This is a genomic window from Lacticaseibacillus sharpeae JCM 1186 = DSM 20505 (genome assembly GCF_001436225.1).
Taxonomy (GTDB): domain Bacteria; phylum Bacillota; class Bacilli; order Lactobacillales; family Lactobacillaceae; genus Lacticaseibacillus; species Lacticaseibacillus sharpeae.
In genome coordinates, this window is the sequence record NZ_AYYO01000041.1 from 1 (window position 1) to 41,848 (window position 41,848).

The window sequence follows — 41,848 nt, forward strand, 5'->3', positions numbered from 1 at the left end:
TAGAAAAAGGAGCTGACAGACAAGATGTCTATCAACTCCAAATATCGTAGCGCCCTAAATTGTCTGGCTTCCGCAATTTTTGCTAGACGCACCAATGTTTTCTGTTATAATATTCCCAGCTTACTTATTTTTCGGAAGGAACGGCAAATAATGATTTACTTTGATAACAGTGCGACAACCAAGCCGCTGGATAGCGTATTAGCAACCTACCAAACCGTTGCCAAGGAATTCTTCGGCAACCCAAGCTCACTGCACAAACTCGGTGACCGGGCGCGTGCGGTGGTCGAACAGTCACGGGCACAGATTGCCCAGATTATGCGGGCCAAGCCAGAGGAAATTTTCTTCACTAGCGGCGGGACCGAGGGGGACAACTGGATCATCAAGGGCACCGCGATGGCCAAGCGCGTCTTCGGCAAGCACATCATCACGACGACCATCGAGCATCCCGCAGTGCGCGAGACGATGAAGCAGCTGGAAGAACTCGGGTTTGAAGTGACCTACCTGCCCGTCGACAAGCGCGGGTTCATCAACGTCGACGACCTCAAGGCTGCGTTGCGGAAGGACACCATCTTGGTTTCCGTGATGGCGGTCAACAATGAAGTTGGTAGTATTCAGCCGATTGCCAAGATTGGCGACATCCTCGAAGATTACCCAACCGTGCACTTCCACGTTGACGCGGTGCAGGCGGTCGGCAAAGGGGTAATGGATCAGATTCGCCACCCCCGTGTTGATTTCCTCACGTTCTCTGGCCACAAGTTCCACGCTCTGCGCGGGACCGGCTTCATCTACGCCAAGGCGGGCCGCGTGATTGCGCCGCTCATGGCTGGTGGCGGTCAGGAAAAAGACCTGCGCAGTGGGACCGAGAACACTACCGGGATTGCGGCAATGGCGAAGGCGCTGCGTTTGTGCCTCGATAATGAGGCGGAAAAGGTGCAGCGGCAAAATGCGATTCGCAAGACAATTGCGGATTACGTGTCCACCTTTGATGACGTGCACCTGTTCAGTGAACTCACTCCGGACTTTGCCCCGCATGTTTTGACCATGGCCATCAAGGGCGTTCGTGGTGAAACTATCGTCCACGCCTTTGAAAATGAGGGCATCTACATGTCCACGACCAGTGCCTGCTCAAGCCGTTCCGGTCAAGAAAGCAGCACTCTGGCCGCGATGAACGTGCCGCAGAGCTTGGCACAATCCGCCATCCGGGTCAGTCTCGACGAAGCGAACACGCTGGCAGAAGCGGAGCAGTTCAAGCAGGCCTTCAAGAAGGTATACACCAACTTCCAGAAGCTGAAGGCATAGAAAGGAATAACATGCAGTATTCAGAAATCATGGTTCGTTACGGCGAACTGTCCACTAAGGGGAAAAACCAAAAGGCGTTCATTGGCCGGCTTAACGGGAACATCGCCAAGACTCTGCACGATTTTCCGGGCCTAACGATCCGCCCCAAGCGCGACCGTACGCACATTGAACTCAACGGCACCGACGCTACACCAATCATGGACCGCCTGCAGAAGGTGTTCGGGATTCAGTCATTTTCCCCCAGTGTTCAGGTCGAAAAGGACATGGACAAGGTGAAGGCGGCAGCGCTGGAGCTGGTTAACGCAACGGCCGCCAATGGCGTGACGTTTAAGGTTGAAACCAAGCGGGCCGACAAGACCTTCCCCCTCGACACGAACGCGATGAATCTGGCAATGGGCGATTTTTTGACCGTCCAGCGGCCAGACCTCGTGGTTAAAATGAAGCACCCCGACGTTACGCTGCGGGTCGAAATCCGCCGCGAAGCCATCTTCCTGTCCACTACCACCATCAAGGGTGCTGGCGGGCTGCCAGTTGGGACTGCCGGCAAGGCCGCAATGATGCTCAGTGGGGGAATTGACTCACCCGTTGCTGCATACTTGGCCTTAAAGCGCGGGGTGGACATCGAAATGGTGCACTTCTTCAGCCCGCCATACACTAGTGACAACGCGATGAACAAGGCTAAGGAACTCACCGCCAAGCTGACCCCGTACGTGGGTAGCATCACCTTCATCGGCGTGCCGTTCACGCACACGCAGGAAGAAATCAAGGCCAAGGTTCCTGAAGGCTACCTGATGACGATTCAGCGCCGGATGATGTTGCGCCTGACCGAAGCGATTGCGAAGCAGCGTGGCGACTTGGTCATCTTCAACGGTGAATCCGTCGGGCAGGTTGCGTCCCAGACACTGGCCTCAATGGCTGCCATCAACGACGTCTCCGTGATGCCAATCGTGCGCCCCGTGGCCACGATGGACAAGACGGAAATCATCGCCCAGGCCGAAAAGATTGACACTTACGAGCTGTCCATCATGCCGTTCGAAGATTGCTGCACCATCTTCGCACCACCGGCACCAAAGACGCAGCCCCGCATCGATAAGGCGCGCTACTACGAAACTAAGATTGACGTGCAGGGCCTCATGGATGAAGCACTCGCCAACCTCAGCATCGACGTTATCCGCCCCGGTCAGGAATTCCTGAACCAGGATCAGGACATCATCGCGGACCTGTTGTAAAAAGAAATCCCCCAGCATGGACATTTAGCGTCCGTGCTGGGGGATTTTTGCGTGCGCGACCCGGATTAGTGCAGCCGCACATATTCGTAGTTGATAATGCCGTTGGGCAAAACGGGGAAGGTTTCCACGCGGTCCGTGAGCAGGTAGGCCAGACCGGCCTGGTAGACGCCGGCCATCGGCGCGTCAACAGTCAGCAAGTATTTCTCCGCAGCCAGTTCCTGACGCCAGCGTTTCTGGGGCTGATCGCCTAGTTGGTTGATGGCCCGTAGCATTTGGTCGTACTTCGCGTTCGAGTAACCCGAAATGTTCAGCCGGCTATCGGTGAGGTAGAAGCTCAGCAGGTTATAGGGGTCCACGTCGGCGGGCGTCCAGGTGGAGAAGACCATCTGGTAGTTGCCGGCCGTTTCCAGAGCCACACGCTTTTCGAGGTCAGTGGCCTGAAGCGCGATTTTAAGGCCGGGCAAATTATGCTCGATTTGCCCCTTGAGGAAGTTGCCGGCGAGCTTGGCGTCGCTGGTATTGGCGATGTTCAGCGTGACGGTCATGTGACTGGTACCCAATTCCCTTTGCGCCAGGTGCCACTGCTTCAGGGCGTAGGCGGTGTCGAATTCAAGGAGACTTCCGCCAGTTGCGCGAAAATCAGCGCCGGTACTACTGCGCGCCAGGTTGGTCGGGACGATGCCGTTTAACGCCTTGGCGCCGTTTTGCAGCGTACCGGCCGCAAACAGGTGCTTGTCGAAGGCGGTGGCGATGGCGTGGCGTAAGTGCACGTTCTTCGTGGGGCCGGCGGTGGTGTTGAAAATCAGGTAGGCGCAGGAAGTGGTGGTCATCCGGTGCAGTTTGCGATTGCCCAGGTATTTGGGCACTGAATCGGCATCGATGGCGGTGTAATCCAACTTCTGCTGCGTGAACCGGGTGGCGGCATTACTGGAATTGCCGTCGACTGAAAAATCAATTTGGCTCAGCTGCACGTTGCGTTTGAAGTAGTACCGCTTGTTTTTGACCAGCTGCCAGTGTTTATCGTTGTTGCCGGTCCACTTCTGGATGGTGAAGGGCCCGTTGGTTAAGATGTGGTTGGCATCACTGCCGTACAGCTTGCCCTGAGCCAGCGCGTACTTGCGGCTGATGGGCATGAACGGAGCAGAGGACAGGGCCTCAAACAGGTAGGGGTCAGGGGAGGCAAGTTCAACCTTTAATGTGTACTTGCTGGTAGCTGCAACCCCCAGCGCACTCAGCGGCTTCGTGCCCATGCGCACGGCCTCGCCGTTCTTCAAGATGTCAATGCGGCTGGCGTTACGTGATTCAACGGCGGGGTTCGCCAGGCGCTGCCAGGCGTACACGAAGTCATCCGCAGTTAGCGGCGTGCCATTGGACCACTGGTAATGGCGGAGGTGGAACGTGTAGGTGCGCTTATCTTTGCTAATCTGCGGCGCGCCGTCACTGACGTCGGCGATGATGTTGCCCTTGGCGTTATGTCCGTACAGGCCGTCGAACAAGTTGCCAATGGTGCTCGCCGCCGTTAATGTGCTGTAACGCGTACTATCGAGTGTTTCAAAAGTGGTGTCACTACTGATCCGCAACGGTTTATTAGTGGTTGCCGTTGAGCTGATTTTGCCTGGTTGACTGCGCATGTACCAGCCACCGGCAATGGTTAATGCAATGCCAGCAGCGATGAATGCGCCCAGTTTGATTTCGGTCTTCATGTTGGTCCCCCGCGTGCATATTGCTAATGAATATTGTTAAGAATTTTTCAAGCTTTGCACTACCATTATCTTAAAACATGCTCTAAAATTAATAAACATAATCGATAAATTTGTTTTACAGCGAGGGGGCGCGGGATGTTTGATTGGCATAACTGGATTGTTGAACTGGTAATTGCAATCTTCTTCATCTCGGGCTTCGTTGTCTTCTACAACACCTTGGATAGCTGGCTCACGCACAAATTTATTAATCGGGCGCGTGGCAAACAATACACCCGCATCGGGCTGACGTGTTTCGCCTACGTGATGGCCGCGTTTTGCTTGCTCGCCGAGAACTGGAATCCCATCAACAGTGATGCGTACATGAACTGGGCGCTTTATGTGCTGTTCGTACCCGTGCTGGACCGGGATGTTTCGCGGCTGGAGAACGTGGTGCGCTTTGGCGGGATCTTGATTTTTTGGACGGTCAACAATAATTTGGCCGCCCCGATTTATTGGGTCTCGTTAATTGCACTGGAGGCCATCATGGTTGTGACCAACCTATTCCCCCACCTGCTTGACCGCAGTCGGGTGCTCACGGTCGGGTTATCGATGTGGATCGCCATCGCCTTCTGGTTGACCCAGACTCAGCTTATGTGGATGAACATCGTTATGGGTGTGGTGATGTTCGCGTTCATGGAGTTATTTACCGTCCTGTACTGGTCATCCGAGCGCCGCGAACAGCGTGAACGGGAAGCCCTGGTGGAGCAAGTTAACCGCGACACGTTGACGGGTGCGGGCAGCTTCTTTGCCTTCAAGGACGACAGCATGCGGCTCATGGTACGGGCGCAGGAAAAGCGGGAGCCACTGACGCTGGCGATGTTTGACATTGACCACTTCAAGCGGGTGAACGACAAGTACGGGCACGCCGCCGGGAACTTCGTACTGAAGCAGGTGACGCAGCTGGTTGATGCCAAGATGCACGGGCAGATGGGCGCAGCGTGCGGGCTCTTCCGTACCGGCGGCGAAGAATTCAACATGATTTTCGTTAACGCCACGGTGGGGGATGTCAAGCAACTGGGCGCTGACATCCTGGACCTCATTCGGGCCCAGGAGTTCGAATATGAGGGTCAGCAGTTGCACGTGACCCTCTCGATGGGGATTACCGCGCTGACGGACCACGACATGAGCTTTGAAGACGTCTATGAGCGTGCCGATGGGTTGCTCTACCAGTCGAAGCAAGCCGGCCGGGATTACGTGACGGTGGATGCGTGAATTTCAGAAAAAGGTTGCGAATTTTTGGAAAAAGAATTCGCAACCTTTTTTGCTTGTGCTATAATTATGCCAACATGTTGAACGAGAGGGTCGTCGGTGGCCGTTAGCAGAAAAGGGGAGTGGCTGTGAACCCCAAACCAAACCGGCGATTGTAGCTCGTGAGTGCCTCCCTGAAGTTAGTAAGGTGGCCGGCTGCGTCCGTTACCCGTACCGAGTGGGGCATTTGCCCAATTTAGGTGGTACCGCGAGCTAGCTCGTCCTAATTTTTTAGGACGGGCTTTTTTATTTGCCCAGCCACGTGCCCGTTTTTGTTCAACAATATAGCTTTGTAATTCAGTGAGGAGTGAGTCAGATGACCAAAGAATTAGCACCAAAATACGATCCTAAAGCAGTCGAAACCGGCCGCTATGAGGAATGGGTCGAAGAAGGCGTCTTCAAGCCAAATGGCGACAAGAAGGCCAAGCCGTACACAATCGTTATCCCACCACCAAACGTAACCGGGAAGCTCCACATGGGTCACGCCTGGGACACCACGCTGCAGGACATGATTATCCGGCAGAAGCGGATGCAGGGCTACGACACCCTGTACCTGCCCGGGATGGACCACGCCGGGATTGCCACCCAGGCGAAGGTTGAAGCCAAGCTGCGTGAACAGGGCATTACCCGTTATGACCTGGGCCGCGAGAAGTTCGTTGATGAAGTCTGGAAGTGGAAGGACGAATTCAGCCAAATTATCCGCAAGCAGTGGGGTAAGATGGGTCTTTCGCTCGACTACGACCGTGAACGTTTCACCCTCGATGCTGGCCTCAGTAAGGCGGTGCGCAAGGTCTTCGTGCAGCTCTACAATGAAGGTCTGATTTACCGCGGTGAATACATCGTTAACTGGGACCCACAAGCCCGGACAGCGCTGTCTGACATCGAAGTTATTCACCAGGATGACGAAGGTGCCTTCTACCACATGATTTACAAGTACGCCGATGGTACGGATGGCGGAATTGAAATCGCGACGACCCGGCCGGAAACGATGTTCGGGGACACTGCGGTGGCCGTTAACCCTAAGGACCCCCGTTACAAGGACATGATCGGCAAGAACGTAATTGTGCCTGGTGTTGGCCGCGAAATTCCAATCATCGGTGACCAGCACGCCGACATGGACTTCGGGACTGGGGCCGTTAAGATTACCCCTGCCCACGACCCTAACGACTTCCAGGTTGGGAACCGCCACAACCTGGAACGCATTAACTGTATGAATGCGGACGGCACGATGAACGAAGAAGCCGGGAAGTACAACGGCCTCGACCGTTTCGATTGCCGTAAGCAGCTGGTTGCTGACCTGCAGGCTTCCGGGGACCTGATTTCCATCGAGCCAATTGTCCACTCTGTTGGGCACTCTGAGCGGACTGGGGTACAGGTTGAAGCCCGCCTGTCCACCCAGTGGTTCGTCAAGATGAAGCCACTGGCGGAGAAGCTGCTTGAAAACCAGAAGACCGACAACAAGGTTAACTTCGTGCCTGAACGTTTCGAACACACCCTGATTAACTGGATGGAAAACATCCACGACTGGGTTATCTCCCGGCAGCTCTGGTGGGGGCACCAGATTCCGGCTTGGTACAACAAGCAGACCGGCGAAATGTACGTCGGGATGGAAGCACCTAAGGACGCCGAGAACTGGGAGCAGGATGAAGACGTGCTGGACACCTGGTTCAGTTCCGCTCTTTGGCCATTCTCCACGCTGGGTTGGCCGGATGAAGACGCCGCTGATTACAAGCGGTACTACCCAACCAACACCCTGGTCACTGGTTACGACATCATTCCGTTCTGGGTTGCACGCATGATGTTCCAAGGCCTGCACTTCACTGGTCAACGGCCATTTGCCAACACCTTGATTCACGGCTTGATGCGTGATGAACAGGGCCGGAAGATGAGTAAGTCCCTCGGTAACGGGATTGACCCAATCGATGTCATCGACAAGTACGGGACTGACGCTTTGCGCTGGTTCCTCGCTAACGGGACAACACCTGGTCAAGACGCTCGCTTCAGCTACAAGCAGCTCGATGCCGCGTGGAACTTCATCAACAAGATCTGGAACGTTTCCCGTTACGTCATGATGAACCTCGGTGATGACAACTCGGACGCGCAGCCAAACCCAGCGAAGTTTGACCTCGCCGACAAGTGGATCTTCGCTGAACTCAACAAGACCGTCGCGAGTGTGACCGCTAAGTTCGACAAGTTCGAATTCGGGGAAGCCGGCCGCGACCTGTACAACTTCATCTGGGGCGAGTTCGCTGACTGGTACATTGAAATCAGTAAGGAAACCCTCACTGGTGAAGATGAGGCAGCTAAGGCGGAAAAGCGCGCCAACTTGAAGTACGTGCTCGACCAGATTCTGCGGCTCCTGCACCCAATCATGCCGTTTGTGACCGAAGAACTCTGGCAGAGTCTGCACGACACCAAGGATTCCATCGTGACGGCCGCTTACCCAGAAACGCACGCGGAATTCGCAAACGATGCCGCCGTTGCGGAAATGAGCAACGTCATCGAGCTCATCCGCGCCGTCCGGAACATCCGTAACGAAGTGAATGCCCCACTGTCCACGCCAATTGACGTCATCATTTCCCTGAATGACAACAACCTGGAGTCGGCATTCACTGCCAACCGTGCCGTGCTGGACCGCTTCCTGCACACTAAGACGCTGGAGATTCTGCCCGCTGGTGCAGAGGTGACGGCGGCCAAGACTGCTGCATCCGCAGTGATGGCTGGCGCAACGGTTTACGTGCCACTGGCTGAACTGATTGACTTCGACGCTGAAATCGCCAAGCTCAATAAGACCATCGACAAGCTGAACGGTGAACTGACCCGCATCGACAAGAAACTCGGCAACCAGGGTTTCATCGCCAAGGCGCCACAAGCCGTTGTTGACGAGCAGAAGGCTAAGCGCGAGGAATACAGCGCCCAGCTCACTGCCGCCAAGCAGCGCATTAGCGAACTCGAAAGTGCTCGTTAAGCTAGCAAACAAAGAACGTTTGGGTAACCAAGCGTTTTTTTGTGCCCGAAAACAGGCCGGATTAGAGTAGAATAGAGCCTATTAGGGAAAATGTGAGGAAGATGAATCATGGAATTTGCAACATATGCCGACGCGGTGGCGTACATTCACGGCATGCCCCGGTTGCGGCCGAACAACGGACGCGTCGAATTGCAGCAATTGCTGGCTGAACTGGGGCACCCAGAAAAGCACGGGCAGTTTGTGCACGTCACCGGGACCAACGGCAAGGGCTCGACCACCTGTGCCATCGCCCACATTCTGCACGCTTCCGGGCTTCACGTGGGGATGTTCACCTCACCGTTTATCAACCGGTTCAACGAGCGGATTCAGATTGATGGCGAACCAATCGCAGATGAAACCCTGCGCGTGCTGATGGGTAAGGTGGCAACCGCCATCGCGCACTTGCAGGCGCAGACGCCGGGGCTGATTGTCAAAGAATTCGAGGTGGACACGGCGCTTGGCCTGCTCGCCTTTGCTGAGGCGGACGTCGACGTGGCGGTGGTTGAGGTCGGCATTGGTGGAGAACACGATTCAACCAACGTCATCATGCCCGAGGTGGCTGTCATCACGAATGTGGCGCTCGATCACGTGGCGCTACTGGGCGGTTCGCTGGAATCGATTGCCCATGAAAAATCGGGCATTATTAAGTCTGGCGTCCCAGTAGTCACCGGGCCCTTGGTCCAATCCGCTGCCGCAATTGTCCGTGACCGGGCCAAACAGACGGGCAGCAAGGAATATGTGTTTGGTCGCGATTTTGCGGCTAAGGGCAAACCGAACGCGCGCATTTTTGGCAGCAGCCTCGATTACACCGATGCAGATGGGCCGATTAACAAGCTCGAATTCCCGCTTTTAGGTGATTATCAAGTGCAAAACGCGGCGGTGGCGGTGCAAGCTGCCCGCGTGTTTGCTACGCGCACGGGCCGCGAACTGACGGACACGCAGATTCGCACCGGGCTGGCCGCAGCTACCTGGCCGGCACGGCTGGAGCGGATTAAAACCGACCCGACAATTGTCATCGATGGGGGCCACAACCCGGATGGCCTGGGTCACGCGCTCAAGGCAGTTAAGGCTTTGCACTATCCGCAGGTCACAATCATCGCCGGCATTTTGGCGGATAAGGCCCTGCCCGAGATGATGAGCCAGTTGCGGGCGACCGGTGCGGACGTCATTTTGACCACCGTACCGGACAATCCGCGGGCGGCCAGCGAAGCGGATTACCGCGCGGCGGGAGGTACCTGGCGCGTTATGGAATGGCATGATGCTCTGATTGACGCTATCTACAGCAATACGGACGGGCTAATTCTGATTATTGGTTCGCTCTATTTGGCCTCCGCTGTGCGGCAGGAGTTAGTGCCGCAATAAAAAAATTCCCCCGAAACGCAAAAAGTTTCGGGGGTTTTGTCGTTTTTTCGCGCAATCTATAGTTATAGGAGGCAGAAAATGACAAACATTAATATTGACGAATTACCACGCGTAAACGTGACGGATGTGACCCGCGAACTTGTCACCCGCTTATTCGGGGCGGCGAATCTCACTGACCAGATAGCGGTGAATTCAATCTGTGTGCGCTACCCGCACATGGCCGGGCTGGCGGTGGCGGACGAAGACGAACTGGCCGCACTTAATGGTGTTGGTCCAGAGCGGGCGCGGTTACTAATTGCCGCGGTGGATGCGGGCGAGTACGCGGTGCGCAATCTCACCTTCGCGCAGAACCAGGTAGTCAGCTCGGACCAACTAGGTGAGCTGTTGGTCCGCCGGATGTCCGGCCTGATTCAGGAGCAGATGCTGGTGTTTTTCCTCAACGTGAAGAACGAAATCATCGAGGAACAAACCATGTTCAAGGGCAGCATTGAATCGAGTGTGACTGACCAGCGGGTGATTCTGCGCCGCGCGTTGCTGCTTGGCTCCAGCCGCCTCATCATTGCGCACAATCATCCGAGTGGCTCGCTGCACCCCAGTGCTGAGGACGAGGAGGCCACCAGCCACTTATTTGCTGCCGGCCAGATTGTCGGTGTGAACTTGCTGGATCACATCATCGTCGGCCGTGATGACTACCTGTCCTTCCGGGAGGAGGGTGAGCTTTAGTGCTTTTTACACGCAAGACATTTTTGCCCAGTTTTGGCGGGCAAAAATGTCTTGTTTGCGTTTTGCCGGCGCCTGTATTTATAAGGAACAGTTAAAAGTGGCCAAAAATTACCATCTATTTCACGCAACAAACGGGTTATTTACGGAAAATCGTTCAGCGTATGTTATAATTCTTCCAGAAAGAATTCGGGCCGCCCACGATTCGGGTGGCAGGTGCGTAGTGGATACTACAAGCTGAAGCGGCTCGAGATAAAGGAGAGAACATCTTGTTTGGATTAGGTGCAAAGAACATTGGGATTGATCTCGGTACGGCAAACACCCTCGTGTACGTTGAGGGTAAGGGGATTGTCCTTAGTGAACCTTCTGTCGTTGCTAAGAACACACAAAGCGGCGAAATCATTGCGGTGGGTGCAGAAGCCCGCGACATGATTGGCCGCACGCCAGTCAACATCACGGCTATCCGCCCAATGAAGGACGGCGTGATTGCAGACTACGACACCACCGCCGCAATGCTCAAGTACTTCATGGGCAAGGCACTTGGTGGCAACAGCCATCCATACGTGATGGTCTGCGTTCCAAGTGGTGTGACTGAAGTTGAAAAGCGGGCCGTGATTGATGCCGCTAAGGTTGCCGGTGCCCGTGACGCTTACGTCATCGAAGAACCATATGCAGCCGCAATCGGTGCCGGGTTGCCCGTAATGGACCCAACCGGGAGCATGGTTGTTGATATCGGTGGTGGTACGACCGACGTGGCTACGATTTCCCTTGGGGGGATTGTGTCCAGCCGTTCCATCCGCATGGCCGGCGACAAGATCGACGAAGCCATCACGACCTACATTCGTCAGCACTACAACCTGCTGATTGGGGAACGGACCGCGGAAGACATCAAGATTCAGATTGGTTCTGCCTCCCTTGAAGAAGCTAAGACTCTGGATGGCATGACCGTGCGCGGTCGCGACCTGCTTTCTGGCCTGCCTAAGACGGTTGAAATCAAGGCGACCGACATTGCCCACGCGATGAACGAAGTCGTTACTGGCATCATCGAAGCCATCAAGGAAACACTGGAAGAAACATCCCCAGAAATCGCCGCGGACGTAATCGACCACGGGATTGTTCTCACTGGTGGTGGCGCAATGCTCAAGAGCCTGGACAAGGTCATCAGCGACGAAACCAAGGTGCCAGTCTTCATCGCCCAGGATCCACTGGACTGTGTTGCGGTTGGGACCGGTGAATCCCTCAAGAACATTGAGGCCATGAAGAAACACTAATTACAAACAAGGGGTTAACTTAGGCGACTGCAGATGCGGTTTGCGCTAAGTTGACGAATTATACGGCCGCGAATGATTTTGGTTCGCGTTGCATGGCTGCTAGTCAGCCGTGCGCCGCTTTGACCGGGGGAGGGCATGACGGATGCGTCGTTCCGTCCCCCGTTTGTATAATTCGGCAGGTAATTAGTGGCAACGGAATAAGGAGTTTTGGCATGCAGAAGTTTTTTTCAAATAAACGCCTGATCGTTCTGTTGGTGGCACTGATTCTTAGTGTCGGCTTCATTTCGGCCTCCATTGCGGTGCGGGACAAAAAAGCAACCCCGCCACTTATCCAGCAAGTGGGTAACGACGCGGTGGGGATTGCGGGTTGGGTGGTTGCCGGACCGGCGAACGCCATTAATGGTGGCCTGAGCGACATCGCCAACTTGATGAACACGTACTCGGAAAATGAGCGCCTGAAGTCAAAACTTGACGACCTTGCCCAGACGAAGGTGCGTAACCAGACGTTAAGCCGGGAAAACAAGCAGTTGAAAAAGCAGCTGAAGTTAACGGCCACGCTGGCGGACTACGACACCGTCACCGCGGCGGTTGAGTCCCGCTCACCATCTAACTGGCTGAACGTGTTGATCATCGACAAGGGTTCCGTTTCCGGGGTGAAGAAGAACATGCCCGTCATGTCCGGCAAGGGGCTGATTGGCCGCGTGACGGAAGTGAACAAAACCAACTCGAAGGTGGAATTGGTCTCCACGGATAACAATGCGGCCAACCGCTTTGCTGCCCAAGTTGATGTGGGTAATAAGACCATCAACGGGGTGATTACCGGGTACGACACCGCTTCGGGGCGCTTGGTCATGGGCCAACTCACGACCGACGCGAAGGTGAAGAAGGGAACCAAGGTGTACACGTCCGGACTTGGTGGACGGACGCCAAAGGGCCTGTTCATCGGGACCGTCAGCACCGTCAAGAAGGACGATTACGGTTTGGCCAACACGATTTACCTGAAGCCAGCCGGCAGCCTCAACGACGTGTCCGTTGTGACCGTTATTGACCGGACTGTGCAGTAGGTGACCGTGATGAATGATAAACCATTTACACGGCACTGGGTGTCGGCAGTTGCGCTCTTTTTAGCTTTGCTATTTGACGGCACCGTGACGCAAATCCTCGCAATCTGGTCCAAGAGTCCAGCTGGACCGGGAGTGCCCCAGATTTTGCTGATGATGCTGATTTTTGTTGCGATTTTCGTGCCGGATGATAACTGGATTGTCTGGATGGCCCTGGTCTTTGGGGTACTCATGGACATGTACTACACCGGCATTATTGGGGTCAACGCGCTGATCTTGCCGCTGCTGACGTATTTAGTGCGCCAGTTGCGGCCGTATGTTGCCCACACGAGTGTTGTCACCTGGGCGATTTTCATCATCGCCGTGGCGGTCCAGATGTTCGGCGAATACGCGTTATTACATTTCATGGGTCAAACCGATGTGAGCCTCAAGCTACTGGTAACACAGCATTTGGCACCAAGTTTGACGGTGAATATCATTTTATTCATCATTCTCTACTTCCCATGTACGCGATTACTGGTAAAATTAACCCAGAGATAATTTAAGTTGGGGGTACTGTGATGGATGCAGTAATTCTAAAAGGAACGGCTGACGGCTTCGGCTTGCGGCTGAATGCGGACGCGGCGGTGACGGAGATTATTGCGCAACTGGACGCGCTGTTGGGCCGGCTGTACAAGGATACGCCGGAGGGCAGTGTGAACTTCACCGTTGATACTGGCAACCGGTTGTTTGATGAGCAGCAGCGGCAGCAGCTTGACCAAGTCTTTGCGCAGTATCCACGTTTCGCGGTGCGTATGGTTAGCAGCAGCGTCGTTGCATCATCTACGGTTGACGCGCGTATTGCCGCGGCCAAGACCCACTTCGCCGGGGGCATCGTGCGTTCCGGGCAGGCCCTGACGTTTAACGGGGATGTGGTCTTCGCTGGCGTTTTGCATCCAGGTGGTCAGGTACGCGCGAGTGGTTCGGTGTTCATCTTGGGCGCCGCGAACGGAATTGTGCACGCCGGGTTCCCCGACAACAGCAATGCGGTCGTCGCGGGGAACCTGGGCGGACTGACGCAGGTACGAATTGCGGACGCGGTAGAAATCGTGGAACCAGAAACCTACGCGCAGCCCGCTGTGTGCTTCATGACCGACCAGCACTTGCTCGCACACGACGCGTTGGCCAAGTTAAGGGATATTCGCCCACAGATTTTTGATCAGACGGAGGAAGCGTAATGGGAACAGCACTTGTTGTCACATCTGGTAAGGGTGGGGTTGGCAAAACTACTACTAGTGCAAACATCGGGACGGCGCTCGCGCTGCAAGGCAAGCGAGTGGTTCTACTAGACCTAGATATTGGCCTGCGGAACCTCGACGCTGTGCTCGGGTTGTCCAACCGCATCATTTACGACATTGTTGACGTCGCAAACGGCCGGGCCAAGCTGCACCAGGCCCTCATCAAGGACAAGCGGTTTGACGATTTGCTGTACCTCTTGCCGGCCCCACAGAACGCCGATAAGGACGCATTAACGCCCGAGCAAGTTGCGGCAATCGTGAATGATCTGAAGCCTGATTTTGACTTCATCATCCTGGATTCACCAGCGGGGATTGAGCAAGGCTTCCGGAACTCCGTGGCTGGTGCTGACGGGGCCATCGTGGTGACCACGCCCGAAATCAGTGCGGTTTCTGACGCCGACCGGGTGGTGGGCCTTATCGAACAAAAGCCAATGTCCATCAAGCCGCGGCTGCTTATCAACCGGGTGCGGGCGAACATGCTTGCTGACGGGACGGCAATGGACATCGACGAGATTACAACGCACCTCGGGATTGACTTGCTCGGGATTATCAACGACGATGACGCCGTGATTGCCACCTCGAACAAGGGCGAGACGATTGTCATGAACCCCGACAATGCGGCTTCCCGGGGTTACCGGGACGTGGCACGGCGTCTGCTCGGCGAGACGGTGCCGCTCGCGAAGATTGTCGAGCAAAAGCGCGGTTTCTGGGCGCGTCTGTTCCACAAATAAACTGAGATTGCTAAGGCAGGGATGCAGTTCCCTGTCTTTTTTCGTGGCGATAATGTTGTCAGCGGAAAGGCGTAAGGATAAATGCCGCTTATGGTAGAATGGTAGTAGACGGAATTTCGGATATGGCGCTTTACGTGCGGGGTGCGGCAGATTTTGCCGCCACCATTACAGGAGGATATATGAGCAAGGTATTGTTAATCGATGGGAACTCAGTTGCGTTTCGGGCGTTCTATGCCACCTATACGGCACTGGATAACTTCACCAACCACGCGGGGGTGCACACCAACGCGATTTTTGGCTTCGACAACATGCTGGCGACCTTGCTGAAGCGGGACACCCCAGATAAGGTGCTGGTGGCCTTCGACGCGGGGAAGACCACTTTCCGCACCAAGAAGTACGACAACTATAAGGGCGGCCGCCAGAAGACGCCGGAAGAATTGCTTGAGCAGATGCCACTGATTAAGCAAATGCTGGAAGGTTATGGAATTCAGCACTACGAACTGGCGAACTATGAGGCTGATGACATCATCGGTACCCTGTCCCACCAGGCTGACTTAGCGGGCGACACCGTAACGATTGTGACCGGGGACCGTGACTTGACGCAATTAGCCACCGATAACGTGACGGTCGCGGTGACGATTAAGGGCGTGCAGGAGACTGAAAGCTACACGCCGGCGCACATGCAGGATAAGTTTGAAGTGACGCCCAAGCAGTTTATCGACCTTAAGGGACTGATGGGTGACACGTCCGACAATTATCCGGGTGTAACCAAGGTGGGGGAGAAGACGGCGATCAAGCTCATTAAGGAGTTTGGTAGTATCGAAAACCTCTACGCGCACGTCGACGAACTCAAGAAGAGCAAAATGAAGGAAAACCTGATTAATGATCGGGATAATGCCTTCATGAGTAAGGACCTGGCGACCATCCGGCTGGATGCACCGCTCACTATCGGGCTGGATGATATCGATTATGCGGGGCCCGATGTGGACACGTTGCGCGACTTCTTCACCGAAATGGACATGAAGTCGGCCCTGAAGCGGTTGGGCGCGGTGCCGGTTGCGGTGAAGCAGGTTGAATACACCGAACTGACTGCCGACAATTTGGCGCTGGCGATGCAACTTAAGGCGCCCGTCGCCTTTGAATTGTCCATGCTGGGGGATAATTACCACACGGAAGCGTTGCGCGGCTTCATGGTTGCGGATGCGAACCAGATTTTTGTCAGCACCGACGTTTCGCTCCTTGGTGACCTTGAGTTCAGCATGTGGCTGGGCGACGCGGCCCGCCAGCTGACGGTGTTCGATGCAAAACGCAATATTGTTGCGGGCAGTCGGGCAGGTGTGGATCTACACCCCGACTTCGATGCGCTCCTGGCGTCCTACCTGCTTGATCCAGACGATAACAGCACTGACCTGGGTACCCTGGCGCGCAACCACGATTACATGCAGTTGCAGGCCGATGTCGACGTTTTCGGCAAGGGTGCGAAGTTGCACATGCCGGAAAAAGCGGATTTCTGCAACTTCCTGGCACAAAAAGCGGATGCGCTGCTGACATTGCGGCCACAACTGTTGGCTGAATTGGCTAAGCAGGATGAAAGCGCGCTGTTTACAGACCTCGAATTGCCCCTGTCGACCGTGCTCGCCCAGATGGAAATGGCCGGGATTACGATGGATGCTGACGTCCTGCAAGGTATGGGCGAGCAGTGGACTGGCAGCATGAATGTGCTCGAACAGGAAATCTACAACGAAGCGGGCCGCGAGTTTAACCTCAACTCTCCCAAGCAACTGGGCGTAGTGCTGTTTGAAGAGCTGGGCCTGCCCGTGATTAAGAAGACCAAGACTGGCTATTCGACCAGTGTCGACGTGCTTGAACAGCTGAAGTCTAGTCACCCAATCATCCAGAAGATTCTCGACTGGCGCGGTCTGGCCAAGCTGCAGTCGACCTACGTTAACGGGCTGCAAAAGGCGCTGCACGCGGATGGCAAGATTCACACGCGCTACCTGCAGACGCTCACCCAGACGGGCCGGCTGAGCTCCGTGGATCCGAACATGCAAAACATTCCGGCGCGCGGTCTCGGTAAGCAGGTGCGGTACGCCTTCGTGCCGAGCAAGCCGGATTGGGTTATTTTCAGTTCCGACTACTCCCAGATTGAACTGCGAGTCCTCGCCCACATTTCGGGCGACAAGAACATGCAGGAGGCGTTCAAGGAGGACCGCGACATTCACGCGAACACCGCGATGAAGATTTTTGGCCTCGACTCTGCGGATCAGGTAACGCCAGACATGCGGCGGCAGGCTAAGGCGACTAACTTCGGGATTGTTTACGGGATTTCGGACTTCGGGCTCGCCGCGAACATTGGGATTACCCGTAGCCAGGCCAAGGCGTTCATTGCCGGTTACTTCGAGCAGTATCCGGACGTGAAGACGTACATGGACAAGATGGTGGCCAAGGCGCGCGAGGATGGCTACGTCGAGACGCTGTTTAACCGGCGCCGGTACCTGCGCGATATTCACAGCCGTAACTTCAACCTGCGCAGCTTTGCAGAGCGGACCGCGATGAACACGCCGATCCAGGGCAGTGCCGCGGACATCATCAAAGTTGCCATGGTACGGATGCAGCAGGCGCTCACGGAACACCACCTGCAGGCCAAGATGCTGCTGCAGGTTCATGACGAACTGATTTTTGAGGCGCCGCGCAGTGAAGTTGCAGTGCTGGCTAAGCTCGTGCCGCAAGTCATGGATTCGGCCGTCAAGCTCGATGTGCCGCTGAAGGTTGAGAGCAATTACGGTGATACGTGGTACGATGCGAAGTAGTGGCGTAATGCCGGCATTCGGTGTACGCTGATATCAAGTTATTAATAGATTGGTGGGGTAGTCATGCCAGAATTACCAGAAGTTGAAACGGTGCGGCGGAATCTGTCGGGTCTTATTATTGGCAAGCAAATCAGTCAGGTGGGAACCGACTGGGAGAAAATCCTGAATGGGGGACTCCAGCTTTTTCGCGATGCACTCATTGGGCAGCGGTTCATCGCTGTCGACCGGCGCGGGAAGTACCTCTTGCTGCGGCTCAGCGGGGACAACACGATTATTAGCCATTTGCGCATGGAAGGTAAGTATGCGCTGATGGAAGACCATGATGAACCGCATGCCCGTTTCACGCACGTCTGGTTCACATTCACCGATGGCAGCGAATTACGCTACTTTGACTCGCGTAAGTTCGGCCGGATGACCTTGGTGCAGACCGGGACAGAAATGCAGACGGCGGGCCTGGCGACAATTGGCCCAGAGCCAACCGCCGCGGACTTTTCGGTGACCGATTTTGCCAGCAAGCTCGCCCGGCACAAGAAGGCCATTAAGTCCGTGATTCTGGATCAGGCTACGGTTGCGGGGGTCGGCAATATTTACGCCGACGAAACGCTGTGGATGAGCAAGATTCACCCAGAACGGCCAGCCAACAGTCTGCAGCCGGAAGAGGTGCAGGCGCTGCACGACAACATCATCGCGGAGCTTAGCCAGGCGATTGACCTGGGCGGGACGACGGTGCATTCATACGTCAATGCGCTCGGCAAGGAAGGCGGCTTCCAGAACAAGCTGAACGTATACGGCCGGACTGGTGAGCCGTGCCTGCGTTGCGGAACGCCGATTGAAAAGATTAAAGTTGGCGGGCGCGGCACACACTTTTGCCCCCACTGCCAGCTTGCGCCCAGCGAGGGTTAGCCAATGACGTATAAGTTAGGGGTGACGGGCGGCATTGCGACCGGGAAGTCGTCGATTGCCCGTGAATTGGCAGCACTGGGTTTCCCAGTGGTGGATGCCGACTCGATTGCGCGGCAGGTGGTGGCGCCAGGCAGTCCGCTGCTGGCGGCGATTGCCACTGAATTTGGCGCGGAAGTTGTGGACCAAGATGGCACGTTGAACCGGCCCGCGCTGGCGCAACTGGTTTTTGGTCATGATGCAGCGTTGGGGCGGCTGAACGCGCTCATGCAGCCGGCAATTCGCCGCGAATTTGTCCGGCAACTGCATGCAGCTGTGGCGACGGGCGCAGAAATTGTGGTGGGTGATGTGCCACTGCTGTTTGAGCAGCAGTACCAAGAGTATTTTGATGGTATCGTGGTGGCGGTGGCTGACAAAGAATATCAGCTCGAGCGCATCATGGCCCGGGATGGTCTGTCGCAAGTGCAGGCTCGGCACCGCATTGAGGCCCAAATGCCGCTCAGTAGCAAGGTACAGCAGGCTGATTTTACCGTGAATACGATGGGTCCAGAAGAATTGCGTCATGTTCAAGTAATGCAACTAGTACGTCACATCAAAAATTTGGTATAATCATCACCGAGAGTTATTATCGTTTTTCGTGCTCGCTAGAAACGCATACCATGTAATGGGGGATTAGTCCGTGCAGTGTCCACATTGTCATAAAAATAGTTCACGGGTCGTTGATTCACGGCCAACCGATGGCGGGGCCGCAATTCGGCGGCGCCGTGAGTGTGAGAATTGCGGTTATCGCTTTACCACATTCGAACGCGTTGAACAGACGCCATTACTCGTCATCAAGAAGAATGGTACCCGTGAAGAGTTTAACCGGGAGAAGATTCTGCGCGGACTTATCCGTGCGGCGGAAAAACGTCCGGTAACCATGGAACAGATGCAGCAGATTGTCGAGTCAGTCGAAACCAAACTGCGGGCGATTGGGGAGAATGAAGTGTCCAGTCAGAGCATCGGTGAGTATGTGATGAGCATGCTGGCGGATGTTGACGACGTGGCGTACATTCGTTTCGCCAGTGTTTACCGCCAGTTCAAGGACATGTCTGTGTTCATGGATGAACTCAAGGACATGATGAATAAAGAAAAGAACAAGTAACTAACAGGATGCGGCCCGACCCAGTGATGGGCGGGCCGTACTTGTTCTATGCGGAAGGAGGAGAGTCCATGGCAGCACCAGCGAACTTTATGGCCCAGGATGACTATCTGGTCACCCAGGCCGAGCTGTTAACGGATTTGGACCGGAAGACACTGGTCTACTTGTACCAGCCACTCATTGGGGCGGTGGCGTCCGCACTCTATGGCAGTCTGTGGGCCCAGGTGAAGCAGCACCCGATGTTTACCCAGGATCGGCGCGCCCACACGAACTTGCTTGCGACCCTCGCGATTAGTCTGGATGAATTGTACGATGCGCGCGTTCGGCTAGAAGCGGTCGGCCTCATTAAGACGTACACCCAGTTCGATACAGCGCGGCATTATGTGTACGAAATGTACGCGCCGCTGCGGCCGGAAGAGTTCTTTGCCGACGACCTATTCAGCGTCGCACTTTACGACACTGTAGGTGAGGAGCGATATCGCGAAATTAGTGCCAGCTTCACGGTGACCCCCGTTCGGCGTAGTGACATGCACGACATCAGCAAGAAGTTCACGGATGTGTTCCACGTTACGGCAGAGGTGACGGCAGCGCCCGCAACGGTGCGGGAAGTCCGTACGGCCACGACGCGCCCGGCTAAGCCAGCCGTCGCAATCAGCAAGAACCACGTCGACTGGGAACTACTGACGCGGCAGCTAGACCACGTTGGGCTGGCGGATGGACAGCTGGCCGCCCACCAGCACGCAATCACCCAGATCGCCGGTTTTTACGGACTGGGCACCAGTAGTTTGAGTCGGCTGATTGAACGCTCGCTGGACCTTTTGACCGGTGAAATCAGCGAAGCCAGACTGCGGCGGGAAGCGGAACAAACCTACTCCAAGCCGGGCACGAGTCGACTGCACGCCACTAGTGCGGCGATTGCGGCGGCCAAAGTGGCGCACGAACAAACCGAACCAGAGGCAGCAACCACGCCAACGCAGGCCGACACCCCTAAGTTCTCGGCGGCCGAATTAACTGTGCTGCAGCAGGCGAAGACTTTGCCAACCCGTGAGTTCTTGGAAGTAACCAAGAAGGCCAAAGACCCGAATATGTTCGTGGCGGATAATGAGCGGTTTGCGGTTGAGGGCTTACTTGAACGCAATGTGTTTAATACGGCCACTTTGAACGTGCTGGTTTATTACGTCCTGCAAAACCGCGCGAGCATCAGTGCGGCCTACCTGAACTCGGTGGCCAACGGCTGGATTCGCGATAAGGTCGACACCCCGGAAAAGGCGCTGGTTGAAATCCAGAACTTCAAGGCGGGCAATGCGGCAAAGTCCGGTCAAGGCCACAGGCGGAGTAATTACGGCCGGCAACAACGTAAAGAGCCGGTGCCAGATTGGGCGAAGGCGGATTATAAGGCGCCGACTGGACCGATTTCGGATTCAGCGAAGAAGGCAATTGCGGAAGCCCGGGCGCGTCTGCAAAATTCCGGTAAGGGAGATTCATAATGGATAATCTATCTGAACACCTCCAAGAAATGATGAAGGGCCGGGGCGTTACGCGGCGCTTCAACGAAATGAAGAAGACCGTCATGGCGGATGCGGACGTGCAACAATTTTTGCACGACCACGCCGACGAATTGGCCCCCGACGCGGCTGATCGTGGCGCGGCCAAGCTCTACGAATACATTCGGCAGCGGTCAAAGAGTGGCGGTCCCGACGCCTTTGCACCGGGCTATGTGCCGCGGCTTGTGGTGGCTGGGCACCTCATCGACATCGAGTACCAGCCCAGTGCCCAGAAGGTGGCCGATGACGAACGCAGTCGCCGGCTACACTTGGTGCGCATGGAGAACGTACCGCGCGATGTACGCAGTGCGATGCTGGATAAGTACGACGAGAACAGTGGCCGGGAAGCGGCGATTGTGGCGGCGTACAACTTTGTTAAGCAGGTCGGCGAGGACAAAGAACGCTTTGCCCCTGGCCTGTACCTCTACGGACCGTTTGGCGTGGGCAAAACCTACCTGCTTGGGGCCATGGCGAATGAACTTGCACGCCGGGGGGTTGCTGTCTTGCTCCTTCACCTGCCGACCTTTGCTGTGGAGATGAAGGATGCGATTAAGGATGGCGGAGTTCTGGCACGGATTGAGGCCATCAAGAAGGTGCCCGTGCTGATGCTGGATGATATCGGCTCTGAAAGCTTCAGTCCGTGGTTCCGAGATGAGGTACTGGGCGTCATTCTCCAATACCGCATGCAGGAGCAGCTGCCCGTTTGCTTCTCCTCCAACAAGGATAAAAAGCAACTGCAGGGTTTTTTGGCCGGTAACGAACGCGGGGATGAGGAATCCATTAAGGCGAGCCGGATTATGGAACGCGTGAATTTCTTAACTAAGCAGATCACGATTGAGGGTCCAAACCGCCGCGATACGCAAGAATAAGCACAATATGACAGCGGTTCACAGACACGTGTTCACAATTTCTGCATGGATTTCTTGCAAATTATTGCAATTCTGAATTACGTGTGGTTTAATACGAGTATCGAAGACGGAACAAAAGGTTGGCTAAACCAGAGAGCGTCGCCAAGGCTGCAAACGACGTAGATAGCAAACCGCACCACTTCCCGAGATTGCCAGTATTGGCCCTCGCCCAGGTTACGGGTATTTGAGAGGACAGGCGTGTCGTGCGCCTGCCAATCCGGGTGGAACCGCGAAGTAATTCGTCCCTGACGTTAAGCAATTAACGTTGGGGACTTTTTTTGTTCCCGCCACTTCGATTCAAACTAGTTATTAACGACGCGTGTGCGCCAAATAAGAAAGGAAGATTCACATGTCACTTTCACTTACTTTTCCAGATGGCAACGTCAAGTCTTTTGACGACGGTGTAACCACCAAGGATGTTGCTTCCAGCATCAGCATTTCCCTCGGCAAGAAGGCCCTCGCCGGCAAGCTTGACGGCAAGCTGGTTGACCTGCTCGCCCCAATCACTGCTGACGGCGCCATTGAGATCATCACCCAAGACAGCAAGGAAGCCCTCGAAGTGCTGCGCCACACCGCTGCTTTCGTGCTGGCAGACGCTCTGTCCCAGTTGTTCCCCGGCCTGCGTTTTGGTCAGGGTGCGTCCACGGATGACGGTTTCTTCTACGACACCGACAAGGACAACGGCCAGGTTGCGGTAACTGACCTCGAAGCCATCAAGAACAAGATGGCCGCAATCATTAAGGCTGGGGGCAAGATTGAACTCGCTTCAATCAGTGCCGCTGACGCCAAGGCGCGTTACCAGGGCGACCAGTTCAAGAGCCAGCTCGCGGCAAACGCTGGCGACCCAATCTCCGGCCACAAGCTCGGCGACTTCTTCGACTTTGAAGAAGGTGCACTGCTGCCAGATTTGAAGTTGCTCAAGCACTTCGACCTGCTCAGTGTTGCCGGGGCCTACTGGGAAGGTAAGTCTTCCAACCCAATGCTCCAGCGGGTTTACGGCACGGCCTACTTCAAGGCTAGTGACCTGGAAGAGGATGCTAAGCGCCGTCAGGAAGCCAAGGAACGCGACCACCGGACAATCGGCCGGGACCTCGACTTGTTCTTCGTTGACCCTGAAGTTGGGGCCGGGATGCCTTACTGGATGCCAAACGGTGCCACCATTCGCCGCACGGTTGAACGTTACATCGTGGACCGCGAAGTTGCCGATGGTTACGAACACGTCTACACCCCAGTTGCAGCTAACCTGAACCTGTACAAGACTTCTGGTCACTGGCAGCACTACCGCGAAGACATGTTCCCACCAATGGACATGGGTGAAGGTGAAGAACTTGAACTCCGGCCAATGAACTGCCCAAGCCACATTCAGATTTACAAGCACCACATTCGTTCATACCGCGATTTGCCACTGCGGATTGCTGAACTGGGTCTGATGCACCGGTACGAAAAGTCTGGGGCCCTGTCCGGCTTGCAGCGTGTGCGTGCCATGACCCTGAACGATGGCCACACCTTCGTTGCCTTGGATCAGGTGCAGGATGAATTCCAGAAGATCTTGAAGCTCATCATGAGTGTTTACGAAGACTTCGACATCACGGACTACTCCTTCCGTCTTTCATACCGCGACCCTAAGAACACCGAGAAGTACTACGCTAACGACGAAATGTGGAACAAGTCCCAGAGCATGTTGAAGGCAGCCATGGACAACCTGGGCCTTGACTACTACGAAGCTGAAGGGGAAGCCGCATTCTACGGTCCTAAGCTGGACATCCAGACCAAGACCGCGCTGGGCAATGACGAAACCATGTCCACCATCCAGCTCGACTTCATGCTGCCAGAACGCTTCGGCCTGACCTACATTGGGTCAGATGGCGAAGAACACCAGCCAGTTATGATTCACCGTGGGATTGTGGGGACGATGGAACGCTTCATCGCCTACCTCATCGAACAGTACAAGGGTGCCTTCCCAACCTGGCTCGCACCTACTCAGGCTGTCCTGATTCCCGTTAAGAACGACCTGCACCTGGATTACGTCAAGATGATCCGCGACAAGATGGTTGAGGCCGGTCTGCGCGTCAAGATTGACGACCGCAACGAGAAGATGGGTTACAAGATTCGTGAAGCCCAGACCAAGAAGGTGCCATACACGGTCGTTGTTGGGGACTCCGAACTCGACTCCGCCACAGTATCAGTTCGCCGTTATGGTGAAGATAAGGCTTGGAGCCAGTCAGCCGAGATGTTTGTGAACGCCGTCAAGGCCGATGTTGCGAACTACTCACGTAAGGATGCCCGCAAATAGAAACCTTGATGTAGCGGCCCTGAGCGAGGATTAAATGGCATTCCACTAAACTTGCTTAATCGTTATATAAAACTACAATAAGGTTTTCATTATGCCACTTGAATAGCACCGACAAACGTTGATTTATCAACATTTGTCGGTGCTATTCTTTTTGAGAAAATTTGAAAAAATAACGCTCAAGGGGTTGCAAGATGTAATTAATGGTGTATTATTAAAGATGTTCAAAGGGATGTGCTGGGGAGCACGGATTTTCCCTGAATGCTCGTCGGGAGCGTAAGTTTAGGAGAGTTCATTATGAAAACTAAATATTCACGTCTTGTCGCAGGCTTAGCCCTCGCTACAACAGTCGCACTCTTGGGGAAGGGTGCAGTTGCTACAGCGGCTAACAGTACGAATGACAACACACGGACAGTTCAGCGCGGGGGCGCTAACGTTAAGAAGTCCGCAGCTGCCAAGAAGACCAGCACTACGAAAAAGGTACAAGTAAGTACCGCTGAGACCAAGACCTCAGCTAAGACACCTGCGAAGAATACCGCCAAGAAGGTTGCCACTAAGGCACCAGCAAGCAGCAGTTCTTCCAGCAAGTCACAGGTTGCCAGTTCATCCGCTAAGAGCGCTGTTAAGAGCTCCGTTGCTAAAACTAGCACCACCAGTTCCAGCCATGCCGCAACTAGCAGCAAGGTAGCCAGTTCCAGCCGCACCGCAGCAAGTTCATCTACGCGCCGCGTTGCAACCCGGACGGCGACCCGCACCGCTGCTAAGCCAGCAGTACGGCGCAACACCATCAGCTTTGCGGGGGTCACCATGAGCGTGATCACCGGTAGCATGAGCGTCACCACTGCACCATCCGGTAACGTTGCGCAGACCTGGGGAGGTCAAACGCATCTGTCAGTTACGGACGGTCAGTCCACGCACATCATCGGCCACAACACATCCAGCTTCGGGCGCATCATGGCTCTGGGTGCAGGCTCGCCTGTTACCGTCACCGACGGCAACGGCAACACACGTACGTACCACGTTTACTCGGTCAAGAACGTTACTGACCAGGGCTACATCGAAGGTACGAACACCAGCGTTTACGGTAAGATTGTCAGTGCTAACCAGGGTGAACAAGTTGTTCTACAGACCTGCATCAGCAGCACAGTTAACCGCTTGGTATGGGCACGTTAGTTTTAAGTTTTAGGTTTTAAGTATTACCAATTCAATGTAAGTTTAGTCAAGCATTCCGACGATGCATATCGTTCCGGCTGGGGAGCCGGAGAGTACCAAAAATAGATTTTTAATAAGTATGGGGGACCGGCTGGGGAGCCGGTCATTTTTTTTGGCCAGAATTCTGGAAATACATATCATGCTGTCTGCTTGGTGGACGGCAAAAAGGGCAGGACGCATTGCGTCCTGCCCTTGCCAAATTAGCGAATCTATTTAATGACGTGCACTGATGGAACATTGTTCTGACCACTGAAGACACCCTGAATCTCCGGGGTGAAGCCAGGAAAGCGGTCGACGGCGGTGTAGAGGGTCTCGAAGTAGGCGACTGCTGGCGTCGTCCACACTTCACCGGGCACCACAACGAAGATCCCGGGAGGGTATGGCAGCGCCCCCTCGACAGCGACGTGGCCGACAGCATCGTGGAGGGCGACGGTTGTGAACTGCCCGCGGACGAATGCGAGGTCGGCTGCCCGCGGCGTGGTTGCGCGCGGAACGTTGTTGCTACCGGTGAAGAGGGCGGCTTGCTTGGCGGCCAGTTGGTTGTCGATGAAGAAATCAGACAACTCTTGCGCCAGCGCCCGCAGTGTCGTGTGGGCATAACGCGTGCCCGTTTCGGCGACTAGCTTGGGCAATACCTCCGCCACCGTCTTGTCCGCGAAGAAATCAGCTTCGAATTGCTGCAGGACGGTTAACAGTTTGTGCCAGTCGGTCGCATCGGAACCAGGCGTCACCAGGAACAGCACGGAGTTGGGATCCGCCTTTTCGGGCACAATGCCGTGGTCGAGTAGGTACCGGTCAACGAGCCAACCGGAAACGCCCAGTTCGTGGGACTTGGGCAGCTTGATGGTGACTTTGCCGGGATCAAGATATGCTTGACCTTCCTTGAGGCCGGTAAAACCGTGCCACCTGGCGCTTGGCTGCAGTGCCCAAGCGGAACTTTCCGTAGTCGCGTCTGCATTGCTGGTGGTCAGCAGTTCTGGCGCATTCAAGGCACTAAACAGCCGCGTTTGCTGCAGGTCGCGGCGGAAATCGTTGGCGGCGGCCACGGCATCCGTCCAGATCTTTTGCCCGCGCGCGCCTTCGTTCAACGCGACGTTAACGGCCAGTGAGGCGTAGACGGGGTACGAGAAACTTGTCGTGACGTGCTTGAGGTAGGCGTGGTTGAACTGTGCGTGGCTGATGTAACGTGCTTGGCCCTTGATGTGACTGTCCTTCTTGTGAATCTGGGAAGTCTGCGCCAACCCGCTTTGTTGCTTGTGGACGGACTGGGTGACGATGATGCCGGGGTCATCGGGTCCTAATTCGACCTGTAGTGGGTCCATGGCCTTCATCGCTGGAATGAACGGCTCGTAGCCACCCCAGGCCGCATCGAAGGCGATGTAGTCACAGAGCGGCCCGAATGTTTTGATGAGCGTTTTGGCATCCGGCACAATCCCGTCGAACGTCTCTAGCTCGAGGATTGCCAGGCGGAATGGCCGCTTTAAGTTAGCCTTTTCGGGTGCGATCTTGGCCACCTCCGCACGCAGGGCGGCTTCGTTGATGTTGTTTAAATTGACCGGACCAATCAGCGCGTTTTCGTTGCGCAGGGTGTCGAGGTAGACCGGGATCGCGCCACACTGGGCCAGTGCGCCATTGTAGAATGACTTGTGGTTGTTGCGGTCAAAGAGAACCAGGTCGCCGGGCGTCAGTGCGGCACTGGCGACGACATTATTGCTGCCAGTGGTACCGTTCGTGACGAAGTAGGTCTTGTCGGCGTGGAACTGCTTAGCTGCAGCTTGCTCGGCAGCGAGTGGCGTGCCGCCGTGGGTGAGCATGTCGCCCAGAGCCGTCACCACGTCACTGGTGTCGCTGCTGAAGAAGGTCTGGCCGTATGCCTGATGGAATAGGTAACCAGCGGGCGCCAAATCATCATAGTGGCCAGCGTGATGGCCAGGCGTGGCGAAGGTAGTGGGGTCATCTTCGGCAAACTGCAAAAGGTCCAGCACAAATGCGGGCACTTCCTCGGCTTCGTACTGCGCGGCGGCCTGCGTAATTAGAGAACGATTTGCGTGATTCAACTCACTAATGGTCTGGAGGTGCGCTGTGGACAACTTTGCTGGTGCAGGGTCACCAATCCAGAAAATGGGCAGAGGCAGCTGGCTGGCAACTAGGTGCGCAGCGAGTGCTTCATCGCCGTGAGTTAAGACGGCTGCACCAAGCGCACCGATGGGAGCATCTGTGATTTGGGTGATGGGCATCGTGCCATAATCACCGGAAATATTCGGACTAATACCAATTTTTAAATGCATTTCAAAAGGTCCTTTCAGAAAATCTTTGCAGCCACGTTGATAAGCGGTATACTATCTTAGAATTACTTAAGTTTAGGCCACAATAATTAATTTACGCAATGATTTATTAAAATTTCGGCCAAATAATTTGTTTATCGAATAGGGGGAACCATCGTGGCGTTCAATAGCGGACTGTCAGTCAACAAGCCGCCGTCAAAGCCGGTGTTCATTATACACGTTAATCTTCAGACCGCGAGTTAAGTTGGGCCTGTGCTCAACTAGGAGGATCAATTAATGAATGAAACACCACTGCTTGGGCAGGAAAAGCCTAAGTACATGTCCTGGCAGGTACTGGGCCTGCTGACATTTGTCACCGTTATCGGGTTCGAGAACATTCTCTACCCATTCCAGAACCAGGGATTATCCGTCATCTTCTCCTGGATTTTTCTGCTGCTAACCTACATCGTGCCTTACGCACTGATTTCTGCCCAGATTGGGACAACCTTCACCCACGAAGGTGGCGGCCTGGCGACCTGGGTGCGCCGGACGACCAACGACACACTGGGTTACGTTGTGTCCTGGATGTACTGGAGTTCCACGTTGCCATACCTGGTTGACGTTGCCAACGCCATCATCGTGGCGCTGTCCTGGCTCATCCTGGGGGACAACACGCTGGATCACTACATGTCACCAATGTGGTTCGGGATTTTCACCTTCGCCGTGATTCTGATTTTCATTGTGCTGGAAAACGTGTTCTCCCGCGCGATGGAAATCACGTCGCTCATCGGGGGGGCGGCGATGTTCATCATGGGGATGCTCTTCGTGTTCATGGCTTTTGCTGCCGTGGCCAAGGGTTACCACCCTGCCAGCAACATCTTCGACCTGTCCGCGTTCAAGCCGCACTTCTCCGTGCACTACTTCTCCACGACCGGGCTGCTGATTTTTGCGACATCCGGTGCGGAACTGGGTGCGACCTACATTCAGCAGGTGCGCAACCCGAAGAAGGAATTCCCGAAGTCAATGTGGATGTTGGCCATCATGACCGGTTTCCTGATTATCTTCGGGTCCCTGGCCCTGGGTGTGTTCTTCGACGCCAACCACCTGCCTGATGACCTGAAGATGAACGGTGCGTTCTACGCTTTCCAGTATCTTGGTCAGCAGTGGCACGTGGGTAAACTGTTCCTGTACATGTTTGCCGGCACGCAGCTGGTCTTCATGCTCGCGCAACTGGCCGTGCTGATTGACGCTGCCAGCCGGGTGCTGTCCGCGGACACGGCCGTTAAGTTCATGCCGAAGTGGCTGCTCAAGAAGAATCGACAGGGGCGGCCAATCCACTCGTACCTGCTGACCGCGGGTATCTGCCTGTTCCTCATCCTGCTTGCCGGCACGCTGCCAGATATCAACATGATTTTCAACTGGCTGCTCAACCTGAACGGGATTGTGTCACCATACAAGACGGCATGGGTATTCGTTGCCTTCCTCGCATTGCGGGCGCAGCAGGACAAATTCACGTCCGGTTACACGTTCATCAAGAACAAGACCGGGGCCATGATTGTTGGGGGCTGGTGCTTCCTGTTCACCTTCGTCTGCGCGACGATGGGCTTCATTCCGCAGGACACCAAGTTTGGGACGGCCGCATTTGATCACCAGATGTGGCTTAACATCATTTCGGTTATCGTCTTGTTCGGTCTGGGCTTCGTGATGCCAGCACTGGCACGGCACCAGAACAAAAAGGCTGCGCTGAAAAACTAGAATTTAATTTTTCGACATTAAACAAAATGCGCGATGCACTGATTTTCCAGTGCATCGCGCATTTTTATGTTACTTGTTCAAAAGCTTCTTTATCCGCGTACCTTCAACGTCGGACACGCCATAGCTGCGCTTGTCGATGGTGACGGTGTAATGTAGCCGGCCGTCTTTGCCCATGGTCTGCTTGAGCTTTTCAATGTCATGTACGCTGTTCACGTTCAGCATTTTCTTTTGCTTCTTGCCGTTAAAGACTTCGATATCCATGTTAATCACACTTTCGCAATGTTGGTTTGGTTGTGCTAGCCTCATCATAGCATGTTCGGCCAGGATTAGGTTAGGCTGTGTTAAAAATATGGTGGCATGCAGAACATCGGACCGCGGCCCGATGTTCTTTTTGCATCCAGCAGTATAGTAGGAATACATTGACGCTCGGCCCGTGCACCGGTATTCTATACTATGTATGGGTTTGCGCTTTTGCTGACCCCAACTACCGACTTGTAGGGAGTTGAATCTGTTTGGAATTAGAAAAAACCAACCGCATGAATGACCTGTTCGCGTTCTACCGCGGACTGCTCACCAAGAAGCAGCAGGATTACCTGGAGCTGTACTACGGTGATGATTATTCCTTAGGCGAGATTGCCGATGATTTCGGTGTTAGTCGCCAGGCGGTTTACGACAACATCCGCCGGTCCGCGCATTCGCTGGAGCAGTACGAGGCCAAGTTGCACATGCTCGCCAAGTTCACCGCCAGCAACGGCGCGGTCGATGCACTCAGCAAGTACGTTAAGGAACATTACCCGGATGATGACGACTTGCGCCACCTGCTGGGTACAGTTCAGGGCACGGTTGATGCGTAAGCAATTGAAAACAAATTAAATGAGTGGCGCCAATTTGTGGCGCCGATGGAGGAATACACGTGGCATTTGAAGGATTGACCGACCGCCTACAGAAGGCATTTAAGAGTCTCAGTCGTAAAGGTAAGGTAAGTGAAAGCGACGTTCGCGATGCGATGCGCGAAATCCGCCTGGCCTTACTGGAAGCCGACGTTAACTTTGACGTGGTTAAGGATTTCGTCAAGAGCGTCCGGGAAAAGGCGCTCGGGGCGGAAGTGCTGGACGGCATTAACCCCGGTCAGCAGATTGTTAAGATTGTTAACGACGAACTGACCAAGACGATGGGGGAAGCGGCCGTACCGCTGAACAAGTCCGCCAAGGTGCCTACCGTTATCATGATGGCGGGGCTCCAAGGGGCTGGTAAAACCACCACGGTCGGGAAGCTGACCAAGTACCTGGAAGAAACCGAAAAGGCGCGCCCACTGCTGATTGCGGCCGACGTTTACCGCCCTGCTGCCATCAAGCAATTGCAGGTCGTGGGTGAACAAGTTGGCGCCCCCGTCTTTGAAATGGGCACCGACACCAACCCGCGCGAAATCGTGCGTCAGGGGATGGCCCAGGCTGCGGCCAACCACAACGATTACGTCCTGATTGATACGGCCGGTCGGCTGCAGATTGACGAGAAGCTGATGCAGGAACTGTCCGACATCAAGGACATCGCGCACCCAGACGAAATTCTGCTGGTTGTCGATGCCATGACTGGGCAAGCAGCCGTTGACGTGGCCAAGGGGTTCAACGAACAGCTCGGCGTTACCGGGATTGTCCTGACCAAGCTCGATGGGGACACCCGTGGTGGGGCGGCGCTCTCAATCCGCGCCGTCACCGGCAAGCCAATTAAGTTCACCGGGCAGGGTGAAAAGATGGACGCGCTGGACGTGTTCTACCCCGACCGCATGGCCAACCGCATCTTGGGGATGGGGGACATCCTCACCCTGGTTGATAAGGCCCAGAAGAACTTCGACGAGAAGCAGGCGCAAGAATTAACCGAGAAGATTCAGGCCAACTCTTTTGACTTCAACGACTTCCTGGTGCAGATGGACCAGATGGAAAAGATGGGGCCACTGGAAGACGTCATGAAGATGATTCCGGGGATGGCGAACAACCCGGCCCTCAAGAACATGAACATGGACCCTAAGGACTTGGCCCACATGCGCGCCGTGGTCTACTCCATGACGCCGAAGGAACGGGCCAACCCGGACCTGCTTAACCCTTCACGGCGCCGGCGGATTGCTGCCGGTTCTGGCCGCCCAGTTCAGGAAGTCAACCGCATGATTAAGCAGTTCGACATGTCCAAGAAGCTCATGAACCAGATGAGCAAAGGCAATATGAACGGCATGGACAGCATGTTAGGCGGCGGCGTCAAGGGCCGGATGGGCAAGATGGCCATGCGCTCAATGATGAAGAAGCAGGCGAAGGCCAAACAGAAGTTACTGAAAAAGGCACGTAAAGGCAAGAAGTAGCCAGCACGTTTCAAGAAGGAAAGCGCAGACTTTGGCCTGCGCTTTCTGTTTGCCTGAAGATTGATGGAGGAAGCCTTATTCATGGGGATTAGATTGAAACTGGGAGTGCTCTCCGCCGTGCTCATCGCGGTGGTGCTTGCCGGTTGCGGGAAGAAGCCGGTCAGTGCGCCGAAGCAGACGGTACTCACGCGGATGGAGAGCGACAACATTCCGACAATGGACCCAGCCCGCGCAACGGACGCGATTTCCAGTCAGGCGATGGCTAACGTCTACGCCGGTCTGTACCGTTACGACGGCAAGACGCTGACGGGCGACATGGCTACCGGGCGGGCACGCGTCAGCAACCACCACCACACCTACACGTTTACGCTGCGCAAAAACGCGCGTTGGTCGGACGGTAAGCAGGTGACGGCCGAAGATTTCGTTTACGCCTGGCAACGGGTGGTTGATCCGGCCACCAAGTCCGAATATGCCTACCTGTTTAGTGGCTTCAAGAACGCGGATGCCATCATGCGCGGTGAGAAGGCACCTAACCGGCTGGGGGTGACTGCGGTGAATAAGACCACCCTGAAAGTTGAACTTTCACGCACCATTCCGTACTTCGAGCCGTTGCTGACGCTCAAGACCTTCTACCCCGTGGAGAAGAAGCAGGTGCTGAAGTATGGCGACAAGTTCGGCACCAGTGGGCACACGTTGACGTTCAACGGGCCCTTCACGATGAGTGGCTGGCGGGAAGCAGCAGGCAGTTGGACGCAAAAGAAGAATGCGCGCTACTGGAACGCCAAGAATGTCCACCTGACGGCTATTAAGAACCGGGTGGTGAAGGACTCCGCGACCGCCTTGCAGCTATTTGATGCTGGCAAGCTCGACGACGTGGTGGTGACGGGCGATACGGCTAAGCAATTGCAGAACCGGTCCGTCTTTAACGTGGTGCCACAGAACGCAACATTTTACATCGAGATGAATGGCAAGCGGGTGCCGGCCTTCGCCAACCGCGATGTGCGGCGGGCGCTGTCGATGGCCATTAATCGCAAACAGTTCGTCCAGCAAGTGTTGGGTGATGGTTCGCAGCCAGCGACGACCGTGATTCCGGCGGGGATGATGTACAGTGGAACGAACGGCGCGGACTTTGCCACCGAGGCGGGTGCCAAAGTGGCTAAGTACGCCAAGTATGACTTACCGGCGGCGCGGAAGCTATTGGCCAAGGGGATGCAGCAGGTCGGCACCAAAGAGTTGAAGTTCACGCTGGTGTCAGATGATACCGATGGGGCGAAGAACACCTTGAGTTACCTGCAAGCGGCGTTCGGTAAGCTGAGCACAGGTGGCTACAAGGTGACCGTGAATACCAAGTCCGTCCCGTTTAAGACCCGCCTGGCGCTGAGTACCAGTCACGATGTTGACATGGTGGTTTCTGCCTGGGGGGCCAACTACCCGGACCCAAGTAGTTTCCTCGACCTGTTCACTGCGCAAAACCAGTACAATACGGGTTTATGGCACAATACTGAATATAATCAGCTGGTCAAAAAAGCTGAAGGGGTCGATGCTGCCAGCCCAACTAAGCGGTGGGCGGACATGCAGCGGGCGACTGCAGTTCTCAGCAGTGAGGTTGGCGTCATTAGCTTTTATCAGCGTGGTGCCGCACATCTGACCAACGCGCAGGTACACGGCATGCAGCTTAGTCCCAACGGCTTGATTTCCTTTGATCAAGTCCGAATTGGCAAATAAGGGCACAAAAGAGGACGGAACACGCAGTTCCGTCCTCTTTGTTTTACTTACAGTGCGCGATTATGGGTCCAGTAATCGGCTTCCTTTTGCGCAGCGCAGCGAATCTGCTTTGCCTTGATTGCTTGCAGGACCTGGTATTCGGGATCATCCGGGAGGGGCAACAGCTCGGGTTTACCCAGATAATAGCCCTGAACGTAGGCGTAGGGGTAAAGTGCCCGCAGATTGTCGAGTTCATCCTTGGTCTCAATGCCTTCCACTGCGAACAGTTTGTTGTTGTGGCTGGCCACGCCCGCCCAGTACTTGATGGCGGTGCTGATACGCCCGAAGTCACTGAAGGGCCGCAGGTTTTGCAGTGGGTACTTGAACCCCTCGATGCTCGGCAGCACCGTGTACAGCCGTGCCAACGAGTTGCCGTCCAGCCCGATGTCGTCAAGCGCGACGGCCAGATTGCGCGCGTAAAAATCGGCTGCGGCTTCCATGAATTGCGTTGTGGTGACGTGGAAATCTTGGCGTTCTGTGACTTCGGTAATCACGTGAACGTCGGTTTGCTGCTGAATCCGCGCCACCATTTCCGCATAGGTGGGATCAACGAACTGGGTGAGTTCCAGGTTGAAGGAAATATGCTTGATGTGTGCCGGCAGGGTGGCGATGGTTGCGTTCAGCAACGGTTCGATGATTGCGGGCGTCAGGGCGTTGAAATCTTCTGGCAGGTGCCAACGCTCATCCGCGTTTTCGCGTTCGCGAATCAGGAATTCATAGCTGATGGGAAGCTTGTCCGCATCCGTGACTTTAAACTTCGGTTGTCCAAAATAGCGCAGCATTGCCAATCCCACTTCCCCAATGATTTACTAGAATGTATTTTAGCATACCATTGCCGAAAATTATGGTAGTTGTACCTACCACTTATATTAAATAACTGGAATTTGCTGTAAACAGACGAGGGTGGGGTTGCGAAATGGCACTGGGAAGCCGGAAAATCCAGCTGTTTGTGAAAAATACCGCTGTAAACGTCCGGAAAATTGATTAACGACGTAGGCCTGCTTGTGCAAGTCGATTTACGCAATTACTACTGCTGAAGCGCATCTGATTGTTAAAAAAACAAAAGCCAAGGGCAAATTTGGCCAAAAAAAGGCGCCACCGGCTCTATGTGGCGTGTTCACGGGCAACCAAGCACTTGAAGGTCATTGTTGCCGAAATCAGAGTAATTAGGCAAAAAACGGGTCGGACGCACTCAATACGTCCGGCCCGTTTGCGGTTAAACTACTTAATTTCGATGTGATTGTCGCTGTCCGTGATTTCGGTGAGCTTTGGCAACTTTACCGTGAGCACACCGGCAGTGTACTGGGCGTCAATGTGCTGTGCATCAACGTTAGGCAGCTGGTATGAACGGCTGGTAGCGCCAGTTGTCCGTTCAGACATGAGCAAGTTGCCATCCTTATCGGTGTGGTCGTCAATTTCCTTCTTGGTCACAGCCACGGTCAGTACGTGATCCTTGTAGCTGAGCTTGATGTCCTTCTTGTCCACGCCGGGAACATCGACCTTGAGCTGGTAACTGTCCTTGGTTTCCTTGACGTCGGTTGGCAAACCGTTCATTGCGGTGGCACCCACGCCACGGTCGAAGTCGTCGAACCAGTCGCCAACTGGGCCGAAGAAACGCCGTCCTAAATTATTAAAGAATGGGTCTTCTGCCCAATTGTTCCGCCGTGTCATCATTTCATCGTTAGCCATAACTGATTCTTCCTTTCGTGGTTATTTAGTACTTGCAGTGGGGGATGATTACTACCTCCGCCTCACTACAGTTATAATGTACCACTAATTAGCACTCGTGTAAAGCGAGTGCTAAAATTACCGTATTTAACCAGTGACTACAAGGATGGTGACCGGGTCGGTGACGAAATCTACGCCTATACCAGTGCCACTTAGCCCCTCAATTTGGCAATTGCATGATTGATAGTAGCGGTCTGGGCCACAGCATCTTGCCATAGCGCAAACCAGGCGGCATAAAATGTGTGCGTGGCGGGATTGGGTTTGATGATGGTAGCGGGGGCGGTAGTGGTCTGGGGCAGCTTCAAACCACTAAGCAGGCCGAGACTATTCAAGCCCAAAATGGCAGCGCCGAGCGCAGAACTCTCGTAGTTATCCGGAATCTGGATTGGTTGGCCCAGACTGTCGGCCAGCAATTGTGCCCACTGCTTACTCTGGGCGAATCCGCCGGTGGCCAGAATCCGTTTTGGCTGCCGGGAAGTGCGCAGGAGAATTGCACGCAAGTTAAATGCCACGCCTTCCAGTGCGGCGCGGGCCATGTCGGCGCGCGTGTGGGTGGCGGTTAGACCGATGAAACTGGCGCGGGCGTTCCAGTCCCAGATGGGCGCGCGTTCACCGCTAAAAAATGGCAAGCACAGGAGGTGATGACTGCCAGCGGGCACAGAGCCAACCGTCTCAAGCAGTCGGGGGTAATCGTGACCAAAATCAGGGAACAAACTGCGATCCAGCCACTGGAGTACGTTGCCGCCGTTATTCGTGGGTCCGCCCTGAATCCACAAATCTGGGGCGAGGTAGTAGGTGAAAGTCACGGTTGTGGGCACAGGCTGTTTGCAGGCCGTGCGGACGGCGCCAGATGTGCCGATGGTTAGCGCCACATCGCCGGCGTCAATCGCGCCCAGACCGAGGTTGCTGAGACAGCCGTCACTGGCACCAACGATGACCGGGGTGTTTTGCGGTAAGCCGGTCTCCTTGCTGGCGGCCACAGTCAGTCCGTCCAATTGCTTCGTGGTTGGCACTAGCGGTGGCAGCTGCGTGCGGGTAATTCCGGCAAGGTGCAAGGCTGCGTCGTCCCAATCACACGTGTTCAGGTTGAACATGCCAGTGGCGCCTGCTAACGAGTAGTCCGTTACCAGCTGACCAGTTAGCTGCAGCAGTACGTATTCTTTAATGCCCACGATGTACTTAGCCTGCTGCATCAGCTCGGGGCGGTTTTCCCGGAGCCAAACCAGCTTACTGAGCGGCGTCATCGGGTGGGTCGGCACACCGGTGCGTAGTTCCCGGGCGGTTGCGCCCTGCATTGCCTTTAACTTTGCTGCCGCTGCGGCTGCACGATTATCCGCCCAGGTGATGCTGCGGGTCAGTGGCTGTTGCTGATCATCTAATAGGATTAAACTGTGCATGGCGGCCGAAAAGGCAATTCCGACGATGCTGGTCGGGGCGATATCGGCGGTGACAGCGCGGATGCCAGAATAGACAGCCTGCAGTATCTGCGCCGGCGCCTGTTCCGCCATCCCGACTGCATCTTGAATTAGCGGGTAGCCTTGATTGCTTTTGGCGTGCGCCGTTCCGGCAATATCGAACAGAATTGTTTTGGTGCTCGTTGTGCCGATGTCTACACCAATTATGTATTGTGCCATGTTGATCCTCCTGTTAATAAGGCCAGTTTACCGCCGCGGCGGGCTGAATGCCACGGCTTGGCGGGCAAATGCGGACAGAAAATGCCCAAATCTGGACAATTTGCAGCTGTAAAGAAAAAACACTTTACACGTCATTTAACTTCTGGTATTCTATACAAGTTAAGAATTATAGGAGGCTATTTACTCATGGCAGTTAAGATTCGTTTGAAGCGTATGGGTTCCAAGAAGAACCCATTCTACCGTGTTGTTGTTGCTGACAGCCGTGCACCACGTGACGGCCGTTTCATTCAGCAGCTTGGTTACTACAACCCACTCACAGACCCAGCTACAGTTAAGCTGGACGACGAAGCTACCCTTGCATGGCTTCAGAAGGGCGCACAGCCATCCGACACAGTTCGGACCTTGCTCTCTAACGAAGGCCTCATGCAGAAGTACCACGAAGCTCGTTACAGCAAGTAATTATGACGGTTGCGATCGTACCACTCGTTGAAGCGTTGGTGCGGCCACTCGTCGACCATCCGGAGGCGGTGACCGTGACCCAGCATGAGACTGCTGAGTACATGGCATTCGACCTGACCGTTGACCCGGAAGATATCGGAACGGTCATCGGGCGTCAGGGCCGAGTTGCGCAGGCGTTGCGGGCGGTTGTGTATGGGGTTAAGTCACCATACACGAAGCGCGTGCGGCTGAACATCGTCAAACAGTAATCGGATATGAACCTTCGCCGTTTTGGCGGAGGTTTTTCTTTTAGCCCGCACATCGAGTATAATAATTGCTAAATACACCATAATTAGATGGAGGATACTAAGTTGCCTGAATACTACCCAGTTGGCAAAATCGTGAACACGCACGGCATTCGCGGTGAAGTGCGCGTGATGGCCAATACTGATTTCCCAGATGAACGCTTCAAGAAGGGGGCCAAGCTGTTTGTGCTCAGCCAGCCCGCTAAGGCAGTCACTGTGTCCAGCAAGCGGAAGCATAAGGACTTCACCCTGCTCACATTCGAGGGCTACGGGGACATCAATGAAGTGCTGCCGTTTAAGGGCATGGAGCTCGCGGTCGATGCCGCGACGCTGGAGACGGCACCGCTGAAGCAGGATGAATTCTACTATAAAGACATCATCGGGATGGACATTAAGACTGAAGACGGCACGCTGGTCGGCCAAGTTAAAGAAATCATGGAACTGGGGCCGAACGATGTGTGGGTGGTTAAGCGCACGGGCAAGCACGACTTGCTGCTGCCATTCATCAAGAGTGTTGTTTTGACCGTCGACGTGAACGCCAAGACGGCGACGGTTGATATTCCAGAAGGGTTGGATCCAGATGAAGATTGATGTACTGACGCTATTTCCCGACATGTTCGCGCCCTTGCAGCAGTCGCTCATTGGTAAGGCGACGGAAGACGGGCTACTGGATTTAAACCTGATTGACTTCCGCCAGTTCACGCACGACCGGCATCAGCATGTCGATGATACGCCATACGGTGGGGGTGCGGGGATGTTGCTCAAGCCCGAGCCCTTGTTTGAAGCGATGGATGACATCAACGCGCAGAATCCAGCAACCGCAGCGACCAAGCGCGTGATTCTGCTCGACCCCGCTGGCCGCAAATTCGATCAGGCCGCAGCCGACGAACTGGCGCATGAAGAGCACCTAGTGTTCATCTGTGGCCATTACGAAGGTTACGATGAACGAATCCGCACGCTGGTGACGGATGAATTCTCCCTCGGGGACTTCGTACTGACCGGCGGTGAAATTGCCTCAATGGCGATGATTGACGCTACGGCCCGCCTGCTGCCAGGAGTACTCGGCAACTCGGAATCACCCGAAACGGATAGCTTCCAGAACGGACTGCTTGAATATCCGCAGTACACCCGTCCAGCAAGTTACCGGGGGATGGACGTACCGTTCGTGCTTCAAAACGGAAACCACGCGCTGATTGACCGTTGGCGCATGAAGGAGAGTCTGCGCCGGACGTACCTGCGCCGGCCTGACCTGCTTGAACAAGTGGAATTAGACAAAAACGGCAAGAAGTTGCTGCGGGAAGTCATTGGCGAAGAGAACGCCAAAGCGGCCGAGAAGAAACTCGCGGAAAAATAAATTGGTGCCCCAAATTATCGTTGCCGATAGTTTGAGGCGTTTTTTTATTTATGTTACACTTATAATACAAGTAAGAAATTCGTACATATTGTCAGCGCAAGCCAGTCACGCACCCAATCCGGAGGTACCCATGAATATCATTCGTAGCCGCCAGTCATATCGACTTGCATTCATCACTGCCGCTCTTGCCGTCATCGCGGCGGCCATCAACCTGTTCTTCGCGCCGCACGGGGTTGCGGCCGGTGGGGCAACCGGGATTGCCATTATCGTCCAAGAACTGTTGGGCGTTCCGGTATATATCAGTACGCTGGCCATCAACATCGTCATGCTGATCTTGGCGGCATTCTTGCTCTCTAAAGCCACGACACTGCGCATTCTGTACGGCAGCTTGATGTTGCCCCTCATCATGGCCGTGATTCCGGAAGTCAAAATTGTCGGTGACCGGACCCTGGCCGTGATGGTTGGGAGTGTCATCATGGCGGTGGGCTTCACGATGCTGTACGCCGTGGACGCCTCCAGTGGGGGAACGACGGTGCCACCGCTGATTTTCCTCAAGTATTGGCACGTTAAAACCGCGACCAGTTTGTTCGTGGTTGATATTCTGGTATCGCTGCTGAATATTCCGGTTGCGGGCATCGAAGCCTTCATTTTGGCGGTGTTCTCGCTGGGCATTACCAAGCTGGCGATGACCTACATGCAAACGGGGCTGGATCGCAAGCAGCTCTTGCACGTGATTAGCCGCGACCACCTCGATGACATTCGTGACCACCTGCGCGCACAGTTCGGTGCGGCGGTGGACTTGGTTCTGGTTTCGGGCACGGATGGTTCGTGGGGCCATGACTTCTTACTGGTGGTCGTGGAACAATCCGATTACAAGCACGCACTGCGCGTCATTCACGGTCGCGATGCGGAAGCGCTCATTATCACCGGGGAAGTTGCAGAGGTGCACAATGGCGCCTGACGTGGTATGCTAGGTTGGTTGAGTGTTGAGACACGCCGCTTGCAGAAAATTTCTGTTTGTCTGGCTTTTGCCTTGACAGTGAACGCAATGTAGTATAATCTATTTAAGTTGAGAAAAAGCAGAAGTCCCACTTCTCGCCCAAGTCATCTGACCTCTAGGCTTATAACGTACGGATATTTACTTACGGTCGTGGGAGTGTGTTTGCACTCACACGGCCGTTTTTTCTGGCTTTCTCTCGGATTAAATCTGGAGGTGAACAACCATAGCAAAAGATATGATGGTCAACGATGGTATTCGCGCTCGCGAGGTTCGTCTGATTAGTGAATCAGGTGAGCAACTCGGAGTGAAGAGCACGCGCGATGCGATTGCTCTTGCCGAACAGAGCAACCTCGATGTTGTTCTTGTGGCACCGACTGCCAAGCCGCCTGTCGCCCGCATCATGGATTACGGTAAGTACCGTTTCGAACTGCAGAAGAAGCAGCGTGATGCCCGGAAGAAACAGAAAACCATCAACATCAAGGAAGTCCGTCTTTCTCCAGTAATTGAAGAAAACGACTTCCAGACCAAGCTGAACAACGCCGTTAAGTTCCTGAACAAGGGGGCTAAGGTCAAGGCTTCAGTACGTTTCCGCGGGCGTGCCATTACGCATAAGGAAATTGGTCAAAAGGTGTTGGAAAAGCTTGCTGATGCCACTAAGGACATCGCAACTGTTGAATCCAAGCCAAAGATGGATGGCCGGAGCATGTTCTTGCTCCTGGCGCCAAAGGCTGACAAGGAAAACTAGTCAGTACTAACTCCCCGGAGACCCGGGACCAGTATTTTAGGAGGAATTTATTATGCCTAAGTTCAAGACTCACCGTGCATCCGCAAAGCGTTTCAAGCGGACCGCTAGCGGCCTGCTCAAGCGCGGCCACGCCTACACGTCCCACCGTTTCCACGGTAAGACCAAGAAGCAGCGTCGTCAGCTTCGCAAGTCTGGTGTAGTTCACGCAACGGATATGCGTCGTATCCGTCAGATGCTGACCTACATGAAGTAATTGCCACTGCGCAATTACGTAACGTTCGGAACGACTTTGATTCGTTCCAGATTTTCTCGTATATCTAGGAGGTTTTACTATGCCACGTGTTAAGGGTGGAACTGTTACTCGCAAACGTCGTAAGAAGATTCTGAAGCTCGCCAAGGGTTACCGCGGCTCCAAGCACCGCCTGTTCAAGGCTGCTAACGCTCAGGTTATGGTTTCCTACCGGTACGCATTCCGCGACCGTCGCGCTAAGAAGCGTGAATACCGTTCCCTGTGGATCACCCGTATCAACGCTGCTGCACGTCTTAACGACATTTCCTACAGCAAGCTGATGCACGGCCTCAAGGTTGCTGGTATCGACATGAACCGTAAGATGCTCGCCGACCTTGCTATCAGTGACGCAGCTGCATTTACTGCACTTGCTGAAACTGCCAAGAAGGCTAACGCATAATTTATGCAAATTAAAGGGAACTATGTCAAACGGTGTTGAATAGTAAATTTATCATTTGGAGTTCGTCCTT

General features: G+C 54.7%; 37 protein-coding genes. 31 read left to right on the forward strand and 6 right to left on the reverse strand.

All coding sequences use genetic code 11. The annotated features are described in order from the left end of the window. Window positions 1-150 precede the first annotated feature (150 nt). Together FC18_RS08015 and thiI are read left to right on the forward strand one after the other, a co-directional pair. Window positions 151-1,299, forward strand: coding sequence for a cysteine desulfurase family protein (locus tag FC18_RS08015; protein WP_056975995.1), 1,149 nt, complete (start codon window positions 151-153; stop codon window positions 1,297-1,299). Window positions 1,300-1,310: 11 nt separating this feature from the next. Continuing rightward, window positions 1,311-2,528, forward strand: a complete 1,218-nt coding sequence (gene thiI, locus FC18_RS08020) for a tRNA uracil 4-sulfurtransferase ThiI (protein ID WP_054679877.1) — start codon at window positions 1,311-1,313, stop codon at window positions 2,526-2,528. Between the two features lie 65 nt (window positions 2,529-2,593). Here thiI and FC18_RS08025 read toward each other — a convergent pair whose 3' ends face one another. Beyond that, entirely contained in the window at window positions 2,594-4,231 is a 1,638-nt protein-coding gene (locus FC18_RS08025) for a peptide ABC transporter substrate-binding protein (protein ID WP_054679873.1), read from the reverse strand. Window positions 4,232-4,366: 135 nt separating this feature from the next. Between FC18_RS08025 and FC18_RS08030 the strand changes: the two genes are divergently transcribed. From FC18_RS08030 to FC18_RS08110, 17 genes are all read left to right on the forward strand, one after another. Then, window positions 4,367-5,482, forward strand: a complete 1,116-nt coding sequence (locus FC18_RS08030) for a GGDEF domain-containing protein (RefSeq protein WP_056975997.1) — start codon at window positions 4,367-4,369, stop codon at window positions 5,480-5,482. Window positions 5,483-5,834: 352 nt separating this feature from the next. Further along, window positions 5,835-8,486 (forward strand): valine--tRNA ligase, encoded by a 2,652-nt coding sequence (locus FC18_RS08035; protein WP_056975999.1) that lies wholly within the window; start codon window positions 5,835-5,837, stop codon window positions 8,484-8,486. Window positions 8,487-8,594: 108 nt separating this feature from the next. Further along, window positions 8,595-9,887: a bifunctional folylpolyglutamate synthase/dihydrofolate synthase gene (locus FC18_RS08040; protein ID WP_054679865.1), complete on the forward strand. Its 1,293-nt coding sequence runs from the start codon at window positions 8,595-8,597 to the stop codon at window positions 9,885-9,887. A gap of 78 nt (window positions 9,888-9,965) precedes the next feature. After that, window positions 9,966-10,610, forward strand: a complete 645-nt coding sequence (locus tag FC18_RS08045) for a JAB domain-containing protein (protein WP_054679862.1) — start codon at window positions 9,966-9,968, stop codon at window positions 10,608-10,610. Window positions 10,611-10,876: 266 nt separating this feature from the next. Next, entirely contained in the window at window positions 10,877-11,878 is a 1,002-nt protein-coding gene (locus FC18_RS08050) for a rod shape-determining protein (RefSeq protein WP_054679859.1), read from the forward strand. Between the two features lie 212 nt (window positions 11,879-12,090). Then, on the forward strand, window positions 12,091-12,942 hold the full coding sequence (mreC, locus tag FC18_RS08055; protein WP_056976002.1) for a rod shape-determining protein MreC: 852 nt from the start codon (window positions 12,091-12,093) through the stop codon (window positions 12,940-12,942). Between the two features lie 9 nt (window positions 12,943-12,951). Continuing rightward, a complete protein-coding gene (mreD, locus tag FC18_RS08060; protein WP_056976004.1) occupies window positions 12,952-13,479 on the forward strand; it encodes a rod shape-determining protein MreD in 528 nt (175 codons plus the stop codon). Between the two features lie 20 nt (window positions 13,480-13,499). Continuing rightward, window positions 13,500-14,156, forward strand: a complete 657-nt coding sequence (locus tag FC18_RS08065; protein WP_054679850.1) for a septum site-determining protein MinC — start codon at window positions 13,500-13,502, stop codon at window positions 14,154-14,156. Further along, on the forward strand, window positions 14,156-14,947 hold the full coding sequence (minD, locus tag FC18_RS08070) for a septum site-determining protein MinD (RefSeq protein ID WP_054679847.1): 792 nt from the start codon (window positions 14,156-14,158) through the stop codon (window positions 14,945-14,947). Before FC18_RS08065 ends, minD begins: the two co-directional genes overlap by 1 nt. Window positions 14,948-15,126: 179 nt before the next feature. Beyond that, window positions 15,127-17,757 carry a DNA polymerase I gene (gene polA / locus FC18_RS08075; protein WP_056976006.1) on the forward strand — a complete coding sequence of 877 codons (2,631 nt, stop codon included), beginning with the start codon at window positions 15,127-15,129 and terminating at the stop codon, window positions 17,755-17,757. A gap of 63 nt (window positions 17,758-17,820) precedes the next feature. After that, complete coding sequence (gene mutM, locus FC18_RS08080; protein WP_056976008.1) at window positions 17,821-18,660, forward strand: DNA-formamidopyrimidine glycosylase; 840 nt, start codon at window positions 17,821-17,823, stop codon at window positions 18,658-18,660. Window positions 18,661-18,663: 3 nt separating this feature from the next. Further along, on the forward strand, window positions 18,664-19,266 hold the full coding sequence (coaE, locus tag FC18_RS08085) for a dephospho-CoA kinase (RefSeq protein ID WP_054679844.1): 603 nt from the start codon (window positions 18,664-18,666) through the stop codon (window positions 19,264-19,266). A gap of 70 nt (window positions 19,267-19,336) precedes the next feature. Then, the gene (nrdR, locus tag FC18_RS08090) at window positions 19,337-19,801 is read left to right on the forward strand and encodes a transcriptional regulator NrdR (RefSeq protein WP_054679841.1); all 465 of its coding nucleotides are present in this window, start codon (window positions 19,337-19,339) and stop codon (window positions 19,799-19,801) included. 68 nt (window positions 19,802-19,869) lie between these two features. Then, a complete protein-coding gene (locus FC18_RS08095) occupies window positions 19,870-21,285 on the forward strand; it encodes a replication initiation and membrane attachment family protein (RefSeq protein ID WP_056976010.1) in 1,416 nt (471 codons plus the stop codon). Then, window positions 21,285-22,211, forward strand: a complete 927-nt coding sequence (gene dnaI, locus FC18_RS08100) for a primosomal protein DnaI (RefSeq protein WP_054679833.1) — start codon at window positions 21,285-21,287, stop codon at window positions 22,209-22,211. Before FC18_RS08095 ends, dnaI begins: the two co-directional genes overlap by 1 nt. Window positions 22,212-22,599: 388 nt before the next feature. Then, on the forward strand, window positions 22,600-24,543 hold the full coding sequence (gene thrS / locus FC18_RS08105) for a threonine--tRNA ligase (RefSeq protein WP_056976012.1): 1,944 nt from the start codon (window positions 22,600-22,602) through the stop codon (window positions 24,541-24,543). A 294-nt stretch (window positions 24,544-24,837) separates the two neighbouring features. Beyond that, window positions 24,838-25,713, forward strand: a complete 876-nt coding sequence (locus FC18_RS08110; protein WP_054679829.1) for a sortase domain-containing protein — start codon at window positions 24,838-24,840, stop codon at window positions 25,711-25,713. Window positions 25,714-25,961: 248 nt separating this feature from the next. On the opposite strand, the gene FC18_RS08115 is transcribed toward FC18_RS08110, so the two are convergent. After that, the gene (locus tag FC18_RS08115; RefSeq protein ID WP_056976014.1) at window positions 25,962-28,040 is read right to left on the reverse strand and encodes an Orn/Lys/Arg family decarboxylase; all 2,079 of its coding nucleotides are present in this window, start codon (window positions 28,038-28,040) and stop codon (window positions 25,962-25,964) included. A gap of 273 nt (window positions 28,041-28,313) precedes the next feature. Here FC18_RS08115 and FC18_RS08120 point away from each other — a divergent pair, with 273 nt between their 5' ends. Beyond that, window positions 28,314-29,771, forward strand: a complete 1,458-nt coding sequence (locus FC18_RS08120; protein ID WP_054679825.1) for an APC family permease — start codon at window positions 28,314-28,316, stop codon at window positions 29,769-29,771. A 69-nt stretch (window positions 29,772-29,840) separates the two neighbouring features. Here the strand turns inward: FC18_RS08120 and FC18_RS08125 are convergent, their stop codons facing one another. Further along, window positions 29,841-30,032, reverse strand: a complete 192-nt coding sequence (locus FC18_RS08125) for a hypothetical protein (RefSeq protein WP_056976015.1) — start codon at window positions 30,030-30,032, stop codon at window positions 29,841-29,843. Between the two features lie 251 nt (window positions 30,033-30,283). Between FC18_RS08125 and FC18_RS08130 the strand changes: the two genes are divergently transcribed. The 3 genes from FC18_RS08130 (at window position 30,284) to FC18_RS08140 (ending at window position 33,846) form a co-directional block, all read left to right on the forward strand. Beyond that, complete coding sequence (locus tag FC18_RS08130; RefSeq protein ID WP_054679820.1) at window positions 30,284-30,625, forward strand: putative DNA-binding protein; 342 nt, start codon at window positions 30,284-30,286, stop codon at window positions 30,623-30,625. A gap of 59 nt (window positions 30,626-30,684) precedes the next feature. Further along, window positions 30,685-32,121, forward strand: a complete 1,437-nt coding sequence (gene ffh / locus FC18_RS08135) for a signal recognition particle protein (RefSeq protein ID WP_056976018.1) — start codon at window positions 30,685-30,687, stop codon at window positions 32,119-32,121. An 81-nt stretch (window positions 32,122-32,202) separates the two neighbouring features. Next, window positions 32,203-33,846 carry a peptide ABC transporter substrate-binding protein gene (locus FC18_RS08140; protein ID WP_056976020.1) on the forward strand — a complete coding sequence of 548 codons (1,644 nt, stop codon included), beginning with the start codon at window positions 32,203-32,205 and terminating at the stop codon, window positions 33,844-33,846. Between the two features lie 47 nt (window positions 33,847-33,893). Here the strand turns inward: FC18_RS08140 and FC18_RS08145 are convergent, their stop codons facing one another. The 3 genes from FC18_RS08145 to FC18_RS08155 all read right to left on the reverse strand — a co-directional run bounded on the left by FC18_RS08145 (window position 33,894) and on the right by FC18_RS08155 (window position 37,247). Further along, window positions 33,894-34,667 (reverse strand): EAL domain-containing protein, encoded by a 774-nt coding sequence (locus tag FC18_RS08145; RefSeq protein ID WP_156300948.1) that lies wholly within the window; start codon window positions 34,665-34,667, stop codon window positions 33,894-33,896. Window positions 34,668-35,106: 439 nt separating this feature from the next. After that, a complete protein-coding gene (locus tag FC18_RS08150; protein ID WP_054679807.1) occupies window positions 35,107-35,574 on the reverse strand; it encodes an Hsp20/alpha crystallin family protein in 468 nt (155 codons plus the stop codon). A 191-nt stretch (window positions 35,575-35,765) separates the two neighbouring features. Continuing rightward, window positions 35,766-37,247, reverse strand: a complete 1,482-nt coding sequence (locus tag FC18_RS08155) for a gluconokinase (RefSeq protein WP_054679804.1) — start codon at window positions 37,245-37,247, stop codon at window positions 35,766-35,768. A 186-nt stretch (window positions 37,248-37,433) separates the two neighbouring features. Between FC18_RS08155 and rpsP the strand changes: the two genes are divergently transcribed. The 8 genes from rpsP to rplT all read left to right on the forward strand — a co-directional run bounded on the left by rpsP (window position 37,434) and on the right by rplT (window position 41,778). Beyond that, complete coding sequence (rpsP, locus tag FC18_RS08160) at window positions 37,434-37,706, forward strand: 30S ribosomal protein S16 (RefSeq protein ID WP_054679800.1); 273 nt, start codon at window positions 37,434-37,436, stop codon at window positions 37,704-37,706. Between the two features lie 2 nt (window positions 37,707-37,708). Continuing rightward, window positions 37,709-37,954, forward strand: a complete 246-nt coding sequence (locus FC18_RS08165; RefSeq protein WP_054679798.1) for a KH domain-containing protein — start codon at window positions 37,709-37,711, stop codon at window positions 37,952-37,954. Between the two features lie 102 nt (window positions 37,955-38,056). After that, window positions 38,057-38,581 (forward strand): ribosome maturation factor RimM, encoded by a 525-nt coding sequence (rimM, locus tag FC18_RS08170; protein WP_054679796.1) that lies wholly within the window; start codon window positions 38,057-38,059, stop codon window positions 38,579-38,581. Continuing rightward, the gene (trmD, locus tag FC18_RS08175) at window positions 38,571-39,344 is read left to right on the forward strand and encodes a tRNA (guanosine(37)-N1)-methyltransferase TrmD (RefSeq protein WP_054679793.1); all 774 of its coding nucleotides are present in this window, start codon (window positions 38,571-38,573) and stop codon (window positions 39,342-39,344) included. Before rimM ends, trmD begins: the two co-directional genes overlap by 11 nt. Window positions 39,345-39,474: 130 nt before the next feature. Then, complete coding sequence (locus FC18_RS08180; protein WP_056976022.1) at window positions 39,475-40,305, forward strand: YitT family protein; 831 nt, start codon at window positions 39,475-39,477, stop codon at window positions 40,303-40,305. Window positions 40,306-40,582: 277 nt separating this feature from the next. Continuing rightward, window positions 40,583-41,089 carry a translation initiation factor IF-3 gene (gene infC, locus FC18_RS08185; RefSeq protein ID WP_054679882.1) on the forward strand — a complete coding sequence of 169 codons (507 nt, stop codon included), beginning with the start codon at window positions 40,583-40,585 and terminating at the stop codon, window positions 41,087-41,089. 52 nt (window positions 41,090-41,141) lie between these two features. Beyond that, on the forward strand, window positions 41,142-41,342 hold the full coding sequence (gene rpmI, locus FC18_RS08190) for a 50S ribosomal protein L35 (RefSeq protein WP_054679784.1): 201 nt from the start codon (window positions 41,142-41,144) through the stop codon (window positions 41,340-41,342). A gap of 79 nt (window positions 41,343-41,421) precedes the next feature. Next, complete coding sequence (gene rplT / locus FC18_RS08195; RefSeq protein WP_054679780.1) at window positions 41,422-41,778, forward strand: 50S ribosomal protein L20; 357 nt, start codon at window positions 41,422-41,424, stop codon at window positions 41,776-41,778. Window positions 41,779-41,848 lie beyond the last annotated feature (70 nt).

Excerpts from the sequence above, each read along its gene's own strand:
- FC18_RS08015 (WP_056975995.1), top strand. The coding sequence starts at position 151 with ATGATTTACTTTGATAACAGTGCGACAACCAAGCCGCTGGATAGCGTA.
- thiI (WP_054679877.1), top strand. The coding sequence starts at position 1,311 with ATGCAGTATTCAGAAATCATGGTTCGTTACGGCGAACTGTCCACTAAG.
- FC18_RS08025 (WP_054679873.1), bottom strand. The coding sequence starts at position 4,231 with ATGAAGACCGAAATCAAACTGGGCGCATTCATCGCTGCTGGCATTGCA.
- FC18_RS08030 (WP_056975997.1), top strand. The coding sequence starts at position 4,367 with ATGTTTGATTGGCATAACTGGATTGTTGAACTGGTAATTGCAATCTTC.
- FC18_RS08035 (WP_056975999.1), top strand. The coding sequence starts at position 5,835 with ATGACCAAAGAATTAGCACCAAAATACGATCCTAAAGCAGTCGAAACC.
- FC18_RS08040 (WP_054679865.1), top strand. The coding sequence starts at position 8,595 with ATGGAATTTGCAACATATGCCGACGCGGTGGCGTACATTCACGGCATG.
- FC18_RS08045 (WP_054679862.1), top strand. The coding sequence starts at position 9,966 with ATGACAAACATTAATATTGACGAATTACCACGCGTAAACGTGACGGAT.
- mreC (WP_056976002.1), top strand. The coding sequence starts at position 12,091 with ATGCAGAAGTTTTTTTCAAATAAACGCCTGATCGTTCTGTTGGTGGCA.
- mreD (WP_056976004.1), top strand. The coding sequence starts at position 12,952 with ATGAATGATAAACCATTTACACGGCACTGGGTGTCGGCAGTTGCGCTC.
- FC18_RS08065 (WP_054679850.1), top strand. The coding sequence starts at position 13,500 with ATGGATGCAGTAATTCTAAAAGGAACGGCTGACGGCTTCGGCTTGCGG.
- minD (WP_054679847.1), top strand. The coding sequence starts at position 14,156 with ATGGGAACAGCACTTGTTGTCACATCTGGTAAGGGTGGGGTTGGCAAA.
- polA (WP_056976006.1), top strand. The coding sequence starts at position 15,127 with ATGAGCAAGGTATTGTTAATCGATGGGAACTCAGTTGCGTTTCGGGCG.
- mutM (WP_056976008.1), top strand. The coding sequence starts at position 17,821 with ATGCCAGAATTACCAGAAGTTGAAACGGTGCGGCGGAATCTGTCGGGT.
- coaE (WP_054679844.1), top strand. The coding sequence starts at position 18,664 with ATGACGTATAAGTTAGGGGTGACGGGCGGCATTGCGACCGGGAAGTCG.
- FC18_RS08095 (WP_056976010.1), top strand. The coding sequence starts at position 19,870 with ATGGCAGCACCAGCGAACTTTATGGCCCAGGATGACTATCTGGTCACC.
- dnaI (WP_054679833.1), top strand. The coding sequence starts at position 21,285 with ATGGATAATCTATCTGAACACCTCCAAGAAATGATGAAGGGCCGGGGC.
- thrS (WP_056976012.1), top strand. The coding sequence starts at position 22,600 with ATGTCACTTTCACTTACTTTTCCAGATGGCAACGTCAAGTCTTTTGAC.
- FC18_RS08110 (WP_054679829.1), top strand. The coding sequence starts at position 24,838 with ATGAAAACTAAATATTCACGTCTTGTCGCAGGCTTAGCCCTCGCTACA.
- FC18_RS08115 (WP_056976014.1), bottom strand. The coding sequence starts at position 28,040 with ATGCATTTAAAAATTGGTATTAGTCCGAATATTTCCGGTGATTATGGC.
- FC18_RS08120 (WP_054679825.1), top strand. The coding sequence starts at position 28,314 with ATGAATGAAACACCACTGCTTGGGCAGGAAAAGCCTAAGTACATGTCC.
- FC18_RS08125 (WP_056976015.1), bottom strand. The coding sequence starts at position 30,032 with ATGGATATCGAAGTCTTTAACGGCAAGAAGCAAAAGAAAATGCTGAAC.
- FC18_RS08140 (WP_056976020.1), top strand. The coding sequence starts at position 32,203 with ATGGGGATTAGATTGAAACTGGGAGTGCTCTCCGCCGTGCTCATCGCG.
- FC18_RS08145 (WP_156300948.1), bottom strand. The coding sequence starts at position 34,667 with ATGCTGCGCTATTTTGGACAACCGAAGTTTAAAGTCACGGATGCGGAC.
- FC18_RS08150 (WP_054679807.1), bottom strand. The coding sequence starts at position 35,574 with ATGGCTAACGATGAAATGATGACACGGCGGAACAATTGGGCAGAAGAC.
- FC18_RS08155 (WP_054679804.1), bottom strand. The coding sequence starts at position 37,247 with ATGGCACAATACATAATTGGTGTAGACATCGGCACAACGAGCACCAAA.
- rpsP (WP_054679800.1), top strand. The coding sequence starts at position 37,434 with ATGGCAGTTAAGATTCGTTTGAAGCGTATGGGTTCCAAGAAGAACCCA.
- FC18_RS08165 (WP_054679798.1), top strand. The coding sequence starts at position 37,709 with ATGACGGTTGCGATCGTACCACTCGTTGAAGCGTTGGTGCGGCCACTC.
- trmD (WP_054679793.1), top strand. The coding sequence starts at position 38,571 with ATGAAGATTGATGTACTGACGCTATTTCCCGACATGTTCGCGCCCTTG.
- FC18_RS08180 (WP_056976022.1), top strand. The coding sequence starts at position 39,475 with ATGAATATCATTCGTAGCCGCCAGTCATATCGACTTGCATTCATCACT.
- infC (WP_054679882.1), top strand. The coding sequence starts at position 40,583 with ATGGTCAACGATGGTATTCGCGCTCGCGAGGTTCGTCTGATTAGTGAA.
- rpmI (WP_054679784.1), top strand. The coding sequence starts at position 41,142 with ATGCCTAAGTTCAAGACTCACCGTGCATCCGCAAAGCGTTTCAAGCGG.
- rplT (WP_054679780.1), top strand. The coding sequence starts at position 41,422 with ATGCCACGTGTTAAGGGTGGAACTGTTACTCGCAAACGTCGTAAGAAG.